Below are 57,040 nucleotides of genomic sequence, written 5' to 3'. Positions count from 1 at the left end.
TGACGCACTCCGGGCGCTACTACACCGACCGCCAGTGGGTGCCGGGTCTGCCGGTGACCAACGACGAGTTCGGCTACGACTCGTACACGGATATCAATCACCAGGCGTCCTACTTCACGTACGCGTACTCCACCAGCCCGGCCATGTTCCTCAACATGGAGGGCATGGGCGCGAAGTATCCCACGACGTTCTTCGACGCCAAGGGCGAACCCCTGCGGGGCGAGAAGAGCTACAAGCTCAACCTGCCCGCCAACATTCCCGCCAAGCTGTTCTGGTCGGTCACGGCCTACAACCCGGAAAACGGCGCCGGCCTGGACAACGGCCAGCCGTTCCCGTCGCTCAACAAGATGGACAAGCCCGTCGCCAATGCCGACGGCTCGTACGACATCTACTTTGGCCCGACCTCTCCCGGCCCGGGCAAGAACTGGATCAGGACGGTTCCCGGCAAGGGATTCTTCGCCAACGTGCGTCTCTACGCACCCACGAAGACCTTCTTCGACCAGACCTGGCGGCCGAGCGATCTGGAGCCGATCAAGTAACCCAGGGCTCGATCGCCTGTCCTCGTGTTGCTTGCAAGACCAGAGAGCCCGCCCCGGTAAGGGCGGGCTCTCTGGTTTTCATCCACTCGCCGCACAAGCCGGGCCACGCGGCCCGGCCTGGCGATGTTCACGCCGCCGGCTGTACGGCGGGCGGCGTCCACTGACCCTTCAGTACCGAGTCGTCGGGCCAATAGGTACGGATGTAAAGCGAGAAATCGCCCTCCTTGGGCGACGGCAGCCAGTTGGCGCGCTTGGCCGGATCGCTCGGCTCGTCCGGCTGCACGTACAGGGTGACGGAGCCGTCGTCGTTGAGCTTCAGGTCCTTGTTCTTGGTGCCCAGCGAGTAGCGGTTGAGCGCGTTGGGCACGAAGAAATGCTGCGCGTCGTACATGGTGATGGACCAGAAGCCCTTCACCGGCGGCGTGCCCTTGGCAAAGGTGACGGTGTAGCGCTTGCCGCCGCCAAGGCGCGTGCCGTTGCCGTCGAAGTCCTGATAGAAGTACGACGCTTCGTTCGGCTTGTTGACGAAGATGTTGGAGCGCGCCACGGCCGTGCGCGTGAAATAGTCCGTGCCGAACTGGGCGCCGTTGGACGCCACCGTTCAGCCGTACGGCAGCGGAACGCCGAACCTGTGGAACTGCAACAGCGGGGCCACCACGTCCTTCTCGGTCCTGGCCGCCTCCTCGTCGATGGCCTTCTTGATCGCCGGGTCGGCCTTGGCCGCCGCGAGCAATCCCCGCGCCTGGGCGTAAAGCACCTCCTCGCCGGGCAGCGGTTCCGCGTCCGCGAGCACCGCGGGCAGCTCGTCAAAGAACTTGTCGGGGATGACCACCGGCCGCTCGGCGCCGTTTGCCGCGGGCGGGGGCGCCGGGAACGAAGGCGTCTTGCTCCAGTCCATGTGCTTCATCTTGCCGTCGTACTGCGACAGCGGATACACGTTGATCTGCGAAATCAGCGGCTGGATGGCCTCGCGGTCCGCCGCCGTATCGTCCATGAACACGCGCGGGATGATGAAGCCCGTATTGGACTGCGCGCGGAAAACCTGGGTGATGCCCTTGGGCACCGTGCCCTTCCAGTGCGGGCCCACCAGCATGTAGAAGCCCGGCTTGGTACCGTACATCTTGCCCAGGTTGGCAAAGCTATCGGTGCGCAGATCCACCACTTGGTAAACCCAGAAACGCTTGCCGAAATCCGGGACCTGCACGATGACGGGCTCGATGTCGAGCGCCAGCGGGCCACCACCGTACACGACGTCCTGATTCGGGCAAGCGACATCGCGCTCCGTCGGCGTCACATAGTCGGTGAGCATGCTGACCCGGTTGAGAGGCGATGCGGGAAGCGCGCCACCCAGCCTGCCCGGCTCCTTCAGTGGCGTGAACGTCACGCGGCGGTTGTAGATGTTGACCATGGGCCATGCCCATACGTAGAGCGTGCGCGCCATCTGCCGCGCGTATTCCTCGGTGATGCGCCCGCCCGCCAAGGGGCCCGCCACCTGGCCGGGCGTCGTCGCCCCCAGAACGGTCACATTGCCCTTCGGCTGGGCGTTGTCTGCCCACAGCGGCATGCTGAAGGCCATGCTTACCGCGGCAGCAAGCAAGGCAGGGGAAATTCGTGAGGCGATCGAACCGGCGCGCATGTGCATACTCCTGGCTAAAACGTTGTTGCGGGTAGGCCAGATGAAAGCACTTAGGGCGGCGGGACCGCCTCCGTAAGATTGCAGACTGAGGCCAGTATATTTACGTAGACGACCCGGCGGCCGCGCCACCATGGGCGCTGGCGACACTCGACTCTCCGGCAAGCGCCCGTGCTTGTCGCCTCCCTGCAACGGGTGGCGGAAAGCGGCCACGGGCGTTCCCCTGGCGGTCACAAAATGTTCGCTTGCAGTCCCGCCGTGCAGCCGGCAAGCTTCCGCGTTTGACCAACCGGAGTTGCCATGTCCGCGCAAGAAACCATCATCCAGATCATGCCCGCCACGGGTTGGGTTGCCGTGTTCGACGAGAACGGCGACGAGAGCGCCGAAGCGCTCGTGTGCTTCGCCCTGGTGGAGTCCGCGCAGGGCGGCGCCACCCGCCGTGACGTGCGCCCGATGCTGGTGAACGGCAAGCAGATCAGCTTTGCCGATGCCGCGCCGAACTTCCTCCGTGTGGAAGAGCTGGAAACCTTCGAGGACGAAGAAGAAGAGGAAGAAGAGGAAGACGGCGAGGAGTAATCGCCCGCTGTTCGCCGCATTCCCGACGGCCGGCCCTTCGCCGGCCGTTTTTTTGTGCGCGCCGCGCCAACAGGAAGACGCCAGCCACCACTACTCGCGGAACGAACCTCGCATCGCTTCGCGCAGGTAGCGGCAGAGCGACCCCGTCTTGCGCATCAGCACGCTCAGCAGGCCGCCCGAGTCGTACTCCCCGCGAAGCATCGCCAAGCTCTGCTGATAGAAAAGCGTCAAACCCACCAGCAGTTGCAGTTCGAGCACGGCCAGCGCGACATCGATGCCCACGGAATCGATATACAGTGCCATGTGGATGGTTTCCGGCTGGCACAGCAGCGCCAGCACGATCGACGTGGTGACCAGGCCGATCAACCACTGGCGGATGTCCTTGCGCCGCCACTCCGCCGACAGCGCCTCCAGCGTGAACCACTGCGGATCCAACCAGCTCATGCGTCCTCCCTCAGCTTTCCGTCCCGAGCCCAGTCTGGGGCCATTCGCGGCCTAAAAGGTCCCGCCTCTGTATCCGAATGTATCCGGCGGCCCGGCCGGTACATGTGCTTTCAATCCGGGCCGCTCGCCACACAGTGGCGATACATGGCGATGTTCTCCTGTGCCCATACCTACTCGCCGGAGAGCCACCATGTCGGACCTGATCGACCCCAAGCGCCGCCGTTTCCTTGGTGCGACCGCACTGGGCCTTGCCATCGCCCCGTTCGGGCTTGCCTCGCTGGCCCATGCGGAAGCGACCGCGCCGACGCCGACCGGCGGCAAGCGCCGGGCGAGCGACGGCCACACCTCGTTCAAGTCCATCAAGCATGTGCAGGCCGGCGTGCTCGACGTGGCCTACGCGGAAGACGGCCCGGCCAACGGCAAGCCCGTACTGCTGCTGCACGGCTGGCCGTACGACATCTACAGCTTTGTCGACGTGGCGCCCATCCTCGCTGCTGCCGGCTATCGCGTGATCATGCCGTGGCTGCGCGGCTATGGAGACACGCGCTTTCTCTCCGCCGACACGCCGCGCAATGGCCAGCAGGCGGCGCTCGCCACCGACGCCATCGCCCTGTTGGACGCGCTGAAGATCGACCAGGCCATCGTCGCCGGCTTCGATTGGGGCGCGCGCACCGCGGACATCCTCGCCGCGCTATGGCCGGAGCGCTGCAAGGCGCTGGTCTCGGTCAGTGGCTATCTCATTGGCAGCCAGGCCGCGAATCGCGCGCCGCTACCGCCCAAGGCCGAGCTGCAATGGTGGTACCAGTACTACTTCGCCACCGAACGCGGCGAAGCGGGCTACGCGAAGTACACACACGACTTCGCGCGGCTCATCTGGGAGCTGGCCTCGCCGCAATGGGGCTTCGATGACGCCACCTTCGCGCGCTCCGCCGCCGCGCTGGACAACCCCGACCAGGTTGCCGTGGCCATCCACAACTACCGCTGGCGCCTGGGCACGGCCGAGGGCGAAGCGCAGTACGACTCATTGGAAAGAAAACTCGCGACGTCGCCGGACATCCACGTGCCCGCCATCACCCTGGAAGGCGACGCCAACGGCGCGCCGCATCCCCAGCCAGAAGCCTACGCCCGCAAATTCACCGGCCCGTACGAACACCGCCTGATCACGGGCGGCATCGGCCACAACCTGCCGCAGGAAGCGCCAGAGGCGTTCGCCAAGGCGGTGATGGATGTGGATCGCTTTCGGCGGTAGGGCATGATTGACCTGCATTCGCGCTGAGGTAACGAACAGCCTGTCGAAATCGGCAACGCTCATTCGACGCGATAGTAAGGGCCGGCCACGAGTCGCAGGAGTCGGGATCAAACAGCGCGGGGAGAAATCGATGAGGAAGTTGGTCCTTAGCATGTCCATGTCGCTCGACGGCTTTGTGAGCGGCGTCGACGGCGACATCCAATGGGTATTCAGCGGCGACCAGGAAGCCATCGTCTGGAAGCTCGAGCAGCTGTGGGACGCCAGCCTGATCATCATGGGCAGCCGATCCTTTCAGGACATGTCGCCTTACTGGCCGACGTCCACTGTGGTGTTTGCGCCACCGATGAACCAGATTCCCAAGGCCGTCTTTTCAAGACAGGGCGCTGCCGTGCTGGCGCCTGCCGCCAAGGCGCTGAAGGATGCTCGTGAGCGATCCACCGCGCCGCTGCAACCGGGCGCGGAAAGCTGGGCGCAGGCCTACGTGGCCAGCGGCGACCTGGCGGATGAAATCCAGCGGCTCAAGGCCACGGACGGCAAGCCCATCATCGCCATCGGCGGCGCCACCTTCGCGCGCAGCCTTATCGCCCACGGCCTGGTCGACGAGTACATGTTGATGGTCTATCCCATCGTGCTCGGCAGAGGCCTGCCCATCTTCGCCGACCTGCCCGCACCGGTGCCGCTCAAGCTGATCCACTCAAAGACCTTTCCACTCGGCGCGCTTGCGCAGACCTATCAGCCAAACCGAAACCCGTAGCCCGGATGAAGCCAACGGCGAAATCCGGGATCGCGCCGCGCAAATAAAAGCCAAGCCGTCACTGCACGAAGAAACGCGCACGCATCCCTCCCGAATTCCGCTGCGCTTCATCCGGGCTACGCGCTTCATGCGGGCTACGCGCTCCGTTTGCTTAGGGACGAAACCGGGCCGTCTATAATGACCTGCCTCACTCCCGGCAACGCCCATGACCGAACCCGTCCGCCTCGCCAAACGTGTCGCCGCGCTTGCCCAGTGCTCTCGCCGCGAAGCCGAGATGTATATCGAAGGCGGCTGGGTGCGCGTGGATGGCGTGACCGTCGAGGAACCGCAGTTCAAGGTGCTGGATCAGCACGTCGAGATCGACCCGGACGCCAGGCTCGAAGCGGCAGAGCCCGCCACGCTGGTGCTGCACAAGCCCGCTGGCATGAGCATCGACGAGGCACGTGCCTTGATCCGCATCGAGAACCACGCCGCTGACGATACCTCCGGCGTGCGCGCGCTGAAGCGTCACTTTGCACGGCTGGAATCGCCGTTGCCCCTGCCCGACAAGGCCAGCGGCCTGGTGGTGTTCACCCAGGACTGGCGGGTGAAGCGTCGCCTGGAAGAAGATGCCGACCGCATCGAGCAGGAACTGGTGGTCGAGGTGGCGGGCAAGCTGGCACCCAACGGCCTTGCGTTGCTCAACCACGGGCTCAGCTTCGACCACTATGCGCTGCCACCGATCAAGGTGAGCTGGCTGAACGAGCACAACCTGCGCTTCGCCTTGAAGCGGATATCACCCGACAAGGTCGAACGCATGTGCAACGCCGTCGGCCTGACGGTGCTTGCGATCAAGCGCCTTCGCGTCGGCCGCATTCCCATGTCCCGGCTGCAACCAGGGCAATGGCGATATCTGGCCAGCACGGATCGGTTTTGATGATGACGTTAATGGGGCGGCAGGCGACGCCTGTTCCGCCGCTTATTCGTCGGTTTGAATCAATGCCGGCGAACAGATGCGTACCACCATGCATCCATCGCCGGACGACCTCCATTGAAACATCGAGCGGAAAAAAGCGGCTCAACGCCCGTACGGCTTTCGAACGCTCCTGGGATCCTGCGGCGCCTGGCCCGTGTGCGCGGGATCGCGGTCGAACTGGTTGGTGGAATGGAAGTCCTTCTTCTCGTCAACGACCACGTTGGTGCTCTTTCCGGAATAAACGGAGTGGATGTACTCCGTCGACAGGGGCCTCGAGTTTTTTTCCATGGGGCATCTCACTGATCGTTGGCGGTCTATCGACCCTACTCCCTATTGCCGTGGACAATGTGAAGAAAGTGCTGCCGCGGGCCATAAGCACGCGCGCCAGTGGATCCCGTTCATTGCTCTGAACTTACAGAATCTCCCATCAACGACACGCCCATGAAGCCCGAAGACCTGCAACGATTGGTCACCGTGACCATGCCTTACGGCAAATACCAAGGCCGCCTTATCGCTGACCTGCCTGGCGCCTATCTGGCTTGGTACGCCCGCAAAGGCTTCCCGCCCAGCGACCTCGGCAACCTGTTCGCGCTGGCGCTGGAGCTCGATCACAATGGCTTGAAGCCCTTGCTCGATCCGTTGAGGAAGCGCAAGTAAGGCGTATCGCCGCATGCAAGCGACGCAGGCGGCGCGGTTCTCAGGCGATCCTCGGCAACTGCCACCCGTACCGAACCGCGGCTACGCGCAAGGTGAAGCACACCAATCCACCCACCAGCGCGGCGACCGCGGGCGGACATCCCAATCGCCGCCCCAGCACCAGCACGGCCGCACCCAGCAACGCCGCGCTGGCATAGATATCCGCCACCAGCACCATCGGCACGCGCGCCAGCAACACGTCGCGGATGACGCCACCGCCGCAGCCGGTGATTGCGCCCATCAGCATCGCAATGAAAGGATTGATCTTGAAGTCGAGCGCTTTCTCCGCGCCGGCCACGGCAAAGAGCGCCAGGCCCGCCGCATCGAGCGTGGTCAGCAGCGGCGCCGGCAGGGCGGCCACCTGCGTATGGAAGAGAAACGCCACCAGCCCCGCGGCAAACGCGAGCACGGGATAACGCCAGTCACGTATCGCACTGGGCGGCGCATCGCCGATCAGCAGATCGCGAACCATGCCGCCGCCCAGCGCGACGATGAAAGACAGCACGAGCACGCCAAGCAGATCCAGCCCGGCGCGGATGGCCGCATTGGCGCCCTCTATCGCGAACACCACGGTGCCCGCGAGATCGGCGGCAAGCACGACGTGTTTGCGGATCATGGTGCCCCCAGTGCGGTGTTCGGCGCAGTCTAATGCAAGGCCATGGCGCGCACCGGAATAGCACTTACCGCTTGGCTGAAACGCATTCGACCCCAACCGTGCCTTCGCGCTTCGACACGGTGTACCCCGCGCTGGTCAAGGCGGCCGGCCATGCGTCGAACCTTACGGTGCTGCCGCCGGTGGGCGAGGGTCACTGCAACTTTACGCCGCAGCAGGTCGGCAAGGCCTTTGACGTGCTGGTCGTGAAAGCAGACGCGCATTGAGCACGCCTCCGTGTCGTTGCACAGCGCGGATGCTCCAAACAAAAAGGATCGGCCGTGCGTGGCCGGTCCTCTCGCGCTTGCATCCGTCAGTCAGGCTTGCGAATCGGAGGCCTGGGCATCGGCTTCGTTCGCATCGGCGTCGCCTTCCTTCTTCGCCAAGGTCGATTCCAGCGCCTCCGCGCCCTTGAAGCCCGCGATCGCCGCCAGGCCCTTCGTCAGCAGACCCGCATTCGGGTCGAGCTTTTCCGCTGCTTCGACGGCTGCCACCGCCCCTGCCACTTCGCCCAACGTATCCAGAATGCCCATCTCGCCTCTCCGCCTGTTGAATGGAAGGCCGTGTCCGGAAGCGGTCACGACCGAGGCGCATTGGGCATCAACGGCGGCCGCCCATCCATCGGAAAAGTCCTAGCGAAGATCTACCCAGGCCTCGCGCTCAGCCAAACGTCACCGCCAGGCCCAGCGACACGCCCTGCACGCCGGGCGCGAATACATAGCGCACCACCGCGCGGGCGCGGGTGATCCACAGCGGATGGTATTTGCTGGTATCCAGCTCCAGGCCCACGCCCAGCGAATTGAGGTGGTTCACCTGGATCACCTTGGCCTCGTTGCCGAAGTAGTCGGTGCGCGCGTACTCCAGCACGTAGCGCACCGGCCGATCCAGCGCATGCATGCCCGTAGGGGCGCGGTAGCGGGACCACAGGCTGAGGTTGTTGTTGCGCGAACTGCCGCGCACCACGCGCGAGGAGTTGTTGACGCTGTGCGTATAGATGTCCGTATAACGCAGCTGTATTTCTCCCTCGTATTTCTCCGCCACATGGTCGTACGACAGCAGCAGCGAACCGCCCGCGCCCGCCGCGTCCAGGTGGCCGTTGGCGAGAAACTCCAGGTTGAGGTTGGTGTTGCGTTCGATGTAGAGACTGCCCAGCGAGGCATCGCTTTTCACGACACCGTAGCTGCCATTGATGATGGGGATGATCGCGAAGTCGCGCGTCACCTGGAAACTCCAGCCGATGCCGGCGGTGGCGACCACGTCGTTCCAGCGGGTGGGCAGCTCGCGCTGTTCCTGGCCGTTGCTGGCGACGAAGCGCGGGTCGTAGCGCGAGTAGCCGACCGTGCCTTCCATGTAGATCGGCACGCTGTCACTGAGGACAAAGCCGCCGCCCAGCGAGGAGTTGTTGAACGCGGGGTTGCCGGTACTGGAATCCCTGATGGACAACGCGCCCGAGGTGACGTCCGGCGTCTGCAGATAACCCATCAGGGCCAGGGCGGCATTCGCGCGTTGCTGCAGCTGGCCCTTGACGATATCGAACCTCGGATGGTCCTGTGCGCCTGCCTGCCCGGCCAGGCAAAGACCGGCGAAAGCGGCGAGGAAACAGGCAAGCGGCTTCATGGCAGTACGCATCGATGCCCCCGGCACGACGCTGGCACCACATCCGCGCACCACGCAGCGATGCGGGCGGCTTCTGCTGCAAGTGCACGCGGCAAGGCGAGTTGGCGCTCGCGCATAAGCAGTCTCCTAACCGAATGTCGACCTGGCACCAGCGGTGCTGCCGTTCGGGGAGTGCCGGCAATGGTCGGTATGTTCTGTCAGGCAACGCCTTGGCACGAGCGCAAAACCACCCAAGCCAAACGCGTAATTCTACTTAGACTGCATCGGATCGATCCGCCGCCAGACCGAGATCGGCACGTCGCCATTCGGGCGCGGCGGCACGCGGTAGCTGAGTACGTTGTCCTTCAGCTCGTACTGCCTGGCCTGGTCCTGTCCCTCCCAGTTGGGAAAGGACGCGCCCTGGATGTGGAACACCAGCAGGCCGCGATCCCGGTCGACGCTGATCGTGCCGAAATGGGTGCTCGAACCCATGACGGCCGCCGCGAACTCCTCGGGCGTGCCTTTCGACTTGTCCGGCGAGCGGAACGCCGATCGCTCGGATTTGAAGATCTGCAGCGAGTAACGGCCCTGGCCATCGATCAGCAGCAGGCCTTTCGGATGGGCGCCAAAATCGCTGGCGCGCGTGCCGTCGGGATGCTGCACGTCGGCGGCCACCAGGGTCCAACTGCCGGCGAGCGACGGCATGCCGGCGGGCGTGCCTGCGAAAGAGGCGGATGCCCAGATCGAGCATGCCGAGAAAAGGACGGCCAGCATGCGGCCGGCAGTTGCTGCGCGAAGGTTCATGGCGTGGGTTCCGTGGGTGAATCGGGGATACGGCTGCCCGATGGGGTCAGGGGATGCTAGGCTGGGGCAATGCTTAAGAAAATCCGATAATTCGAAACCGTTCCATCGGAAAAACAAAAGCAATGTCCCTCCCCAACCTGGATATGGATGCCCTGCGCACCCTGGTGGCGATCCTGCAACTGGGCAGCCTGGGGCGCGCGGCGGAAAAGATCGGCCGCTCGCAATCGGCGGCAAGCCAGCAGATCCGGAAGCTGGAGACCCAGGTGGGCCAGCCGCTGTTCCGCAAGCAGGGGCGCGCCATGGTGCTCACCGAAACCGGCGAGCTGGTGCACTCCTACGCGCGCCGCATTCTCGAGCTCAACGACGAAGCCGTGCGCAGCGCCACCGGCAGTTCCGTGCAAGGCATGGTGCGCTTCGGCCTGCCCGGCGACTTTGCCGAAACTTGGCTGCCCGCCGCGCTGGGACAGTTCAAGCGGGCGCACCCCGCCGTTCGCGTGGATGTCGAAGTGGAACGCAATGGCTTGCTGCTGGAGCGCCTGGACCGGGGCGAGTTCGACCTGGTGCTGGCCATGGGTTATGGCAGCCGTCCGGACGCGCGACGACTGGCCACGCTGCCCATGACATGGATCGGACCGGCGGGCACGGAGGCGGTGCTCAAGCCCGATGCACCGCTCGACCTGGCGCTCTACAACTCGCCCTGCTTTTTCCGCCGCGCCGGGCTCGAAGCGCTCGACAAGGTATCGCTGTCCTGGCGCCTGGCCTACGCCACCGGCAGCCTGCAGAGCCTGTGGGCGGGCGTGGCCGCCGGCCTGGGCATCACGCTGCGAACGACGGCTGGCATACCGCCGTATCTCATGCGGCTCGATGAACGGCACGGCCTGCCGCCGCTTCCCGTGGTCGAGCTGTGCCTGCACGCCGGAAAGAACGCACCGACGCCCGCCTTGAGCGAACTCGAACGCGTGGTGCGCGAAAACGCCGTCGGCCATCTCGGCGTGTAACACACAAGTAGCCCGGATGAAGCGAAGCGGAATCCGGGACAACGCCGCCCACGTGCGTGCAACGCCGCGCACGGCACTTGCCGCACAAACAGGCGATAGGCAATCTCCCCCGCTCGCCGCTGGCGGCGGAACAACCCGCCAGCCACGCGTCAGCTATTGCACGTCGCATCCCTTGTCGATTTTCGCCGAGCCCATTCGTCGACATGACACCGCGGCAATGTCGCCGCGGTTTACATCCAAAGGTCAAACCTGATGAGCAAGCAGATCTTCGTTAACCTGCCCGTGACCGACCTGAAGCGATCCAAGGCGTTCTACGAAGCCGTTGGCGCCGCCAACAACCCCGCGTTCAGCGACGACACCGCCGCGTGCATGGTGTTCTCCGACACGATCTACGCGATGCTCCTCACGCACGACAAGTGGCGTCAGTTCACGAGCAAGCCTATCGTCGACGCGCACGCGGATGCGCAGGTGCTGCTGTGCCTGTCCGCCGGCAGTCGCGACGAAGTAATCCGCCTGGTCGAGCAGGCCACCGGCGCCGGCGGCAAGCCGGACCCGACGCCCGTGCAGGATTACGGCTTCATGTATGGCCGCAGCTTTGAAGACCCGGATGGTCACATCTGGGAAGTGATGTGGATGGACCCCAGCGCCATCCCGCACGGCTAAGCACACCGACAAGTAGCAAATAGCCCGTAGCCCGGATGCAGCGCAGCGAAATCCGGGTTCCCGCCAACGCGCCTGATCGAAGCTTCCACGCGCGTATCTCCTCCAGCGCATAGTCCCGGATGTCGCCTTCGGCTCATCCGGGCTACGTGTGACGCGCTGCTTCAGCCCAACTGCTGGATACGCAGCATGTTGCCGGCCGGGTCGCGCACCGCGCAGTCGCGAACGCCATAGGGCTGATCGGTCGGTTCCTGCACGATGTCCGCATCGCGCGCCTGCAACCGTTCGAACGTGCCGGCAAGGTCATGCGTGGCGAGCAGGATCATGCCGAACGTGCCCTTGGCCATCATCTCCGCGATCGTGCGGCGCTCGTCATCGGTAACGCCAGGGCTCGCCTCCGGCGGATACAGCACGATGGAGGTGGCCGGCTGGCCCTTGGGGCCTACCGTGATCCAGCGCTTGCCGCCGTAACCGACGTCGTTGCGCACCTCGAAACCCAGCGTGTCGCGATAGAACGCCAACGCGGCGTCGGGATCGTTCTGCGGAAGGAAACAGGAGTGAATCTGGATGGCCATGGCGCTCTCTCGGTGGGTGGTGAAGTCCATGGGGATCAGTCTAGTTGCGGCTCCCTGGCCGGCGCTTCTCGATTCCTGATCGGTCGCGTCACCTGCTTCGCCACGCACGAGGGCATGCCCAGCGTCGCCTGCGCCTGCTCGCGCCGGTACGTGCTCGGCGACATGCCCACCAGTTCGGCAAAGCGCGTGCTGAAGGTGCCAAGCGACGAGCAGCCCACTTCGAAACAGACCTCGGTGACGCTGAGCTCGCCTCGGCGCAGCAAGGCCATCGCGCGCTCGATGCGCCGCGTCATCAGGTACGCATAAGGCGACTCGCCGTAGGCAAGGCGAAACTGCCGGCTGAGGTGCCCGGCCGACATGTGCACGCCGCGCGCCAGGGCTTCGACGTCCAGGGGCTGCGCGTACTCCCGGTCGATCCGGTCGCGCACGCGACGCAGCCGTGCAAGGTCGCGCAGGGTCTGCGCTTCATCGGGTCTGCTGGTCATCCGCAAATCCTGTCACGTCGCCGCAGCTCGCTCAACCTACGACACACGGCGGCGTGCCCGCGTGCTGGCAGAATGCGGCATTCACCGTCACCGCAAGCAAGAGGCGCCATGGACAGCCACGTATCACCCGTGCCGTTGGAAAAGGCCTATCGCCTGATCAACCACGGCCCCACCGTGCTGGTATCGGCGCGCCACGCGGGCATGGACAACGTGATGGCGGCCGCATGGGCCTGCGGACTGGATTTCGACCCGCCCAAACTGACGGTGATCCTCGACAAGGTGACGACCACCCGCGAACTCATCGAACAAAGCGGCCGGTTCGCGATCCAGGTGCCCACCGTGGCGCAGATGCAGCTCACCTATACCGTCGGCAACCTGGAGCGCGCGAAGGCGCCCGACAAGCTGCAGCGCGCCGGCGTGCAATGGTTCGACATCGACGGCCACGACCTGCCCTTCGTCGCCGACTGCTCCGCCTGGCTGGCCTGCCGGCTGCTGCCCGAGCCGCACCATCAGGAAACCTACGACCTCTTCGTGGGCGAAGTGGTCGGCGCGTGGGCCGACACCCGCGCCTTCGCCAACGGCCACTGGAACTACGAAAACGCAGCACCCGAGTGGCGCAGCCTGCACTACATCGCCGGCGGGCAGTTCTACGCCATCGGCGAATCGCTCAGGGCCGATCCTGTCGAGTGATGGATGGCGGTGCAACGCACGTGCGCCATGCGCCATGCATGCGTTGTGCGCCTCACGTGTCCTTACCCGTTCCTCGCGTAGAACGGATCTGATGTCGCGGCGCGACTCAGGCCAGCAAATACGTCAGCTGAAAGCTGATTCGCCAGCCTCCTCTTTCGATCCTCCCAAAGAGGCCAGTCGCCGGCGACCGCACCACTGATCCGCGACATCGCGCAACCCCGAAATCGGGGGTGCCTGCCCTGCCCACCGCGAACACAATGCACGACGTTGAAGTCAGGGGCAGGGGCATGAACGCCATGTGCAATACGTGGACGGGGCGCGTTTGGCGTGGATTGGGCTGGCTCGCGCTGCTGGGTGCGTCCGGCCTGCCGGGCTTTGCGCAGGCGTCGCCGGGATGCCAGGCGCTCAATGGACAGTCCGGCACCATTCCCGCCCATGGATACGTCCAGCTGTTGACCAACAGCCAGCAGGTCAATCAAGGCGACGCCGTCACGCTCACCACGCCGGGACTGATGTCCTATGGCGGCTCCTTCCTGCAGATGTTGGTCAACAACGGCTCCGTCAACGGCGTGGAGAGTGGCTCGGGGGCCGGCGCCGACAATCTCAGCAACCTGGGCAACACCGCGACGACGTACACCGTCACCTGCACTTCGGCGGGCGCCTCGATCACGGGCGTCTCGCCCTCGTCGGCGACGATCGGCAGCACGGTGACCCTTTCCGGCAGCGGCTTGTGGGGAACGACGCAGGTGCTCTTCGGCTCCTTGCCCGCCACATCGTTCAGCGTGGACTACGGCGGCGGCGGCGCCATCATCAATGCCGTGGTGCCCAACGGTTCGGGCACCGTGACCATCACGTTGGTGACCGACGCGGGCACTTTCATCGGCGGATCGTTCTCCTTCGCCCCGCCCACGGCGGGAGCCACCAGCACCAGCGTGGCGTACAACAGCAGCAACAACGCCGTGCCGCTGAACCTCGCCGGCAATCCCACGTCCGTGGCCATCGTCAGTGCGGCCGCGCACGGCACCGCCATCGCGGCCGGCATGGGCATCACGTATTCACCGGCCGCCGGCTATATCGGAACCGATAGCTTTACCTACGTGGCCAGCAACGCCGCCGGCACATCGGCGCCTGCCACGGCGACGATCACCGTCAATCCGCCCCCGGTGCCCACGGTGGCCGCCGCTTCGGCCACCACGGCCTACAACACGGCCACCAGTATCAATCTCGCCAGTGCGATCTCCGGCGTGAACATCACGGGCGTCAACATCGCCCAGGCACCGGCGCACGGCACGGCGATCGTGACCGGCGAAACGGTGGCCTATACGCCATCGGCGACCTTCTATGGCGGCACCGACACCTTCACCTACACCGCTACCAACCCTGGCGGCACGTCATCGCCGGCCACGGTGACGGTGACCGTGGGTGCGGTGCCTGCGCCGACGGCGGGCGCCACGTCGGCCACGACGGCCTACAACACGGCCACGAACATCAACCTGGCGAGCGTCATCGCCGGCACGGACATCACCAGCGTGAGCATCGCCACCGCGCCGGCGCATGGCACGGTCAGCGTCTCCGGTGAAACCGTGGTCTACACGCCGTCCGCGACCTTCTACGGCGGCAGCGACAGCTTCACTTACACGGCGACCAATCCGGGAGGAACCTCCGCCCCGGCCACCGTCACGGTTAACGTGAATACCGTGGGCACGCCCACCGTCTCCGCCAGCACGCTTTCCACGCCCTACAACACCGCGGCGACGCTTCACCTCGCCAGCCTGATCTCAGGAATCAACATCACGGGCATCACCATCGCCACGGCTCCTGCGCACGGCACGGTGAGCGTCTCCGGCGAAACAGTGATCTATACGCCATCCTCGACGTTCTATGGCGGCAGCGACAGCTTTACCTACACCGCAACCAATCCTGGCGGCACCTCGGCACCGGCCACCATCACGATCACGGTGGGGGAAGTGCCGGTGCCGACGGTAGCGGCGACATCGGCCACGACGCCTTTCAACACCGCGACGACGCTCGACCTTGCCCGCGCCATCAACGGCACCAACATCACGGGCATCAGCATCGCGACTGCACCTGCGCACGGCACGGTGAGCGTCTCCGGCGAAACGGTGACCTATACGCCGTCCGCGACGTTCTATGGCGGCAGCGACAGCTTCACCTACATGGCGACCAATCCGGGCGGCACCTCGGCACCGGCCACCATCACGGTCACGGTGGGCGAAGTGCCGGTGCCGACGGTGGCGGCGACATCGGCCACGACGCCTTTCAACACGGCGACGACGCTCGACCTTTCCCACGCCATCACCGGCACCGACGTCACCGGCATCAGTATCGCCAGCGCGCCGGCGCACGGCACGGTGAGCGTGTCCGGCCAAACCGTGACCTACACGCCGTCGGCCACGTTCTACGGCGGCAGCGACAGCTTCAGCTATACCGCGCTCAACCCGGGCGGGCACTCGGCGCCGGCGACCGTCACCATCACGGTGACGCCGCTGGCGACGCCGACGGCCGTGCCGCTTTCCGTGGTCACCACCAAGGCGACGCCGGTGCTCATCGAGGCGGCCGCGCAGGCCGGCGGCACGCAGCCGCTGACGGGTGCGAGCGTGTCGACGCAACCCTTGCACGGAAGCGCCACGGCCAGCGGCGAGCAGATCACCTATACGCCTGCCGCGGGTTTCGTGGGCACGGATACGTTCACCTATCAGCTGAGCAACCATTTCGGCGCATCGGCGCCGGGCACCATCACCGTCACGGTGACGGCCGCCGGCAGCACCGCCGGCCTGAGCCAGACGGTGACGACGCGACCCGGCAGCCCGGTGAGCGTGAATCTCGCGGGCATCGCACCCGGCACCTATGCATCCGCGGCCTTGCTCGGCCTGTCACCCGCGGGTGCGGGCAGCACCACGCTGAATCCACCGACGACACTGACGTTCACGCCCACCTCGGCGTTCCATGGTCTGGTGCAGATCACCGCCGTGCTCACGCCGGCAAGCGGCCAGCCGCAGGTGGTCGATGTGCTGGTGCTGGTCAGCAGCCAGCCGGATCCGTCGAAGAATCCGGATGCGCTCGGCCTGATCAACGCACAGACCATGCAGGCGGAACGGTTTGCGCAGAATCAGCTGCGCAATATCCAGAGCCGCCTGGACAGCCTGCATGACGGAAACGCCACGGCGAGCTTCAGCAACAACCTCTCCATCAGCCTGGATGGAAAGCCACTGCAGGCCACCGGCGCTTCGTCCGCGAACCACGTGCCCGGCACGCCTTTGCTTGCCGGCACGCGCGCCGGCATCGGCGCCGCCGAAGACGGCGACGGGACGACGCCGACGGATACGCCATCGCCCGCGAAGCGCGCCGCCACGCCCACGCCCGCTTCATCTGGCCTCGGCGTGTGGATCGACGGCACGGCGGATTTCGGTTCGTTCGATACCTATCGGCAATCGTCGGGTTTCGATTCGGACGCTGTCGCGGTGAACACCGGCGTCGACCAGCGCCTCGGCGAGCACGCCGTCGTCGGCCTCAGCCTTGGCTACAACCACGACCGCAGCGACATCGGCAACGACGGTACGCGCAGCACCGCGCAAGGCTACAGCGCGGCCGTCTACGGCAGCTACCAGCCGGCGGCGCACGTGTATATCGATGGCGTGCTGGGCGGTGGCGGCCTGCGTTTCGACAGCCGCCGCCATGCCGCGGACAGCGGCGCCGAAGTCGCCGGCCAGCGCACGGGCAGTCAATGGTTCGCGTCGCTCACGGCGGGATACGAGTTCAAGAGCGACGGATGGTCACTGTCGCCCTACGGACGCCTGGCGTGGTCGCTGTCTTCGCTCAACGGCTACGCGGAAAGCGGCGATGCGGCCGAAGCGCTGAGCTACGGAACGCAGCTGGTGCGCACCTCGCAGATCATTGCCGGCCTGCGCGTGAACGGCCAGATGGCCTGGGGCGACAACCTGTTCATTCCTCACGCACGCGTGGAAGTCGGCCATGATTTCCAGGGCAGCGGCGACGCCACGCTCAGCTATGCCTACGTGCCATCGGCCGGTTCGTGGAATGCGTTGACCAACCCCTATGCGGCGAACGGCACCACCGTGCAGGCCGCGTTTGGCGGCGACCTGCAGCTGTGGAACAACCTGCTGATCACCACCGAGTACCAATACCTGCTGATGCCGCATGCGCACGACCAGGGCATACGCATCGGCCTGCACAAGCAGTTTTAGGGCAACACTGAACAAGTATCACCGTCGTCACTCGTCCTCTGAAATTCAAGGATGGGTGATGGCGATACCTGGTCAGTGCTGCCCTAGGCCCCTTGAGGCAGGGGCGCGTCGAGGTTCAGCCGCGTGCCCTGCCCCGGCGATGTGTCGATCTGCAGGGCGGCGCCCAGGCGGCCCGCGCGGGCACGCAGGCTCGGCAAGCCGGCACCGTGCAATGACGACGCTGCCGGATCGAAACCCCGGCCATCGTCGCGCACGTCCACGCCGAGGCGACCGTCCATGCAGCGAATGGCCACCTGCACCCGCGTCGCGCCACTGTGCTTGAGCACGTTGGTCAAGGCTTCCTGCAGGAAACGCAGCAGTTCCAGCACGCGCATGGCGCCGAGCCGCCTGTCGTCCACGCCCTGCACGGTCCACGCGCTTTCGATGCCCATCGCCTCCAGTCGCTGCGTCCAGCGGTGCCGCAACGGAGCGATCTGGCCGGCCAGGTCGGTATCCTGTTCGTGCGTGGTGGTATCGATGATCAGGCGCAGGTCGTCGCGCAGTTCCTTGAGCGTGGTGACGACCTGCGCGGGGTCGGCCTGGCGGCGTGGATGCTCCAGCGCCGAGATCGCGGCGAGCAGGCTGCCGCCGAAACCGTCGTGCAGGTCGCGCACCAGGTTCAGGCGTTCGCCGATGCGTGCGTTGTTCAAGGCCAGATCATGTTCGCGCTGCAGCGTCTCGGTCAGCTTGCGCGTGGCCGCGTTCACTTCGTGCTGCAGTTCCGCGGCGAAATTCTCCGCGCGGCGCATGGCCACGGCAAACCGGTAGGCCAGCGCGAAACCCATGCCGATGATGGTCAACGGCGAGGTCACGCCCATCAGGTAGGTGTCGTCATGGATGACGCCGAAGAACAGCAGCATGTCGTGCAGGGAGACGACGAGCGGAATGACCAGGCTGGCGGCCAGCACGTAGCAGTCGGTGCGCCGGTGCCGCAAGGTGTGGCCCACGAACCCGAAAACACCCACGTAGTAGGTGCTGCATCCGATGAGGAACGGCAGCGCGCGATGATGCCCGATCCACTGCGGCCAGCCTAAGGCAGCGATCCACAGCACCGCGCACAGCACCAGCAGCACGCGCTCGGTGCGCCGCCACCGGTGGCCCGCGTAACGCAGCAGGAAGATCGCGAACGCCGTGGCCGCCGCCATGTAGGCCGCCGCGTTCACCGCTTCCCAGGCGTCGGTGTTGTCGAACGGCCAGGGATCGAAAGCCACGAAGTTGAACGAGTACGCCATCCAGAACAACGTGCTCAGCGCATACCAGCCGTAGTACGTGTCCTTTCGGCGCAACAGCCAGAGGATCAGGAACAGGCCGCCGAAGACCAGGCCCACGGCCAGGCCGAACAACTGCATGTGATAACGCCAGAATTCCCCGCGGCGCTGGCGCGCCTGTACCGCGCCGGGCTCGCCGATGGTAACGACGCCCAGCCCCGGCTGATACGCCGCCAGCCCCGACACGCGCACCAGCAAGGTGTTCTCGCCCTGGCGGAGCAACGGCTTGTCGAGCAGGAAGTACTGCGGTCGAACCCAGGTGCGCGACAAAGGCTCCGTCAGGTGATCATCGCGGTAGACCAGGCTTCCGTTGACGTACAGCGCATAGGCCGAGTTGACGTAGCCGACCAGCAGGCCCAGTGGCTGGCTGGCGTCGGCCTGGTTCCAGTGCAGCCGATACCACACCACGCCGTCATGGCCTGGCCAGCGTGCGTCCCACAGGTCGTCCAATGCAACGGACGTCCAGCCGTCCGTAGGCGGCACCGTGGATGACCAGCCGGCAGGCGCCGCCTGTGCGGATCGAAGATCGATCGTGGCCTTCACCGGCGGCGCAGGCTGCGCGGCGGCCGGAAACGCCAGCAGCACGCAAGCCAGCCACAGCACGCAGGCCAGCCACAGCACGAGCATCGCGCGCATGCCTAGAGCAGCCCCATGGCTTTGGCCTCGAACACCGCGGCCGTGCGGGAGCTGACGGCCAACTTGCGATAAATGGCCTTCGTATAGCCCTCGATGGTGAAGCGCGAAAGCCCGGTGAGGTCGGCGATTTCCCGGTTGCTGAAACCCTGCGCCACGAACTGCAGGATTTCCGACTCGCGCTCGGAGAGTGCAATGTCGCGCTTGTCCCTGGGTTCCGCGGCAGCGACAGGCGCTGCCTCGCCCTCACTGGGCATCTGCGGCACGAACGCAAGAATGCGGCGCGCAATCAGTGGATCGATCAGCGCGCCGCCGCGACGGATGGTGCGCAGCGCGGCGCACAACTCGGCATCGTCGCGCTCCTTCATCAGATAGCCGACCGCACCCACGCGCAACGCCGCCAGCGCCACTTCCTCGTGCCCCCAGGCCGAGATGGCTACCGTCGTCGTATCCGGATGGTGGCTCGCGATCCAGTCGATCAGCTCGATCCCGCTGCCATCCGGCAGCCCGATGTCGACCAGGGCCAAGGCTGGCTTCACCCCACCGATCGCGGCCTTTGCCTGAGCCACGCCGTCGACCGCCGTGATACCACCCGTCTCGCCAACCAGCTCCCGCAGCAACCGGTCAAGGCGCTGCTGGGTCAACGCATCGTCTTCCACGATAAGCGCCGGCTGGAACGCCACCTGATCCCCTGTCGAATCCACGTGCCCCCCATCGGCCCGTCCGGCCAAGCCACGTTCGCTGGCGATCATAGTTCGGCCCCGCCGGACAGGCCACGACTTTCGACCCGCGGCGGCAGCGATGCGCGGCGCGACCCGCCGCGCGAGGTCCTCGCTCAGTTGTCGTCGCCGCCCAGCAAGGAGCCCACGATGCCGCCCAGCAGCGCGCCGCCGACCGTGGCTCGCCCGGCGCCACCACTGCCCTCGTTGCCGGGCAGGTAGTCGGCAATCTGGTGCGCCAGGCGCGAAATGGGCAAGGTCTGCAGCCACACCGTGCCCGGGCCGGTCAACGACGCGAGGAAAATGCCGTCACCGCCGAAGATGGCGTTCTTGATGCCCGGCACCGTGGTGATCTGAAAACTCACCGACGCCTGGAACGCGCCGACGTGGCCCGGATGCACGCGCAAGGTTTCGCCGGGCGCAAGGTCCTTGCGGATCAGTTCACCGGAAAGCTCCAGCCATGCGGTGCCCGTGCCGCCGATCTTCTGCAGCAGGAAACCATCGCCACCGAAAATGCCGGCGCCGAGCGACTGCTGAAAACCCACGCCGATCGTCACCTGATTCGTGGCGCAGATGAAACCGTGCCGATGCACCATGTATTCGTTACCCGGACTCACCGGCACCGGCACGATGTGGCCCGGTACCTTCGTGGCAAACGCCACCTCGCCGCGCGCGCCGGCTGCGCGGTACTCGGTCATGAACAGGCTGCCGCCACCCGCTACGCGCTTGAACATGCCGAACAGGCCACCGCCGCCACCCATCTGGGTGTGCGTGGTCATCTGGATCGACGAAGTCATCCACGAAAGCTCGCCGCTCTCCGCGAAAACGCTTTCGTTGGGCTCCAACAACACTTCCAGTACGGGCATCACCGTGCCCTGAATGCGGGTCTGCATGGCGTGTTCTCTCAAGATGGAAAGACGGACGTCGGCCGTGCCATCAAGGTTCGACGGCTGGATCGGCGCCGACATTACTGCCGATGCTTGACGATAACCATTCATCCGCTTGGTGGATGGCGGAACATGTTGCGATGCCTTCGTCGATGGTTCCGCAGAACCCCGCAGTTGCATGTCCCCGATGCACAACTTCCCTATGCATCAATGACCTGTCGCCCGACGGAGGCTGCCAACGGGGGAAATGCGCCCGGTCAAGCTGCGGTAGCTGTCACAAATTCCTAGCTGGCCCGTGTACACAAATGTCACGACTCCGTGGACAATGTGCCGGTCCATCCGTCCGGAGGGGGAGCCGGAACCATGACTCATAGCGATGCCGCGGGTCGCCCCGTGGCCCAACTGCTTGTTGTCACGCGCAGCCTTGTGGAGCTGACGGACCGCGCCGTCTCCGATAGCGAGCTGTCGCACGCGGCCGCCGACGTGCTGATGTTCGCGGCGCGCCAGGCCGCGCGCCTGGTGGAGGATGTGGTGAGCCTGCGCTCGCGCGATCCCGATGGCGCCCATGCCTTCGTGCAGTGCTCCAGCAGCACCGACCTGGACCGTGCCTACAGCGATCTGGAATGCCTGGCCGAAGCCGCCGGCATGATCCGCGCGCACGGCATCGGCTCGCAGTACCGCGCACACCTCGCGTATCTGATGCGCTATGCGGCGGAGTCGGCGTGCAATGCGCTCGAGCGCGCGGAGCGCTCGATGAACCTGGCCGACATCACCAGCCTTACCCATGCGAGGGTGATGGACCTGCGCAACTGATCGTCGCGCTGCACGCGGCACAGCGTGCTCACTTCTTCTCCGCCGCGTCCGGCGCGGGCACCTGCTCCAGCGGCCCCACCTGCACATGGCCGGACCAGCCATCGAACACATTGACGGCCGCCTGGTCCAAGGCCTTGATAACGGTCTGCACCGGCGGGCAACCGGTGGGGTCGGCCACCGGCCGCGAGGGATCGGTCATGCCCGCCATGCAGTACTTGGCGCCGCGATTGCTGAGGCGGTTCAGTTCGGCCATGCCGTCCGCATAGCGGCGTTCCGCACGCGGCGCGGCGGTGGCATCGCCATAGATCGGGCGCATCTCCACCAGCAACTGCTCGGCTGCGTGCCGCTCGGCATCGGTGGCGTTCTTCATCGCCGTGTCGTAAGCCTGCCGGAACGACGAGTTCGCGCGCTCCGACGCCAGCGCCAGCCACGCCAGGCCCAGCGCGTGATTCACCGGCTGGTGATCGCCGTTGAGCGCCATCACGCCGAGCACGTACTGCGCCGGCTTGCTCGCCCAGCTGGCCGCGGTCTTGAAGAAGCGCTGCGAAGTGGCATACCGGCCCAGCCCGTAGGTCTGCGTGCCGAGGCAATAGAAGTAATCGCCCGGCAGGATCTTCTCTTCGCCGGCCACGCAGCGCGTGCCGGCAAGATCGGCATCGGTCGGCGGCGTGTCGTTTTCTGCCGTGCTGTCCGTTGTCTGCGCGATCGCTTGCGGCACGGTGGCGGCCATGAGCAAGGCCAATGTCCATGCGATCAACCCGCGTTGCCGTCCTTGCGTGGCCATGCCGTTCTCCGTGTGTCGACGAGTGGCACATCCTAACGTCGAAGCACGGCTGGCGGATGACGGCGATGCGCAGCACGTTCTTGCGATGCGCGCACAGCCACGGCGGCGCCCCGTCGCGTGATGTCGGGCCTGTGTTCCTAGGCACACACCCGCGCATCAACACGACGAGGCGCGCGGATTGTGTCGGCCGCAAGGGAACGCTTCCTTGCGGCCAATCGCAAAATCACGGCATGCGCTACGCCGCGTCCGTGCGCCGTGACGAAGCGCTCAGCGAAAGTGCCACCAGCACCACGGCCAGCACCGCATAGGCGGCGGCGAACTGCCAGGCAAGCGCGCGCTGGGCTTCATCGAGTTGCCACGGCAGATAGATGCCGCCGCTCAACTGCACCGAGTGGATCACCCCGAACAGGCTGAGCGCCGCGCCCAGCAGCAGGATCAGAGCCGCGCGCAAGGCCTTGCCGTCGATCATCGCCACCACGAAGCTCGCCCACACCATCGAGGTGATGATGAAGCCGTTGCCCAGCGCGTTGATGATGGCCAGCTCCGAAAACCCGTGCGCGCGATCGCCCAGCAAGGCGACTACATGCTCGGGCGCGACATAGGTGGGGTCGGACAGCTTGATCGCCACCATGCGCGCAATGGCTGGAAAGAAGCTGAACACCACCGCCGGTGCATAGCGCATGGGCGTCGCCTCGAACGCCTGCACGGTGATGCCGATGGCGACGAACACCAGGATGGGCGCCAGCACCGACAGCGGAATCAGCTCCACCAGGTTGGACAGATAGCCGAACACGCCGCCCAGGCCCACGAACAGGCCGGTGAGCAAGGTGTAGCCCGTGCCCGCGCCCATCGCCTTGTACGAAGGCTGGCCGATGTACGGCGTGGTCTGCGCCACGCCGCCGCAGAAACCCGCCACCAGCGTGGCCAGCGCTTCCACCAGCAGGATGTCGCGCGTGCGGTATTCGTCGCCGGCCGCGCGCGCGCTTTCCGTCACGTTGATGCCGCCCACCACCATCAGCAGGCCGAACGGCAGGATCAGCGGCAGATACGGCACGGCCGACGCCATGCCGCCCATCCACTCCAGCGTCGGCAGCGGCAACGCGAAGCGCCACGTCCACGGCTTGGGCGGCTCATAGCCGCTGCCGAGCCAACCCAGCGAGCCCAGCACGTAATAAAGCAACGCGCCCACCACGAAGGCGACCAGCACGCCGGGCAGGTTCCACGGCATGCGTGCGCGCGCCACCAGCGCGTAGAGCACCACGCCCAGTCCCGCAAAGCCCACCAGCGGATGCTTGAGGATCTCCACCAGCGGAAAGAAGCCCATCAGCACCAGCGCAATGCCGGCGATGGAGCCCAGCAGGCCGGCGCGTGGCACGTGCCGCTGCACCATGCCGCCGAAGAAGGACAGCACGAACTTCAGCACGCCCATGATCACCAGCGACGCCATGCCCAGCCGCCAGGTGGCGAGCCCCGCCGCCTGCGCGTCCAGGCCCGTCTGCTTGAAATGCAGGAAGGCGGGGCCAAGCACCAGGAAGGCCATGCCGATGCTGGTGGGCGCGTCCAGGCCCAGCGGCATCGCGGTGACATCCGTGCGCCCGCTGCGCTGCGCGAGCCGCCGCGCCATCGCCGTATAGGCCAGGTTGCCCAGCAGCACGCCAAAGGTGGTGCCGGGCACCATGCGCAGGAACACGATGTCGGCGGGAAAACCGAAGATGCCGATCAAGGCCGTGGCGAGAAACGCCAGCACCGACAGGTTATCCACCACCAGCCCGAGGAACCCGTTGAGGTCGCCCGGCGAGATCCAGCGCTCACGTACCGTCGTGCTCATCTCAGAACGACACCTCGGCGGGTTGGGTCACGCGCAGCACGGACTGATCGCCCGTGCGCCGCTTCCATGCCGCGCGAATGGCTTCCACTTTATCGCGATTGGCCGCGGTGTCGGGGTAATCGACCACCAGCATCTTGGAACGCAGCCGCTCGGGCGTGGCCTGTCCCTTGCCCTGCCATTGGCCATACACGTCGAGCACGCTCAGGCCATCCGGAAAGCGCGGCGTGACCTCGGCATCCAGGAAGTCGCGCCAGCCCTGCTCGCTTACGCCGTGTGCTTCGTCGCCCACCAGCCCCAGGCCGAAATAGAGCCGTGTTTCCACCCAGCCCTGCGTCTGTGCGGGATGCGCCGCATCGCCGTGCAAGGTGGCGCTGGTGGTCGGCGCAGTGGTCGCGCAGGCCGACAGCAAGGCTGCTGACAGAAGCGCGGAAGCGAAAAGCAAATGACGCATGGTTATGTCCTTATGTTCGTATGGACATCCAGACGGATAGATACCCGCGGATGTTCTTCGCAAAGTATTGACAACAGAACTTGCGCAATGCAACAAATAACTACGGTCACGTAGCCATACGGGCCCACTGCCAGTTTTACCGGGGACACAGGTCAGCCTGACATGAACGTCGATACGCCTGCACATCGCTTGACGCCGCATGGCCCCGCCATGCGGCGATGTTGTCCGGGCTGACGCTCTGGCGCCCGGAGCGGCGCCTTCCCTCTTCTTCCATCTGCCGATGCCCGATCCACGGGCGTCATGGCCTGTTGCGCCTCAAGGAAACTCCATGCCTATCCACACCACGGCGCCGCGCCGCCGCTGCCTTTCCGCCCTGATCTTCGCCCTGCTGGCGCCCGTGGCGCAGGCCCAGTCCGACCAGGGGCAAGCCAGGACGCTGGATCAGGTCGTGGTGACCGGCGTGCGCGCCAGCCAGCGCACGGCGCTGGAATCGCCCGTGCCCGTCGACGTGCTCACGCAGGACGATCTGCGTGCCGCCGGCGCGGTGAATGGCGAACTCGGCCAGGCGCTGGCGACGCTGCTGCCCTCGTTCAACTTTCCGCGCCAGTCCAACTCCGGCGGCTCGGACCACGTGCGCGCGGCGCAACTGCGCGGGCTCTCGCCCGATCAGGTGCTGGTGCTGGTGAACGGCAAGCGCTTCCACACCTCCGCGCTGGTGAACACGGATACCAAGATCGGCCGTGGTACAACGCCCGTGGATTTCAACGCCATCCCGATCAGCGCGATCAAGCGCGTGGAAGTGCTGCGCGACGGCGCGGGTGCGCAGTATGGCTCCGATGCGATCGCCGGCGTGGTCAACATCATCCTCGACGATGCGCCGCAGGGCGGCGAAGTCACCGCCACCGGCGGCGCCTACCACACGCACTTCCGCCCCGCCGATCGCGACATCACCGATGGCGATACCGGCTACGCTGCGGCCAAGTGGGGCACGCGCCTCGCCGGCACGGGTTTCCTGCGCTTCGGCATCGAGGCGAACAACCATGGCTCCACCAACCGCGCCGGCATCGACACCGTGCCGGACTGGCTGGCCGATCCCACGCCAGCCAACCTGGCGCTGCGCGGACGGCGCAACTACGTGGCGGGCGATCCCTCGGCGGAGAGCTACAACGGCTGGCTCAACAGCGAAGTACCGCTGGGCGGCAATGCCACGTTCTACTGGTTCGGCACGTACACGCAACGCCACAGCGTGGGCGACAACTATTTCCGCTACCCGGACAGCAGCGCCAACATCACCTCGATCTATCCGGACGGCTACCTGCCCAAGTCCGTCGGCAGCGACCGCGACCTGCAGACCGCCGCCGGCGTGCGCGGCCTGCTCGGCGACTGGCATTACGACGGCAGCGTGAACTGGGGCAGCAATGCCTTCGACTACGACCTGCGCGATTCGCTCAACGCCTCGCTGGGACCGGACAGCCCCACCTCGTTCCATATCGGCAGCTATACCTTCAACCAGGGCAGCGTCAACGGCGACTTCAGCCACGACTTCAGCGTGGGCTCGCGCCCGGTCACGCTGGCGCTGGGCACCGAATACCGCCATGAAAACTTCCGCACGCGGCCGGGCGATCCGGCCTCCTACATCGCCGGCCCGTACGTCGACGCACCGGTCGGCGCGCAGGCGGCTGGCGGCCTGCAGCCGCAGGATGCGGCCAACCTGTCGCGCGACGTGGGCGCAGCCTATGCGGAGCTGTCCAGCGACCTCACCGAGCACGTGTTCGTGGATGCCGCCGCGCGCTATGAGCATTACAGCGACTTCGGCGGCAACTGGAGCGGCAAGCTCAGCGGCCGCTGGGAATTCGCGCCGGGCTTCGCGCTGCGCGCCGCCTGGTCCAACAACTTCCGCGCGCCGTCGCTGAGCCAGATCGGCTACGAGGCCACCACCACCGGCTACGGCGCGGACGGCAAGCTGGTTACCGGCCGCATCCTCTCGGTGAACAACCCGATCGCGCGCGGCCTGGGCGCCGAACCGCTGAAGCCGGAGAAATCGCGCAACGCCAGCCTGGGCGTCACCGGCCAGGTGGGCGAGCACTTCGATTTCAGCCTCGATGCGTACCAGATCAACATCGACCATCGCGTCACGCTATCGGAAACCATCGACAGCCCGGGGCTGGAGGATTACATCCTGCAGCACTTCGGCGTGCCCGGCGTGCAGAGCGTGGCCTTCTTCACCAACGCGGTGAATACGCGCACGCGCGGCGCCGAACTGGTCGGCAACTACCGCACGCCGCTGGCCGGCGGCGGTCTGCTGCTGACCCTGGCCTACAGCCACAACCACACCGACATCCTGCATGTGATCCCCACGCCCGCGGCGCTGGCCGCCACCGGCGCCGGCAACGTGCTGTTCGGCGTGGAAGAGCAGAACACGCTCACCGACGCCGCGCCACGCCAGCGCGGCTCGTTCACCGCCAACTGGAGCAACGCGCGCTGGAACCTGCTGGGGCGCGTCACCCGCCAGGGCTCGGTGGTGCGCGTGTTCGACTTCGGCGGTGGCGACGTGCCCACGCAGCGGTATGCAGCGCGCTGGCAGCTGGACGCCGAGGCCGAATACAAGGCGACGCCGCAACTGAGCTTCGCCGTGGGCGGCTACAACCTGACCGACCAGTACCCCACGCGCTCCAACAGCGAGATCAACTACGCGGGCAACTTCCCCTACGACGTGATCTCGCCCATCGGGCTCAATGGCGCCTACTGGTACGGGCGGGTGCGCTACACCTTCTGAGCCCGCGCCGTCTCAACCGGCGGGACGGCGGCGCGGCAGCATGCGGGACATCTCTCGCCCACTCGGCGAGAATGCCCCCATGAGCGATACCGCCCTCCGCCTGCCATGAGCCATACCCTCGACCTGCCGCTGGAAAGTCCCATCCAGCCCGGCCTGATGGTCATCCACGGCAACCGCATGGAAGACCTGCGCGATCTGCTCACCGCCTGGCTGGCCCGCGCACCGCTGCGCCCGCTGGAAGACGAGCTGATGCTGGTGCAGAGCAACGGCATCGCGCAGTGGCTGAAATGGGCGCTGGCCCGCCCCACCGGCGAGGGCGGCGGGCTGGGCATCAGCGCGGCCATCGACGTGCAGCTGCCCGGCCGCTTCCTGTGGGCGGCCTATCGCAGCGTGCTCGGCCGCGAGGCGGTGCCGACCACTTCGCCGTTCGACAAGTCGCGCCTGAGCTGGCGCCTGCTGCGCCTGCTGCCCGCGCATCTGCACGAACCCGATTTCGCGCCGCTGCGCGATTTTCTCCGCGACGATCCGGACGAGCGCAAGCGCTTCCAGCTGGCCGAGCGCGTGGCCGACCTGTTCGACCAATACCAGGTGTACCGCGCCGACTGGCTCGCCGATTGGGAACAAGGGCGCTATGTGTTGCGCAACGAACTGCGCGGCGAGCACCCGGCCCTGCCCGCCGACCAGCGCTGGCAGGCCCGCCTGTGGCAGCTGCTGCTGGATGACGTGGGCGGGGAACGCCACAACCACCGCGCGGCCGTGCACCAGGCCTTTCTGGAACGCATCGAAACACTGAGCACGCGGCCGGCCGCGCTGCCTCGGCGCATCGTGGTGTTCGGCATTTCCTCGCTGCCGCAGCAGACGCTGGAAGCGCTGACCGCGCTCGCGCGCTTCAGCCAGGTGATGCTGCTGGTCGCCAACCCCTGCCGGCACTACTGGGCCGACATCATCGAAGATCGCGAACTACTCAAGGCCAGCCAGCGCCGCCACAACGCGAAGCCCGGCCTGCCCGCCGAGCCGCGCTACGAAGACCTGCACCTGCACGCCAACCCGTTGCTGGCGGCATGGGGCCGCCAGGGACGCGACTACATCCGCCTGCTCGACGCCTTCGACAAGCCGGAAGGCTATCGCCAGCAATTCGCCGCGTGGAACCGCAGCATCGACCTGTTCGCGGATACCGACGGCAGCACGCTGCTGCGCCAGATACAACAGGCCATCCTGGACCTGGAACCACTGCCCACCGACAGCGCGCGGCGCAAGCCGTGGCGCGACAGCGATGATTCGTTGCGCTTCCACATCGCGCACAGTCCGCAACGCGAGGTGGAGATCCTGCACGACCAGTTGCTGGCGATGTTCGAGGAAGCCGCGCGACGCGGCGAGCCGCTGTCGCCGCGCGACGTGATCGTGATGGTGCCGGACATCCAGACCTACGCGCCGCACGTGCAGGCCGTGTTCGGCCGCCTGCCGCCGGACGACCCGCGCCATCTGCCCTATTCCGTGGCGGACCAGCCTTCGCGTGGCGCCGTGCCGCTGATGGTGGCGCTGGAGCATCTGCTCTCGCTGCCGGAATCGCGCTTCGCCGTGAGCGATCTGCTGGACCTGCTCGACGTGCCGGCGCTGCGCGCGCGCTTCGGCATCGACGACAACGGCCTGCCCACGCTGCGGCGTTGGATCGAGGGCGCCGGCATTCGCTGGGGCCTCGACCGCGACCAGAAGCAGAGCCTGGAGCTGCCGGGCATCGAACAGAACACCTGGCGCTTCGGCCTGCGCCGCATGCTGCTGGGCTACGCCGTGGGCGACGGCGATACCTGGCACGGCATCGCGCCCTTTGGCGAAGTGGGTGGACTGGACGCCGCGCTCGTCGGCCCGCTGGTACTGCTGCTCGACCAGCTGGAGCAATGGTGGGCACGCATGCGCGAACCGGCCACGCCGGACCAGTGGCATCGGCACCTGCAGCAGTTGCTGCTGGATTTCTTCGACGCGGACGATCCCGCTGACAGCGATCGCCTCACCCGCCTCAACGATGCGCTGGACGATTGGAAGGCCGCCTGCGCGGAAGCGGATTTCGCCCTGCCGCTGCCGCTCAACATCGTGCGCGAGCACTGGCTGTCCTCCATGGACGAAAGCCGCCTGTCGCAGCGCTTCATGGGCGGCGCGGTGAGCTTCTGCACGCTCATGCCGATGCGCGCCATTCCGTTCCGCGTGGTGTGCCTGCTCGGCATGAACGACGGCGACTATCCGCGTCGACAGGCGCCCGCCGACTTCGACCTGATGGCGCAGCCAGGGCACGCGCGCCCGGGCGACCGCTCGCGCCGCGAAGACGACCGCTACCTGTTCCTGGAAGCGCTCGCCTCCGCGCGCGATGCGCTGTACGTGAGCTGGGTGGGACGCAACGTGCGCGACAACAGCGTGCTGCCGCCCTCCGTGCTGGTGGGCCAGTTGCGCGACTACGTGGCCGCCGGCTGGCATCGCGCGGACGACGATCCGGCCGACCTGCACAGCGGCGAACACCTGCTGGACGCGATGACCACGGTGCATCCCCTGCAGCCTTTCAGCCGGCGCTATTTCAACGCGGACGCCGACACGCGCCTGTTCACCTATGCCCGCGAATGGCGCCAGGCGCTGCGCGATCATGACGACGCGCCAGCCGACGGCCCACTCGCGCCCTGGGAACCGGATGCCGCCATCAGCATCGGCTTGTTGCAGGGTTTCGTGGCGCGGCCGGTGCGCCACTTCTTCAACCATCGCCTGAAGGTGCATTTCAGCGACTGGGACGAGGAAGCCATGGACGAGGAACCCTTCGGCCTCAACGCGCTCGAACGACACGTCGCCACGGCCAGCGTGCTGCGTGCAGCGATCACCGCCGACGATCCGCGCGCCGCAGTGGACATCGCCACCCGGCAACTGGCCGAACAAGGCGCGTTGCCGCCCGGCGGCTTCGGCGACATGGCGCGCGACGCGCTGGCCCGCGAAAGCGGCGACCTCGCCGCGCGCTGGCGCAGTGCCTGCGAACGCTGGCCGCTGGTGGACGAAAAGATCGAAGTGCTGCACGAAGCACACGGCGTGCGCCTGGAAGACTGGCTGACCGACCTGCGCCGCGGCGACGAGTCGCCCTATGTGCGCCTGGAACTGACCGCCGGCAAGCTGATGCCGAAGAACGACATCCGCCACGACAAGGCGATCAACGCGTGGGTGATCCACGTGGTGGCGCATGCGCTGGGCCTGCGCATGCAATCGCGCATCATCGGCACCGACGCCACGCTGCTGCTGAAACCGCTGGACGCCGATGACGCGCGGATGTGCCTCAACGCCATGCTGTCGTCCCTGCGCGAAGGCATGCGCATGCCGTTGCCCATCGCGCGCAAGACCGCCTTTGCCTGGCTGCAGAACGTGGATGATCCGGAGAAGGCGCGCAAGCAGGCGCTGCTTGCCTATGAGGGCAGCGGCTTCGGTGGTGGCGTGGGCGAAGTGCGGGAGGACGCCTATCTCGCCCGCGCGTGGCCGCGCTTCGACGCGCTGGATGCTGGCGGCTTCCACCACTGGCTCGCGCTGTACCAGCCGATGATGGCGGCCGTGGTCAACGGAGCGGACGCATGAACACCGCGCCGCTCCAACCGCTGAAGTTGCCGCTGCATGGCATACAGCTCATTGAAGCCAGCGCCGGCACGGGCAAGACCTGGACCATCGCCGCCCTCTACCTGCGCCTGGTGCTCGGCCACGGCACGCCCGAGGGCAAGGCCTTGCTGCCTTCGCAGATCCTCGTACTCACCTTCACCAAGGCCGCCACGGCGGAGCTGCGCGAGCGTATCCGCGAACGCCTGGGCGAAGCGGCGGACGCCTTCCGCGGCCACCGCGAGCCGGACGATTTCCTGCGCAGCCTGATCGACGCCTATCCCGACGACGACAGCCGCGCGCGCGCCGCGCGCCAGCTCGACCTGGCCGCGCAATGGATGGACGAGTCGGCCATCCACACTATCCATGCCTGGTGCCAGCGCATGCTCGGCCAGCACGCGTTCGACAGCGGACATCCGTTCGTGCAGGACACGGACACCGACGAAAGCGCCCTGCTGGCCGACGCCGTGCGCGACTATTGGCGCTGCCATTTCTTTCCGCTGGATCGCGATGGCGCCGCGCTGGTGGCGCGCTGGTGGAAAACGCCGGCGGACCTGCAGGCCGATATACGGCCTCTGCTGAAACACCCCTCGGAACACTTGCGACTGGATGGCCGCCCCTTGCCCGACGCCGGACGGGCGCTCGACGCATTCCGCGAACGCGTCAGCGCCGCTGCCGCCGCCGAGGCGCAGGCACGGCAACTGTGGCGGGAGCATGCCGACGCCATCGAAGCCATGATTCTTGCCGCGCTCGATGCCAAGGCGCTCAACGGCAACAAGATGCGCCGCGCCACGCTGGCCAGGGATTTCCCCTTGTTGCGCGCGTGGGCGAACGAAGAAGCCGACGCGCCGGAAAACTTCGAGCGTTACGCGCAATCGAGCATCGCGGATGCCCGCAACGGCAAGGCCGAACCGCTGCGCCACGCGGCGTTCGACGCCATCGAAGCCTGCAGGGACGCACGCAACGCCACCAGCCCCTGTCGCGAAATCGTGCTTGCGCATGCCAGCGGATGGATCGCCGGGCAACTGGAAGAAACCAAGCGCCGCCGCGCGCAGCTCGGCTTCGACGACATGCTCAAGCGCCTCGACGGCGCCCTGCACGGCCACACGGGCAAGCGGCTGGCCGATACCATCGCCACGCAGTATCCGGTGGCGCTGATCGACGAGTTCCAGGATACCGACCCGCTGCAGTGGCGCATCTTCCATCGCGTGTATGCCCACCGCGACACGAACGGCCTGCTGCTGATCGGCGACCCCAAGCAGGCGATCTACGGTTTTCGCGGCGCGGACATCCATACGTATCTGCGCGCCCGTGGCAGCGCGCGGCAACCGATGTGGACGCTGGGCACCAACTACCGTTCCACGCAGGCGCTGGTGACGGCCGTCAACCGCGTCTTCCAGTTCGCGGACACGCACGAAGACGGCGCCTTTGCCTTCGGCCGCGGTAAGGACGCGCTGCCGTTCCTTCCAGTGGACGCGCGCGGCCGCGGCGACACGTTGGTGCTCGACGGCGAACCACTGCCACCGATGCAACTGGCGCTGTTGCCAAGCGACGACGCCATCAGCGGCGGCGCCTATACCGACCAGATGGCCCGCCACGCCGCAGCCTATCTGGTCGATCTGCTCGCCGCCGCGCGGGAGGGCCGTTGCGGTTTCCGCGCGGCGGATGGATCGCTACGCCCGTTGCGTCCGGGCGACATCGCCATCCTCGTCCGCCGTGGCAGCGAAGCGGCGAAGGTACGCGAGGAAATGCAGCGGCGTGGCCTCAAGAGCGTGTATCTCTCCGATCGCGATTCGGTCTATGCGTCGCCGGAAGCGGCCGACCTGCTGCGCTGGCTGCGCGCCTGTGCCGAGCCGGGATCGGATCGCACCATGCGTGCTGCGCTCGCCACGCCTACGCTGGGACAAAGCGATGCCGAGCTGGATCGCCTCAATCTCGACGAGCACCACTGGGAAGCCTGCGGCGACCGCTTCCGGCAATTGCATGCGACCTGGCAACGCCACGGCGTGCTCGCCATGCTGCACGACCTGCTGCATGCGTTCGACCTGCCGGCGCGACTGCTCGCGCTTCCCGATGGCGAACGCGCGCTGACCAACCTGCTGCACTTGGCCGAACTGCTGCAGCACGCCGCGGCGACGCTGGATGGCGAACACGCCCTGATCCGCCACCTTGCCGCGCAGATCGCCGCCGCCGGCGAGCCGCACGCCGAAACCGCCGACGAGCAGATCGTCCGGCTGGAAAGCGAGGCGGCGCTGATCAAGGTGGTGACCATCCACAAGTCCAAGGGCCTGGAATATCCGCTGGTGCTGCTGCCCTTCGTCTGCTCGGCGCGCGAGCTGAAGGCTGACGACAGCTTCACCTGGCATGACGAGCGCGGCGAGCTGCGCATGGATCTGCGCGCCGATGACGCGGCGCTGGCGCAGGCGGATCGCGAACGCCTGCAGGAAGACCTGCGCCTGCTGTACGTCGCGCTCACTCGCGCGCAATATGCCTGCTGGCTGGGCGTGGCCTGCACACGCGCGGGACAAGGCAAGGTATCGACGCTGCACAAGTCCGCGTTCGGCCACGTGTTGTCCGGTGGCACTAGGATCGAACCCACCGATCTCCTGCCACGGCTGGAAGCCTTGCGCGGCGACGACTCCGGCATGGCCATCCGCCTGCTCGACGCGCCCGCCACGCACGCTCTGCCCGCCGCGCAGACGGAAGCGACGCCACTGTGGGAAGCGCGCATCTACCAAGGCCCCGCCGCCGAGCGCTGGCGCGTGTCCAGCTACAGCGGGCTGAAGTACGCCGAAGCCGAGGACGTGCGCGTGCCCGCGCCGGAAACGGCAACGCAGGACATACTCATCGAAGCCAGCGCCGAGCAACCCACGCTCCCCGAAGGCAGCGCCGTCGCGCAGGGCATCCACGCCTTCCATGCGGGCGCGGAAGCCGGCACCTTCCTGCACGATCTTCTTGAGTGGGCGGCCGACGAAGGCTTCGCGCAGACCGCGGACGACACGGCCGCACTGGAAAAGGAAATCGCGCGGCGTTGCCAGCGGCGTGGCTGGCAGTCGCATATCGCCATGCTCACGGCGTGGATGGCCGGGCTGCTGCGCACGCCGCTGGCCCTGCCCGACGGCACGCGCGCCTCGCTCGCGCAGGTGAGCAGCCACTACGCGGAACTCGAATTCTGGTTCGAGGCGACGCACGTCGACACGCTGGCGCTCGACCGCCTGGTGACGACGCACACGCTGGACGCGCGCCCGCGCCTGCCGCTGCTCGCCGAGCGCATCAACGGCTTGCTCAAGGGCTTTATCGACCTGGTGGTGGAACAGCAGGGCCGCTACTACGTGATCGACTACAAATCCAACAAGCTGGGCAACGATGCCAGCGCCTACACGGCGGAGGCCATGCGCGATTCGATCCTGCGCGAACGCTACGACCTGCAATACGCGCTCTACACCCTTGCCTTGCATCGTCAGCTGCGCGCGCGGCTGCCCGGCTACGACTACGAGCGGCACATGGGCGGCGTGGCCTATCTGTACCTGCGCGGCGTGGACGGCGCAGGGCATGGCGTGCACGTCGAGCGCCTTCCCAAGGCGCTCATCGAAGCGATGGACCAGCTGTTCGCCACCGGAAAACACGCCCATGCAGCCTGAGTCCGCTCTCGCCCTCATGGATCAGGCCATCGAACGCGGCTGGCTGCGCCCGCTGGATGTGGCCTTCGCGCGCTTTCTCGATACGCAGGATCCGCATGCGCCGCGTGCTTTGCCCCTGCTGGGCGCCCTGGTCAGCCGGCAACAGGCGGATGGCCATCTCTGTCTTGATCTGTCCTCGTGGGCATCGCTGGCGGACGACGGCGGCTGGCCATCCAGCTGGCGCACGATGCTTGCCGAAGCGGCCGACGCGCCGACCGCCTTGCTCTCGTCCAGCCTGCTGGCGGCGAGCGACGATCCCACACTCGGTGCATCGCCGCTGGTGCTGGATGGCAGCCGGCTTTACCTGCGCCGTTACTGGAACCATGAGCACCGCGTCGCGCAGGCGATCAGCCAGCGCTTGCTGAGTCATCGCGAAACCTCGCCGCTGCTGTCGACGCAACTCGCGCGCCTGTTTCCCGGCGCTTCCACCGAGAGCCCCGACTGGCAGCGTGTGGCCTGCGCGCTGGCTGCGCGCGGCGCCTTCACCGTGATCACCGGTGGCCCGGGCACCGGCAAAACCACCACCGTGGTGCGCCTGCTCGGCCTGCTGCAGACGCTGCACCGCGAGGAGACGGCGCGCCCCTTGCGCATTCGCCTTGCTGCGCCGACCGGCAAGGCTGCCGCGCGCCTGCAATCGTCCATCAGCACGCAGATCGCGCGGCTGGATGTGGATGGCGACGTGCGCGCCAGCATTCCCAGCCAGGTGGACACGCTGCACCGCCTGCTGGGCGCGCGGCCGGACACGCGGCGCTTTCGCCATGACGCCAGCCATCCGCTGCACCTGGACGTGCTGGTGATCGACGAGGCGTCGATGATCGACCTGGAGATGATGTCCGCCGTGCTGGCCGCGCTGCCTGATAATGCGCGCCTGATCCTGCTCGGCGACAAGGATCAGCTCTCCTCCGTGGAAGCCGGCGCCGTACTCGGCGACCTGTGCCGACGCGCCGAGGGCGGGCACTACAGCGCAGCCACCGCGGCGTGGCTGAGCGACACCACCGGCGACCGCATCGACGCTTGGGTGCGCGACGACGCGCGAGCGCTCGACCAGCATGTCGCCATGCTGCGCCACAGCCATCGCTTCGGCGCGGACAGCGGCATCGGCACGCTCGCGCAGCGCGTCAACGAAGGCGACGCGGCGAAGGTGCAGGCCTTGCTGTCGGAACGGCACACCGACATCGCCTGGGTCGATGCCGAGACGGATACGCGCACGCTGGCCGAACTGGTGCTGGATGGCGGCGTTGCACGCTTCCTGCCGCGCGACGACGGGCAGGCGCCGCGCGGTTACCGCCACTATCTGCAATGGCTCCGCCGTGAGCGTCCGTCCGCCAGCGCACCACCGGAAGCCTACGAGGCGTGGGCACGCGGCGCATTGCATGCGTTCGGCAGTTTTCAGCTGCTGTGCGCGCTGCGCCAGGGACCGTTCGGCGCGGAGGGACTCAACCGGCAGATCGCCGGCATTCTTCATCAGGCGCAGCTGATCGACACCAGCCACGAATGGTACGAAGGCCGCCCGGTACTGGTCACCCGCAACGACTACAGCCTGGGCCTGATGAACGGCGACGTGGGCATCGCCCTGCGCGTACCGGACGAGCGCGGCGCGATGCAGTTGCGCGTGGCGTTCGAAGTAGCCGGCAACGCAGCGGATCATGCGTCGCGCATCCGCTTCGTGCTGCCCTCCCGCCTGGGCGAGCGGGAAACCGTCTATGCAATGACGGTGCACAAGTCGCAAGGCTCGGAGTTCGATCACGCCGCGCTGGTGCTGCCGGCCGAAGCGAGCGCCGTGCTAACGCGCGAACTGCTCTACACCGGCATCACCCGCGCCCGCCGCTGGTTCAGCCTGCTGGCGCCTGCCGCCATCGTGCGGCAGGCGGTGCAGCAGCCGGTGCACCGCCATTCGGGGTTGCATCTGCGCTGGGGGGAACGAGAAACGTAGTGCTGTGGCGGCGGCATCGTTAGGCGTGTGTTGCGCCGGTTGTGCCTGCTTGCCGATCAAGAACAAAGGCGCTGGATTCCCGCCCTTGCCCCCTTTTCGGGGTTCGTGGGAATGACGGATCGAAACCGTGAAGGCATCCGAGGTGCCTTGGCCTTACATCGTCATTCCCGCGAAGGCGGGACGAGCGCGTAGCGCGAAGAATGCCCGGAGGGCGACCCTGGAAGGGCGAGCAAAGCGAGTAATCCAGCGCCTTTCAACTGCACGCTGTCTACGGTGTTCACCGTCATGCCGCAACAAAGCAGGCCCACACTTGTGCAACCATTCCTTCTACACCACCCACATCACCAACACCCCGCCGTCGCCGGCGTGCGCGCGGCCTGCTGGTTTAGCGTCAGCGTTCCGCACTGGCCATCGCGGCTCTGCTGCACGGAGCTGGGTGTGGCGGTGATGGTGAAGCCGCTGGCGGTGGTCGCCTGCGTGATGGTGTAGCTGCGCGCCACCTGTGTCTGGCAATCCAGGTGCGGGTCGGCATTCGCCGTGCCGTCGGGCGTCTGGTTGTAGCGCAGGTTGGTGGTGTAGTAGCGCTCCATATAATTGGCGTATTCGGCCATGCAGGCCTGCGCGGCCGCGCGATAGGTCTTTCCCACGTGGCGGCTATAGGACGGCACGGCGATGGCGGCGAGGATCGCGATGATCGCCACCACCACCAGCACCTCGATCAAAGTGAAGCCCCGTTCGAACCCACGCGGTTCATCATTGCCCGCCATATCGCGTTTGCTCCTTTTCGCATGGTTGTTCATCAGGGATTGACCATCTCGCGCCACGACACTCGCGTGATCTCTCCTTGAGAGCCCGCGGTTTGGATGCTGCGGGTCGATCCATTGTCGAAGCTGATCAACATCACGCCGCCGACGAAGATCGGATTGTTCGGCAGCGAACCAAAGCCGACACCGCTGTTGATGCTGGTCTGGCCGTCCGAAGAAACGTTGTCGTTGCTGTCGATGACGCCATCGCCATTGAGATCGAAGAAGCTGGTCGTGCCTGCCGTTCCCGTGAACGGCCTGATCGGCATGACCCAGCCGCGACCTGACGGGTTGCACGCATCGACAGCCTGCGGAATACGCGTGGTGCCCCATAGCATGCTTCCCTGGAAGCCATTGGATGTGACCATGCGCTCGCCTTCGGCGCCGTTGACCGGCGAGATCAGATCGATGTACCAACCTGAGCTCGTACCCATGTCGCTGACCGCAGGCGTGGCCGTAATGCCTCGCCCCGCCTGCACGGGCGGATCGGCCTTGGCATCCCCCGCCGTCTCGATCAGGATCTGCCGCTTTACCAGTGCGGCTCGCCCGTCCGTGGCCAGCTTGGCCACGATGGTGCTGTTGCTCGGGGAACCGACGATGATGCCGTACCAGGTTTGCGTGGCCTTGCTCTTGAGATCCGACGACGTGAGGTATTTGCCAGTACCGAAGAACAGCCACAGGTTGCCAGTGGCGGGGTCGCGCCCCATCAGCATGCCCGCGGTGATAGGCTGCGCGACCTTGTCATCGTTCCTGGCCTGAAACACGAACGAACCGGTGCTGTCGGGCGTGGCGACACCGCCATCGTTGAGCACGAACTTCCACACCTGGCCGCTCGCATCGCCCGCATAAGCCAGCGTGCTGATGCCATTAGCGCTGTCGCCGATCCACACCGCGGGCGCCGCCAGGCCATTGCCCTTGCCGACGTCCGTGGTGGCATGCACATTCAGCGTGCCGTCGGCGATGGCGAACTGCAGCAGTGCCGCCGTGCCCTGGCTGCTGTTGTAGCCGTTGCCGATCAGCACCGACCATGAGCCGTTCGCGGTTTGTGCAATGACGGGCTTGCCGGCCATCTGGCCAATGTAGTCGCTGTTGGCCAGGCCATCTCCCGCGGAGCGTTCCCACAGAAACTTGAAGGAAGCGGGGTCGGTCACATCGATGGCGTATACAGCCCTGGCCGGTCCACGCCCTGTCGTACCGACGGCGACCGTGTGCCAGCTCTCCGAGCCCTTGGGCCCGTAATACACGTCCGCTACGGTCAGCTCGCCATCGTTGAAGTACTGGTGTGGAAGACTGTCGCCGCCGTAGTCGGGACTGGACAATCGCTTCAAGTCGCTGGTGATGACGGCCGACGGCAAATAGGCATAGGCTTCCACACCATCGCCAGCATTGAAGGCGTGCAACAGGCCATCGTTGGCCGCCACCAGGATACGGCCCGTGCGCTTGGCATTTTTCGCCGCATAATCCGCGAACGTGCTCGCACCGTTGAAATTCTTCCCCACGAACTGATTGGCGTTGGGCTGGCCCACATACACCGGCTGCGAATTGACAATGTCGCCCAGGGGTGTGTCGCGCTTGCGGAACCTGCCGCCCTTCTTGTCCTGTTCGTTCGAGTTGTCGCCCAGCAGGTAGCTGATGACCGCCTGCTGTTCGGCGGCCGTATCGCCCAGCGCTTTCTGCTGCGCGCCAGAGAGCAAGTTCAGATTGGCCGCGTTGAACTGGAATACCGACGCAGCGGAGGATGCTGCCGAGGCGTTGTACGTATAGACCTTGCGGCTACCGTAGGCCGGCAAGACCGCGGAAGCCGTCCAGGCCGGATTGGTGGCGATCGCACCCGTATCCGCATTGATCGCCAGGGCCTTGAGGTCGCCCTTCCACGACGCGGTGTAGTAATTGGCCTGATACGCCATGGTGCCCGTCTGCAACTGCGTGGAGTTCGCCGCGAGGCTGGCGCCCGTACCCACACGGGACGTCGCGCGCTTGAGGGCGTCCTTCAGGCCATCGGTAAATGCCTGCGGCGTCGTGGCGGAATAGAAACCGCCGCGTCCATTGATGGCGGCATGGGCAAGGTCGGCGATGTTGTTCTCGCTGTCCGACGACGGCTGAGGCCAGCTGAAGTTGGCGATGGCCGTGCCGCCTCGCGACCAAGCCATGATGTCGTCATAGGTCGCCGTCGCTGGCTTGATATTGGTCGGAGCAAAGCCCATGCCCAGCGTGAACGTGGTCATGTGTTGCCAGAACGCCGGATCTTCCTTGTTGGTCGGAACCTGGTTGGCCGTATTCGGGCGAAGGTCGTTGATCCAGTAGTAGTGCGCCACGTCCGCCAGCGTGAGGCTGTAGCTGTCGCTGAACGGAGCCGCAGGGGTATAGACAAAGGTCTGATCGTTGGGGCCCGTGCGCTTCGCCGAGGTATTGTCGGCGTTGCCGATCTTCGTGCTGGGGTTGTCGCCGTTCCAGAAGCCGTCGGTAGTGAGGATGGTGTACGACTGGCGGCAGGCCAGTTCCGCCGAAGCTGCGGCTGTATCGAAGTCCGGGTCCGAACTCATGGACGCCCACGGATCGTCGGTCTGGTAGTACTGGCCGACAAAATCCAGCGCCTGCTGCAACGGTGTATAGCCACTGGCCACGCCACCCTCGAGCCACGCCCAGAACTTTGCCTTCTGCGTGCCCGAGGCGCCGTCGCCAAACGGCTTCACCCGCGCCAGTCCCGACTTGTAGGTCGTCGTGGTTCTGCCGCGCGTTACCGTGGTCGAGAACGGATAATAGCCCGTGCCCAGTCCGTCCACGTTACCACCGTCGATCGAGCCGAATCCCACACGGAAAGTAGGGTCGAGGCCGGAGAACGAATTCATCACGCCGCTCTTCGCCATCAGCATGCGCGTGCGGTAGTAGGAGAACCAGGTGGCCACGTTGATACGCGTATCGACGCTGTCGTCGCATGCCGCCCTGTTCGATGAAGTGGACAGCTTGGCGCAGTCGCCGTCCTTGCCTACGTAATGCTGGGTGTAGGCTCCCTTGTCGAGCGTCGTATACGTGAAATACGACTTCTTCGTGGTCGTGGAGCAGACGTGATTCGCGTCCGGATTGCCGTCGCCGGATTTGCAGCTCCACCTCGTCGGATCTGCCGTCTGGTTCCTGTTGTTGACGCAGGTGGAACCGTTCCAGTTGTATGTGCTGGGGCAGGTCGGCGTCGCCGTATATGTGTCCGTCGCAGACAACTGGGTGTAGTAGGCCTGCGTGTCGCTGAAACCGGTGACATCGACGGTCCTCCTGTCGCGAAATCCGTCGCGGTAGGCTGCACTGATGTCCGTCGGCGTCGGATAGGAACTCTTGCCATCGGCCATCGGCGGCGGCTTGTAGGTCACGGCAGGGTTGTAATAGGTGCCATTGACCGTGGCATTGCGGAAGCCGTTGGCGCTGCTGTCGCTCAACGTATCGGGCATGAAATCGTTGTCCATGGAGCCGGAGTCGTCGAGCATCAACACGATATTGGGCGGCAGCGAACGCTGGATGATCAGCGGCTGCTGGTCCACGACCACGTCCGCCATCGATGGCGTCGAGATCACACCGACGGCCAGTACGGTCAGGCTGGAAGAAATCAGCCTGCCAAGGAAACGGCCCGCGCGTGTGCGCAAGCGGAAGTGGTTCTTCATGTCGATCCGCCCCTGAAAATGGATGGCACGCCGCTTGGCGGGCGCCGATGGAACTCAGCGCTGCTTGACGACGGACTGCAGGACAACCACCGCGCGATCGCCGACCACCGCCGGATCGCCGCTGCGTGCCGTGATGCGGTAATAGACTGCTGTGGTCGATCCGCCGGAATTGCCGTAGTTGTATGAATTGGCGCTCTGGTCGAAACCCGTGTCCGACTCCGGGTCGGCCCAGTTCCCCATGTTTTCGACCACATATTGCGGCTGGCCGGCCGCGATGTCCGCCTTGGTGAACTTGCCTTGCCCGGTTCCCGTTTCCACATCATGAATGCTGCCTTCCGGCAGCTTGGGATCGCTGAACGGATTGGACAGGCATGCGGTCGCGCTGGTGCGGCAGTTGCGTGCAACCTCGTTCGGGTAGGCGACGACGCGGTCCTTTGCCACGCGCAGCGCGGCCTCGGCGTGCTGGAAGGCTATCTGACGGTCGTATTGATTCGCCGCCATGCGCTGCTGCATGAGCGTACCGCGTACGGCCGCGAAGCCCACCAGGGTGATCACCACCAACAACAGCAGCGCCACGATCAAGGCGATGCCCCGCGCGCGTTGCGGTGAAGACGGCGCAGCGCGCCTGTGCGCCAGGATTGCGACGGTCTTTCGAGGGACTGCATGCATCGTCGTGTCGGTCATCTCACGGCACCCGGTTTCGCAAAGTGGTGGTAGCGGTGAACTGGCGGGAAATCGGTGCGTTGTTCGTGCCGGAGCGCGGATCGTCGCTGCGCATGGTCAGCGTCACGCGCACCGCAGTGACGTTTTTCCAGTTGGTGACCTTGTTCGCCGTCACAAAGGCGTCGCCGGCCAGATCCTGCTGGTGGTACTGCAACTGCATGGCCGTCACGCCACGCACCATTTCGTCGCGCTGTGGCGAGCCGCCGCTCCGCCCAAGGCGATAGAGGGACGTTCCGCCGTCCCCATTCACGCCGATGTACCAGTCGGCGACGTTCAGCCGCGTCATATAGGCATTGGCCCCGAACGTGTAGACGTTGGCGGTGTCGCAGGACGTGGGATAGCCCAGGCCCGCCGTGCAGTTCCCGCCCTCGGTGGCATGCCCGACCGTCTTCGCTTTTGCGTTGTAGCTGCTGGATTTGAAGATGGCCGCGTGGTCGTAGTCGCACACGATGAATACATCACCCGCAATCGGGTCGGCACTGGCTTCGTTCAAGGTGAACTGCGCACCGCTGGAATCGTGCGACGCCACGCTGTAGCTGGTGTCGTCGCCGCCAAGCAGCTGCAGCGATGCCGTGCCGGCCACGCGGTCCCGTGCCGAGGTGCCTGCCGCCACATCGGGATCGTTGCCTTCAAAGCCGCGGATGGCGTTGTTCCAGTCGCCCCACCAGGTAGCGCCCTTGTTGGCGGGCCCGATGTTCAGGACATTGGAGACGCGCCCATTGTTGCTGCATGCGGTGAGGCCCGCATTGCGGATGTCGCGCGCCAGCAGTTCGAAGGCTATGCGCGAGCTGTCCTGCACGTCGCTCAACGCCCTGTTGGTGCGATACACGCGCTGGTTGGACAGGAACACGCTGCCGACGCCGGCCATCACTACCAAGCCCAGCAGCATCGCCACCATCAGCTCGATCAGCGTAAAACCGCGCATAGCGGATCGTCGCCACGGAAAAAGCACGAACGAACCCGACGTCATAACATGCCCTTGGTCACGACTTTTTGATTGGCGGAGCCCCCCTTGCCGGCGCGGCTGTCATCGAAGGTGATGGTGATCAGGCACTCGCCCAGGCCGCCGGTGCAGCTGATGGCGCCGGTCGTCGTTTCATTCGCACCGAGGGCCTGGCCAAGCTGGAGGCACCAGTCATGCAACTGAGCGCCCGCCATTGTGCTGCCCGCGTCGGGGCAGGCATTCGCCTTCAATGGCTTGTCCGTGTTGTAGCCGCCTTTGGCGGCAAGGGCGACGTCGGCGCGCATCGCATCCAGGATGGAATAGCTCGCCATGGTCGCCATGCTGCGCGCCATGGCGCTGTTGTTGGTGGACAGGGAATGCGCCTGCAGCGCCGCCACGCCCAGGAAAGCGACCGACAGCAGCAGCACCGCCACCAGCACTTCGATCAGGCCAACGCCACGTTGCGCGGGCCGTCTGCCTAGGCATGTAGCGGGCCTCGCGCAGGCGCGGAGGGAATGCATCGTCATGAACAGGTGTCCGTGGTTGTCTGGGTTTGCAGCGCCGAACCGGCCGCCATCGTGATCACCCGATGGTTGTCGCCCTGCAGCGATGGCGTACAGATGTCGATTACCCTGCCGGTGTACGGCGTATTGCTGTTCGTGGCGTGGGCGATGCCCTGCGCGCTGAAGCGGAGCGCCTGCACGCTGCCCTGCAGGCGCAGTGAGCCGTCCAGGTTGAGCTGGCTCTCGCGCACGACGATGGCTGTGGTGGAAGCACTGGCGACCACGGTGCCCGCCGATGTGCCGCAGGCCGCGCCCAATGCGTCGTCCTCGCCACTCACGTTGGCCTCGGCTGCGTCGCTGCACAGCTGCGTGCGCGCGTTGCGTTTGATGGCCTCCATGCGCGCGGTCTGCAAGGCGCTGACCACTTCATTGGCCGAGGTCGTCAGGCGGTTGGAAAGCGTGATGTTGCGGAAGGAAGGGATGGCCAGCGCCATCAACACCGCGGCCACCGCAATGGTCACTAGCAACTCGATCAGGGTGACCCCCTCATTTCGCTGCCCACGGGTGCCGCCACCCACGAATGCGTCGATGCGCATGTCCCTCCCCCCCTTACGACGACCGGCGTGAACGCTAAGGACTACAAGAAGGATCGTAAATTCTTTCGTCGACGAACGGTAAGAACTTGCCGACAATCGGTCGTTCGGGAGTGCAGCGACGAGACACAGGTCACGAGATATAGATATAAGTAATTGACTTAACGTGTATATTCTTGACGCGACAGTTTCCGGGCCTGGCGCGAGCCAGCCCTGCATGTTCTTGCGATCAAGGAGATCAATGACTTACGATAAACTGACGGAAACACTTGCCCCTCGTACGCACCCTCCCCATCCCGGCCCGACTCATTGACCTGCCCCATGCGCGACCAGGCCCAGCCGTTACGGCGATTCCGCCTCCGCGTATCCGGCTACTATCTGCGGGATCTGTAAGTCGCGACCGACCTTGTTCGTTATCTCGGGTTACAGATGCCGTCGGGCTTGCCTTCGCTGCTGTCATCGCATCGGTGGCATGGCAAGGCCGGCACCTACACGATTTCCCCAAGGAGCTCATCGACATGAATCGTCCCCGCGTTTCCCCCGCCCTGCTTGCCACCACCCTTTCCGCGCTGCTGCTCGGCGCCTGCGGCTCCGGCGACAAGCAAGCCAGCCAGACGCCGCAGGCACAGGCGCAGGTACAGAAGGCGCCCGCGCCGCAGCCGTTCAACAGCACCGTTTGCGTCAATGGCCACTGTGCGGTGATCGACCAGAACGCCACGCTGCTGGTGCCGTTCGAAGGCGGCGAGTACGACACCTTCGCGCCCTTCCTGATGAAGGACACCATGCTGCTGCACAGGGACGAGCAGTGGCAGTTGCTCGATACCAGGACCAAGGCACCGCTGAAGACGCTGGGCAAGGATCTCTACCAGCTGTCGCCCGGTTATTTCGGCTTCGGCGCCGATGGCAAGATCGGCATCATGGATTTCCACGGCACCCAGGTGCAGCCGGCGCGCTTCGACGACGTGTTCGTCGGCGGCAATGGCCAGTACATCGGCTATGAGCTCAACGGCAAGAACGGCATCCTGGACGCCCACGGCAAGCAGCTCACCGACGCGCTGTACGACACGCTAATCGTGCGCCAGGACTTCGCCAAGCGTAACGGCTGGGTGATCGGCGAACGCGGCGACCAGCACTGGATCATCAGCCTAAAGGATGGCACGCAGAAGCAGGTGAGCTACGGCGACATGGACGAGATGCAGGACAACCACATGGTGGTGACCTCGCCCGACCACCTGCACAAGGGCCTGGTGGACGCCAACGGCAACCTGACCATTCCGCTCAAGTACGACCTGCTGGGCACGCCGGCCGAAGGCCTGGTGAGCTTCCGCGAGAAGAACGACGGCCCGTGCGGCTATATGGATTACACCGGCAAGGTGGTGATCGAGCCGCGCTTCGGCGACTGCATGCCGTTCGGCAAAAAGGGCGCGCTCGCCAGAACCAACGAGGGCGGCGACGGCGCCACCAGGAAATACGGCGTGATTGATCGCACCGGCGCGTGGCTGGTGCAACCCACCTATGACTACGCTGGCGAGGCGGGCCGCTCGATGCTGGGCATGCTCGACCACGTGCCGGGCTATGCATCCGTGTTCAAGGAAGTGTCGACCTTTGCGTACACCTACGGCATCTACGACCTCAACCAGGGCCGCGAGCTGATCCCCACCACCTACAAGCAGCTCGGCATGCTTACGCCCGACCGTTTCGTGTTCAGCGGCGCCGACGCGCCGATGATCAACGTCACCATGCTGGGCCAGAGCGACAGCACGCCCGCCGTGGGCCTGATGGATGCCAGCGGCAAGGTGCTACTGAAGCCCGAGCATTACACCGATATCCAGCTCGACGACAGCGGCCACTACCTGCGCGCACGCGACGGCCTGGAAAACGCCCACGTCGCCCTGTTCGACCTCGACGGCAAGCCGCTGATCGCGCCGGAATGGCAGGAGCTCGCCATCGACAAGGATGACGCGGTGATCCTCGGCTACGACATCGACGGCACGGGCGACGATGCGGTGCACATGCTGCGCGCCGCCTATGACTTGAATGGCAAGCCGTTGTTTGCCGTCAAGCACACCGAGTGCGGCGCGGAACAATTGGTCGATGGCAGCGGCAAGGTGATCTGGCCGGCCGACCCCAAGCCGTATTGCCCCACGGCCGACGCGAAGACGCAGGCGCAGCCCACCACCGACGGCTGAGGCCGGCGCACCGCGCCTCCACGCACGACAGCAAGCGGGGCCTTCGGGCCCCGCTTCTTTTACGGCCTTCGCTACTGAACATCGTCACGGGCGGTTCGCCCATACGGCATAGCGTCAAGGCGCGAAACCGCCGATCGCACTTTCATCCCGAAGAGCAGGCGAAGCACGGCATACCGTCGGATACCTCCCTGATAAAGCGCAATGCATGCACCCATGCTGAGAAGCAGGATCGCGGCGTACTTCGCCCAGGGCGTCCACGGAAGCTGGACGATGAAGTACCCGACGATGACGATCACCGTCTGGTGCAGGATATAGATCGGATAGCTCGCTTCCCTCGCCCAGACGAGCAACGGATGGGCGAAGGAGAGATAACGATAGCCGTAGCCCAGGAACACCATCATCCATAGCCAGGTGAAGACGTTCGCGCCCATGCCATCCAGCAGCGAACCATGCTGGATAGCGCCCGTCTCGAAGAGCGAAATCAGCAAAACGAAGCATGCGACACCGGCGGCGAGCGACCAGCGCCGCCATTCGCACAACCACTTCCATACCCCGGGGATGGACGCCATCACGTACCCATAGGCGGTCAGCAGCAGGTAGTGATTGAAGATGTACCAATCACCGACCAGCGTATGCGACTCAGGGAAATGCGGCTTCAGCAGCACCTCGTTGACGCCAAGCGGAACGCCCAGCAGGAACAGCCACCGCCCGGGAGCCCACGTCGGCCGGGCCCGTCGCCACCACCGCATCGCGGGTAGCAGCAACAGCACGTACACATACAAGTACAGGATGAACCACAGGTGGTGCCAGCTGAAATCGCCCGCCGGGTACGGTATGAACTGCAGCACGCGCGTGGCGTAGAACTCCAGGTAGCCGCCTGACCATTGCCCGCGCAGCAGCCGCTCGCAGTAGATCTGCGGCGGCACGATCAGGAACATGCCGGCCACCAGCGGCAGCAGCAGCTTGATCGTCCGCTCCTTCAGGAACATCGCCGTACTGCGCCGCTGCAAGGCAAACCACATCCCTGCCCCAGCAATGACGAACAGCAGCGGCATGCGCAGGCGATGCGCAATATCCATCGGCCACTGCAAGGCCGGTAGGGTCTGGCTGTTGACGATATGCCAACCCCAGCCCACGAAGATCATCCCCGTGTGGAAGAAGAAAAGCACGAAGATCGCGATGACCCGCAACCAGTCGAGAAAGTCGTAACGCTCCTGCCCTACGCCCATGGCCCTTGCCTCCTGTCGTGACGATAAGCAGGAGCCTTGCGCCATCGCCAAGCGCCGGCAGCAGTTCGGTGGCAAGCGGAGCAGAGGCGTGGCGAAACGGACCTCAGCGCCCCATGCGAGCGAACAGCGCCTCGCGATATCGACGACTCAGCCGCAGGACGCGGCCGTTGTGCAATTGGATGTCGTAGTCGCCCTTGAACAGCGGCGCGAGCGATGCGATGCACGCCAGGTTCACGGCCGTGGAACGGTGGATGCGCACGAAGCGCTGTTCGCCCAGCTGCGAGAGCAGATCCTGCAGCGTGCGGCGCAACAGGTAGTCGCGTCCACCCGCGTGCACGTGCACGTAGTTGTCGTCGGCTTCCAGCCATTCGATGGATGCGGCGTCGATCAGCTGTAGCCGTTCGCGATCCGGCACCAGCAGGCGCTCGCAGGACGGTGCCCGCGCCCGCCCCATCGCCACCGCGGCAGCGCCGGTCTCGTGGGACACCAGCCGGCCACGGACGCGCTGCACGGTCTGGGCAAGCCGCTCCCTGTCATAGGGCTTGAGCAAGTAGTCGACCGCGTTGAGCTCGAACGCCTTCACGGCGTGCTCGTCATACGCGGTTACGAAAACGATCAAGGGCGCATTCGACGGCTCAAGTTGCGCCGCCACCTGAAGCCCGGACAGCGTGGGCATCTGGATATCGAGAAAGACCACGTCCGGGCGCAGCTCCTCGATGCACTGCGCCGCGGACAAGCCGTCCTCGACCGATCCAACTACCGACAAACCTGGCTGCTCCGCCAGCCAGTGCGCCAGCTTTTCGCGGGCCGGCGCTTCGTCATCGGCAATCAAGGCGCGGATCATGGCGCGCCCTCCGCCAGCGGCAGCACGATGCGCGCCGCCACACCGCCCATCACGTTGCTTACCTGCAAGGAGGCCGCTTCACCGTAGATGATGTTCAGCCGCTCCCGGCAGTTGCGCAGCCCCATGCCGTCGCGATGCTCCCGCTCCAGTTGGGAACCGGAGTTGCTCACCACGATTTCCAGCGAGTCGCCATCGCGACGCGTGCTGATCTGGATGCGTATCCGCGCCACCGTGCGCTCCACGCCATGCTTGAACACGTTCTCGAGCAGCGGTTGCAGCAACAGTGCCGGCACGGGCACGCCCTGCAGTGCGGGATCGATTTGCCAGCCCAGCGTAACGCGATCGCGAAACCGCTCGCTCATGATGTCCGCGTATAGCTCAAGCGTGCGGAGTTCCTCGGCGAGCGTGGTCATCTCGTTCTCGCCAGATCGAAGGCTGATGCGCAAGAGGTCGCCCAGCGTCGCCACCAGACGGTCGGCGCGCGCCACGTCCGTGTGCATCAGGGCGGAAACGGTATTGAGCGCATTGAACAGAAAGTGCGGCCGCAACTGTCCCTGCAACTGGGCCAGCTGCGACTCGGCCAGCGCCTTCTGCGTTCGCAGCAGGCGTTGCCGCTGCAGCTGCCATTGCCCATAGGAATCGATGCCGAACAGGATGCCGAGCCACAAACCGGTGAAGATCACCAGCTTGAAGCTTTCGTACACCACCACGTAGCTCCACGGCGAGTGTTCGTAGGTGCGCCCCACGGCCGCGTAGACGGCCGCGCGCATCGGATACACCGCCGCGATCCATGTACCGATCACCAACGGCAACCAGCGCAGGTAGCTGCCGAACCAGCGCAGCGGCCTGTCCAGATACGGCATGTAGCGCCCGCGTATCCGCACGGCGAGCAACATCCACACGGTCGCGACCAGCGCCGAACTGCCCTCCCACAGCACCGGCTCCCACCAGCGCGTCAGCGGATTGCGCAGTGCGTCCTGCATGGAAACGCTGACCATCAGCAGCCAGAACGCCACCCATAGCACCGCCAGCGTTCCCACTGAAAACGGCGGGCCGTGGTCGCCGTGGGCGGCTGCCTGATGTGGGCTGGCTGGCGTGTTCATGGCGGTCGAGTGTAGCCGCCTCCCTGGCGATGAACGCGAATCATGGGGCGAGCGGGACCATGCTGGGGTGAAGCGGACGGGCGCAAGGCCGCCTTGGCGGCTTCACGGCACTGCGTGCATCAGGCCAACGAGTGAACCGATGGCTCGGCATCACGCATACGGCGTACCGGCAAGCGCGGCGTCGACGCCACGGAAGCCGCGCTCCATCACGTTCATGAGTACCGCGTCCGGCTTCTGTTTCGCCCGAAACGCGCGAAGCGCCGCGCCGTAGGCGACCACCATCGTGTCCATCAGCATGGCGGCGGCGAGGCGGCCGTCGGGGTCGACGTGCGGTTGGCCCACGGCATCGCACAGCATGACAGCAAGGTCATCGGCCAGCGTCACCTGCAGTTCGCGCGCGCGCGTGGTAAGCGTCGGGCTCTCGGCCACGGTGCGCCAGAACTGGTCGGTTCGCCGCGTCACGCGCAGCAGCGGATGCCGCGCCGCCAGCAACGCACGCATGAGCGCCTGAAACGCGGGAATGGGCCGCTGCTCGCCGCGCACGGCAAGCGCCTCGCGAACCAATGTCCTGGCGTCATCCTCGCGGTCGAAGAACAGGTCTTCCTTGCGCGCGAAGTAGTTGAACACGGTTTTTCTGGACACGTCCGCTTCGCGGGCGATGTCGTCGATGGACACGTTGTCGAAGCCGTGTTCGACGAACAGGCGCGTGGCGACGTCCGAGATCGCCTCGCGTGTCGCCGCCTTCTTGCGGTCGCGGAGTCCCGGCTGGTCGGGCTTGCTGGGGTTCATATCCAAAATATTATACTGAGTGTAAGATTTTTGCCGTGCAGCCCTTCCCGGCGGCGCGGCGTCCGTTTGAGGAGATTGCCATGATCCATGATGTCGCCATTGCCGGCGCGGGTCCGGTTGGCCTGTTCCTGGCCTGCGAACTACGCCTGGCCGGCGTTTCCGTGCTGGTGCTGGAACAGGCGGCCGATCCCCATGCGCCCTTGAAGCGCCTGCCCTTCGGCATGCGCGGGCTGTCGGTGCCCACGCTGGAGGCCTTGCATCGCCGTGGCCTGTTGAACGACGTCGCCGCAGCGCAAGGCCCAGCGGCCCCGCATTGGGCCCATCAAGCGCGCCGGCCCGGCGGCCACTTTGCCGGCATGCCGTTCCATCTCGACCAGGTCGACGCCTCGGCGTGGCCGTATCGCCTGCCCGGGCCCGCCGATACGAGCATGGCGGTCGAGCTGGAATCGCTGGAGTCCATGCTCGCTGCCCGCGCTGTCGCGATGGGCGCCGATATCCGGCGCGGCGTGGGGGTGGAAGGCGTTGAACAGTCGAACGACGCCGTGAGCATACGCACCACCGACGGGCACGTTCATGCGCGCTGGCTGGTGGGCTGCGATGGCGGACGCAGCACGGTGCGCAAGGCGTGCGGCTTCGAATTCAGCGGCACGGAACCGGAGTTCACCGGTTATTCCATCGACGCCGAACTCGCCGAGCCGGACATGCTCCGCCTGGGCCGCCATTACACGCCGACCGGCATGTATACCTATGCGCGACCGGGCACGATAGCGATGGTCGACTTCGACGGCGGCATCTTCCATCGCACGCAGCCGATCACGCTCGAACACGTGCAGCGCGTGCTGCGCCGCATCGCCGGCACGCACGTCACCCTCACCGCACTGCGGCTGGCCACCACCTGGACCGATCGCGCCTACCAGGCCACCACGTATCGGCGCGGACGCGTACTGCTCGCCGGCGACGCCGCCCACGTGCATTCGCCCCTGGGCGGCCAGGGCCTGAACCTTGGCATCGGTGACGCCATGAACCTGGGCTGGAAACTTGCCGCCACGCTGCGGGGCGATGCGCCCGACGACCTGCTCGACACCTACGAGAGCGAACGCATGCCCATCGCTGCGCAAGTGCTCGACTGGTCGCGCGCGCAAGTGGCGCTGATGCGGCCGAGCCCGAGTTCGCGTGCGCTGGAGGCGATCATCCGCGACCTGATCGACACCACCGACGGCGCCACTTACATCGCCGGACGCGTATGGGGCGTTCGACTGCGGCACGATCTGGGCGAAGGCCATCCACTGGTGGGATGCAGCGTGCCCGACTTCGCACTGAGCGACGGAACCCGGCCCGGCGAACGGCTCCGGACGGGCAAGGGCCTGCTGCTGGACTTTGGCGACAACGCATCGCTGCGCCAGTTGGCCGGCCGCTGGGAAGATCGACTCGCCTATGTCGCAAGCGGTGCGGCGGACACGCTCGGCCTGAGCGCCCTGCTCGTTCGCCCCGACGGACTCGTGGCGTGGGCCACGCAAGACAGGCCCGACCCCAACGAGGCGTCGCAAGTGGCGCTGCGATGGTTCGGCGAACCCATGCCGGCTCATGCACCCGCGCTGGCCAGTTGACGCCAAATAGTTGTCATTACACAATAGTTGCATGAATACAACTATTGAAGCGCCCGCCCGGGCACCGGCCCACCCCAACCTTATCCTCGCCATCTGCTGCCTCAGCCTGCTGATGGTCGCGATGGATGCCACCATCGTGAACGTCGCGCTGCCCGCCATCCGGCAGGACCTGGGCGCATCGATATCGGGGCTGCAGTGGGTGATCGACGCGTACACCATGGTGGTGGCGAGCCTGCTGATGCTGGCCGGTTCCATGGCGGATCGCTTCGGACGCCGCCGCGTTTTCCAGTCGGGCATGGCGCTGTTCATGCTGGGCTCGCTGCTGTGCAGCGTTGCGCCGAACATTCACGGGTTGTCCGCCTTCCGCGTGGTGCAGGCGCTGGGCGCGACCATGCTCAACCCGGTCGCGATGTCGATCATCGCCAACACCTTCCATGAGCCGAAGGAACGCGCCCGCGCCATCGGCATCTGGGGCGCGGTGGCCGGTATATCGATGGCGCTGGGGCCAGTGATCGGCGGCGCGCTCACGCAGAGCATCGGCTGGCGTTCCATCTTCTGGGTCAACCTGCCGGTGGGCGCGGCGGCCATGCTGCTGGCGGCGCGCTACATTCCCGAATCGCGCGCGCCGAAGCCGCGCCGCGTGGATCCCATCGGCCAGCTGCTGGTGTTCACCATCCTGGCTACGGTGACCTATGCGGTGATTGAAGGCCCACACGCGGGCTGGGGTTCGACGACCATCGTCGGCCTGTTCGCCGCTGCCGCGCTGGCGCTGGTGGCCTTGCTTGTCTACGAGCCGCGGCGCCACGAGCCCCTGATCGACGTGCGCTTCTTTCGCAGCGCGCCGTTCAGCAGCGCCACGCTGATCGCCGTATGCAGCTTCTCGGCGTTCTCCGGCTTTCTGTTTCTCAACGCTTTGTACCTGCAGGGCGTGCGCGGCCTTTCGGCCTTCCATACGGGCCTGTGCACCTTGCCGCTCGCGCTGGCGACCATTCTTTGCTCGCCGTTCTCCGGGCGGCTGGTGGGCGCATACGGCACGCGCCCTTCACTGCTGGCCGCCGGCACGGCCACCATCGTCAGCGCGTTGATCATGACGCAGCTCACCGCCACCACGCCGCTGCCGTTGCTGCTGCTGACCTATGTGATCTTCGGCATCGGCTTTGGCATGGTCAACGCGCCCATCACCAACACCGCCGTGTCGGGCATGCCCAAGGCGCAGGCCGGCCTTGCCGCGGCGGTGGCCTCGACCAGCCGGCAGATCGGCGCCTCGCTCGGCGTCGCGCTGGCCGGCACCATCGTGGGCACGCACATGCACGATGGGTTTGCCCAAGCCTCGCATCCGTTCTGGTGGTTGATGACGGGCGGCGGCGTTACCATTTTGCTGCTGGCATGGTTGTCCAACACCGGCTGGGCGCGCGACACCACGCGCCATGCCGCGCATCTGCTGGAAGAAGCACCCACCGGAGCACCGGCATGACCCGGCACCCGACAAGCGGCAGCGAAGCCGACCTGATCTGGCAGGCGCTGGTGAGCCTGGTGTGGGAAACGCGTGGCGAGTGGCGCCGCAAGGTCAGCGAAGCCACCGGCCTGCCCTTCAGCCGCGTGCGCGTGTTGAAGCGGTTGCTGGATGCGCCCGTTACCCTGAAACAGCTGGCCGACATGACGGACAGCGATGCCCCCGCCACCACGGTTGCCGTGAACGATCTGGAAGAACGCGGCCTGGTGCAACGCCAGCCGCATCCGGACAGCCGGCGCGCGAAGCTGGTGTCACTGACGCCTGCGGGGCGCAAACTCGTGGACCTGATGCATCGCACGGTGCGCGACGACGCACCGCCTGCCGTGCAGCAACTCTCGAACACGGATCTGGCGCATCTGCGCCGCATCCTGGACAAGATCGAGCGCTTCGAGCAGAGCGCGCAACGCACGGATTGAATCGTCGCCGCGAAACACGCAAGGCGCGCATGCGTTCAACGCACGAACGCATCGCGCCTTTCGTGTAGCGGCCGTGCGGCAAGCCCATGGCGCCCTTCCGCAATGCAACAAGCTTCCGGATGGCAAAGCGCGCTACAGTCCCGCGCAGGCATCCTTCGCCAAACATCTGTTCACGGGGTCATCGCGTCATGGCCCTTTTTTAGGGAATCAATTTAGATCGATTGAAATTCTGGATTCGCAGTGGCGCGGCGGCAAGCGCAGGGGTGTGCCGTGCCGGTGCGAACGCGGGACATGGCCGTCTAAACGGCCCAATGGATGCACGTTTCCAAGCCGGATCACCGCCCACGGTCCGGCGCTGGACGCTTGAGGGCAACGCCGCCCTCATTCCCTTTGTGGGTATCCGACTGGAGCGCTTCTGATCATGAATCTCGAAGCCGTACGCATACGAGTCCGGACATTGCTGGCCGCCGCCAGCCTGATGGCCGTGGCGGCCTTTCCTTCCACGGCCGCCGCGCAAGCCGCCAACCCGCACAACGACGGCCCGACCGCCGTTGCCCGTGCCCGGGTGGCGGCGGATGTGTTGATGAGTTCTTACGACCCGAACAAGGCCTGGTTTCCATCCAGCTGGTGGAACTCCGCCGTGGCCCTGCAGACCATCGGCGACTACATGCAACGCACCGGCGACCGCCGCTACGTCGGCCAGCTGGACAACACCTTCGAAAAGGACAAGGGCGTGTTTCCCGGCGGCGTGTTGTCGGGCGATCCGCTGCTCGGCAACTTCACCAGCCGCGCCATCGACGATACCGAGTGGTGGGGCCTGACCTGGGTGCAGGCCTATGACCTGACCCAGGACCCGAAGTACCTCAACATGGCGGTGACCATCGCCAACTACGTCAACGGCTACTGGGACACCAGCACCTGCGGCGGCGGCGTGTGGTGGAACGCCGAGCGCACCTACAAGAACGCCGTGACCAACGGCTTGTGGATACGGCTTACCGCCGAACTGCACAACCGCATTCCCGGCGACCAGCAGTGGCTGGCCCGCTCGCGCACGGCGTGGGCGTGGTTCCAGGGCAGCGGCATGATCAACGCCAATGGCCTGGTGAACGATGGGCTCACCGACACCTGCGCCAACAACGGCCAGAACGTGTGGAGCTACAACCAGGGCCTGGCGATCGGCGCGGGACTGGAACTGTGGCGCGCCACGCGTGACCCGCAGATTCTCGCCACTGTGCGCCGACTGGCCGATGCCGCCATCGGACCGAACGCGCTGGTGAGCAACGGCGTGCTCACCGAAACCTGCGATGCCACCAACCAGACCTGCGACGACAACGCCAAGCAGTTCAAGGGCATCTTCATGCGCTATTGGACCGACCTGGTCGACACCACGCACGACAGCCAGTACGCGGCCTTCCTCGACCAGCAAGCGCAAGGCATCTGGAACAACGACCGCGACGCCGCCGGCCGGCTCGGCACCCGTTGGTCCGGCGCCACGAGTACAAGCAACCCCAACGTGTTCGACTGGCGCACGCAGGCCAGCGCCATGAGCGCCCTGATCGGCGACGTGCCGACGTTGACGCCACAGGAATCGCTGGCCGCGACCATGTCGCCGGCGCAACCGGTGGTGATGCCGTCCGCCTCAGGGCCCACCACCATCGCCATCGACCTCAACGCCTCGGCCACTGGCTTCTTCCCGTTGCAGGTGCGTACCAGCATCGACGCACACGCCGGCTGGAACGTCACCCCGCGCGCCACGATGATGCGCCTGCTGCCGCATGGCAACGCCGTGCCGGCCAGCGACAGGCTGCCGCTGCAACTCACCGTGCCGAGCGCCGCGACGGATGGGCATCACATGCTCACCGCCAACCTGGCGGCGGCAGGCTTGAGCTTCACCACCCAGGCCGATGTGCTGATCGCGCACAGCATCGACTTCGATACCGGCACCATCAACGAAACACCGTGGCTGTTCGATCCCGATGGCTCACAGAGCAACGGCGTGCAGAACCGCTTCGCCGACGGCAGCGCGCACTTCACCTACCGGTTCCCGCTGCCGGCCGACACCAGCTCCGCGCAAGTCACACTGACTATCGACAACGAATTCCTCGTGCAGGTCAGCAACGACAACGCGAACTGGACCACCGTACTGCAACAGGCGCAGCCGCTCACCGATGGCTCCAACAAGGCCGACCGCACCATCGACCTGACGCCCTACCTCGGCCCCGCCAGCAATGGCGCGCGACCGGTCTACGTGAAGGTGTCGGACGCCTTCCCCAATGACGGCTGGGGCGGACGCGTGTACCACGTCAAGGCCGCCATCGTGGAATAAACCCATCGTCTCCGTCCTCGACCACACGAGGACGGAGACACCTCGCGTAGCCTCCCGTAGCCCGGATGAAGCCGAAGGCGGAATCCGGGTTCACGGTATTGACGTCGATGAAGTGGCGCGTGGTTTGAACGTTCGGGCTTTGATGAGCCGTGCATTCCCGGATTCCGCCTTCGGCTTCATCCGGGCTACGTCATGGCTTACCGCACACCCAAGCCGCCGGGCAGGTGCCTGCGCCGCTCGCGCGCCATGTCGAACTCCACCTGCAACACCATCCAGTACAGCGCGGTCGTGCGGAACACGGCCGCGAAGCGGATGGCGCATTCCGCATCGATGGGTTCGCCGTGGATGACGCGGCGAACCTGACGCAGCGGCAGGCCGGTGCGGCGCGCGAGTTCGGTGGCCGTCATGGCGGCGGGAAGCATGTAGTCGTCGCGCAGCACGTCGCCCGGCGAACGCAGGCGCTGCGTGGGGTCCAGCTGGAACTGGGGATCGAGGCGGATGGCCGTCATGGTGAACTCCTGTCAGGCACAGGGAAACACCGACGCAGGGTTCGCGTCGTCACATGTAAGGGAATCCTTAGCCCCGCCCGTGACCGCCCTGAGGTGTGGCGCATCGACCCGTGAGCCGATGCGCCACGGGACGATCAACGGACGGGGTTTAAGCGGCTACGACGCACCGTTGGGATGGCGCGCCAGCGGATAGCTCGATGCAGTGCACGGCAACATCGAGCGCCGCCGACACTTCACTCGTCAACGACTCGACGGGTTCGCCCGGCATGCCCGTGATGACCAGCCATTCACGCTGTTCCAGGCGATCACGCAGGTACGTGAGCACGCGGAGCGCCGTGGTTTGCGGGT

Annotated in this window: 49 protein-coding genes (1 of these 49 cut by a window edge); 21 read left to right on the top strand and 28 right to left on the bottom strand. The window is 65.9% G+C overall.

Annotated elements, in window-relative coordinates:
• Positions 1–539: the final stretch of a DUF1254 domain-containing protein gene (locus BDW41_RS19020; protein ID WP_074551300.1), read on the top strand. It extends 955 nt beyond the left edge of the window; only the last 539 of its 1,494 coding nucleotides appear in the window; its start codon lies beyond the left edge, outside the window; the stop codon is at positions 537–539.
• 127 nt (positions 540–666) lie between these two features.
• Here BDW41_RS19020 and BDW41_RS23550 read toward each other — a convergent pair whose 3' ends face one another.
• Both BDW41_RS23550 and BDW41_RS23545 read right to left on the bottom strand, forming a co-directional pair.
• A complete protein-coding gene (locus BDW41_RS23550) occupies positions 667–1,137 on the bottom strand; it encodes a DUF1214 domain-containing protein (RefSeq protein ID WP_199535381.1) in 471 nt (156 codons plus the stop codon).
• A 3-nt stretch (positions 1,138–1,140) separates the two neighbouring features.
• The gene (locus BDW41_RS23545; protein WP_199535380.1) at positions 1,141–2,175 is read right to left on the bottom strand and encodes a DUF1254 domain-containing protein; all 1,035 of its coding nucleotides are present in this window, start codon (positions 2,173–2,175) and stop codon (positions 1,141–1,143) included.
• A 297-nt stretch (positions 2,176–2,472) separates the two neighbouring features.
• Here BDW41_RS23545 and BDW41_RS23195 point away from each other — a divergent pair, with 297 nt between their 5' ends.
• Complete coding sequence (locus BDW41_RS23195) at positions 2,473–2,748, top strand: hypothetical protein (RefSeq protein ID WP_074551301.1); 276 nt, start codon at positions 2,473–2,475, stop codon at positions 2,746–2,748.
• A gap of 90 nt (positions 2,749–2,838) precedes the next feature.
• Here BDW41_RS23195 and BDW41_RS19005 read toward each other — a convergent pair whose 3' ends face one another.
• On the bottom strand, positions 2,839–3,192 hold the full coding sequence (locus tag BDW41_RS19005; RefSeq protein WP_074551303.1) for a hypothetical protein: 354 nt from the start codon (positions 3,190–3,192) through the stop codon (positions 2,839–2,841).
• Between the two features lie 190 nt (positions 3,193–3,382).
• Here BDW41_RS19005 and BDW41_RS19000 point away from each other — a divergent pair, with 190 nt between their 5' ends.
• The 3 genes from BDW41_RS19000 to BDW41_RS18990 all read left to right on the top strand — a co-directional run bounded on the left by BDW41_RS19000 (position 3,383) and on the right by BDW41_RS18990 (position 6,111).
• Positions 3,383–4,441 (top strand): alpha/beta hydrolase, encoded by a 1,059-nt coding sequence (locus BDW41_RS19000; RefSeq protein WP_074551304.1) that lies wholly within the window; start codon positions 3,383–3,385, stop codon positions 4,439–4,441.
• Positions 4,442–4,571: 130 nt separating this feature from the next.
• Entirely contained in the window at positions 4,572–5,195 is a 624-nt protein-coding gene (locus tag BDW41_RS18995; protein ID WP_074551306.1) for a dihydrofolate reductase family protein, read from the top strand.
• Positions 5,196–5,400: 205 nt separating this feature from the next.
• On the top strand, positions 5,401–6,111 hold the full coding sequence (locus BDW41_RS18990) for an rRNA pseudouridine synthase (RefSeq protein ID WP_074551307.1): 711 nt from the start codon (positions 5,401–5,403) through the stop codon (positions 6,109–6,111).
• Positions 6,112–6,252: 141 nt separating this feature from the next.
• Here BDW41_RS18990 and BDW41_RS18985 read toward each other — a convergent pair whose 3' ends face one another.
• Positions 6,253–6,438, bottom strand: coding sequence for a hypothetical protein (locus tag BDW41_RS18985; protein WP_074551309.1), 186 nt, complete (start codon positions 6,436–6,438; stop codon positions 6,253–6,255).
• Between the two features lie 153 nt (positions 6,439–6,591).
• On the opposite strand from BDW41_RS18985, the gene BDW41_RS18980 reads away from it, so the two are divergent.
• Positions 6,592–6,807 (top strand): DUF3820 family protein, encoded by a 216-nt coding sequence (locus BDW41_RS18980; protein ID WP_074551311.1) that lies wholly within the window; start codon positions 6,592–6,594, stop codon positions 6,805–6,807.
• A gap of 40 nt (positions 6,808–6,847) precedes the next feature.
• Here the strand turns inward: BDW41_RS18980 and BDW41_RS18975 are convergent, their stop codons facing one another.
• Positions 6,848–7,462: a trimeric intracellular cation channel family protein gene (locus tag BDW41_RS18975; protein WP_074551313.1), complete on the bottom strand. Its 615-nt coding sequence runs from the start codon at positions 7,460–7,462 to the stop codon at positions 6,848–6,850.
• A gap of 71 nt (positions 7,463–7,533) precedes the next feature.
• On the opposite strand from BDW41_RS18975, the gene BDW41_RS18970 reads away from it, so the two are divergent.
• Positions 7,534–7,725 carry a hypothetical protein gene (locus BDW41_RS18970; RefSeq protein ID WP_074551314.1) on the top strand — a complete coding sequence of 64 codons (192 nt, stop codon included), beginning with the start codon at positions 7,534–7,536 and terminating at the stop codon, positions 7,723–7,725.
• A 90-nt stretch (positions 7,726–7,815) separates the two neighbouring features.
• On the opposite strand, the gene BDW41_RS18965 is transcribed toward BDW41_RS18970, so the two are convergent.
• The 3 genes from BDW41_RS18965 to BDW41_RS18955 form a co-directional block, all read right to left on the bottom strand.
• Complete coding sequence (locus BDW41_RS18965) at positions 7,816–8,031, bottom strand: hypothetical protein (protein ID WP_074551316.1); 216 nt, start codon at positions 8,029–8,031, stop codon at positions 7,816–7,818.
• Between the two features lie 127 nt (positions 8,032–8,158).
• Entirely contained in the window at positions 8,159–9,115 is a 957-nt protein-coding gene (locus BDW41_RS18960) for a hypothetical protein (RefSeq protein WP_074551318.1), read from the bottom strand.
• 249 nt (positions 9,116–9,364) lie between these two features.
• Complete coding sequence (locus BDW41_RS18955) at positions 9,365–9,898, bottom strand: lipocalin-like domain-containing protein (protein WP_074551319.1); 534 nt, start codon at positions 9,896–9,898, stop codon at positions 9,365–9,367.
• A 122-nt stretch (positions 9,899–10,020) separates the two neighbouring features.
• On the opposite strand from BDW41_RS18955, the gene BDW41_RS18950 reads away from it, so the two are divergent.
• Both BDW41_RS18950 and BDW41_RS18945 read left to right on the top strand, forming a co-directional pair.
• Entirely contained in the window at positions 10,021–10,896 is an 876-nt protein-coding gene (locus BDW41_RS18950) for a LysR substrate-binding domain-containing protein (RefSeq protein WP_074551321.1), read from the top strand.
• Positions 10,897–11,148: 252 nt separating this feature from the next.
• Entirely contained in the window at positions 11,149–11,559 is a 411-nt protein-coding gene (locus BDW41_RS18945) for a VOC family protein (protein WP_074551323.1), read from the top strand.
• A gap of 161 nt (positions 11,560–11,720) precedes the next feature.
• Here BDW41_RS18945 and BDW41_RS18940 read toward each other — a convergent pair whose 3' ends face one another.
• Both BDW41_RS18940 and BDW41_RS18935 read right to left on the bottom strand, forming a co-directional pair.
• A complete protein-coding gene (locus tag BDW41_RS18940; protein ID WP_074551379.1) occupies positions 11,721–12,131 on the bottom strand; it encodes a VOC family protein in 411 nt (136 codons plus the stop codon).
• 35 nt (positions 12,132–12,166) lie between these two features.
• On the bottom strand, positions 12,167–12,616 hold the full coding sequence (locus tag BDW41_RS18935; RefSeq protein WP_074551325.1) for a helix-turn-helix transcriptional regulator: 450 nt from the start codon (positions 12,614–12,616) through the stop codon (positions 12,167–12,169).
• 108 nt (positions 12,617–12,724) lie between these two features.
• On the opposite strand from BDW41_RS18935, the gene BDW41_RS18930 reads away from it, so the two are divergent.
• Together BDW41_RS18930 and BDW41_RS18925 are read left to right on the top strand one after the other, a co-directional pair.
• Positions 12,725–13,306 (top strand): flavin reductase family protein, encoded by a 582-nt coding sequence (locus tag BDW41_RS18930; RefSeq protein WP_074551327.1) that lies wholly within the window; start codon positions 12,725–12,727, stop codon positions 13,304–13,306.
• A 287-nt stretch (positions 13,307–13,593) separates the two neighbouring features.
• Positions 13,594–17,532: an Ig-like domain-containing protein gene (locus BDW41_RS18925; RefSeq protein WP_158537014.1), complete on the top strand. Its 3,939-nt coding sequence runs from the start codon at positions 13,594–13,596 to the stop codon at positions 17,530–17,532.
• An 83-nt stretch (positions 17,533–17,615) separates the two neighbouring features.
• Here the strand turns inward: BDW41_RS18925 and BDW41_RS18920 are convergent, their stop codons facing one another.
• The 3 genes from BDW41_RS18920 to BDW41_RS18910 all read right to left on the bottom strand — a co-directional run bounded on the left by BDW41_RS18920 (position 17,616) and on the right by BDW41_RS18910 (position 21,084).
• Positions 17,616–19,475, bottom strand: a complete 1,860-nt coding sequence (locus BDW41_RS18920; RefSeq protein WP_074551330.1) for an ATP-binding protein — start codon at positions 19,473–19,475, stop codon at positions 17,616–17,618.
• A gap of 2 nt (positions 19,476–19,477) precedes the next feature.
• Complete coding sequence (locus tag BDW41_RS18915) at positions 19,478–20,224, bottom strand: response regulator transcription factor (protein ID WP_083337754.1); 747 nt, start codon at positions 20,222–20,224, stop codon at positions 19,478–19,480.
• 83 nt (positions 20,225–20,307) lie between these two features.
• Complete coding sequence (locus tag BDW41_RS18910; protein WP_074551383.1) at positions 20,308–21,084, bottom strand: TIGR00266 family protein; 777 nt, start codon at positions 21,082–21,084, stop codon at positions 20,308–20,310.
• A gap of 357 nt (positions 21,085–21,441) precedes the next feature.
• On the opposite strand from BDW41_RS18910, the gene BDW41_RS18905 reads away from it, so the two are divergent.
• Complete coding sequence (locus tag BDW41_RS18905) at positions 21,442–21,891, top strand: hypothetical protein (RefSeq protein WP_146217380.1); 450 nt, start codon at positions 21,442–21,444, stop codon at positions 21,889–21,891.
• Positions 21,892–21,919: 28 nt separating this feature from the next.
• Here the strand turns inward: BDW41_RS18905 and BDW41_RS18900 are convergent, their stop codons facing one another.
• From BDW41_RS18900 to BDW41_RS18890, 3 genes are all read right to left on the bottom strand, one after another.
• Positions 21,920–22,675, bottom strand: coding sequence for a hypothetical protein (locus BDW41_RS18900; RefSeq protein ID WP_074551334.1), 756 nt, complete (start codon positions 22,673–22,675; stop codon positions 21,920–21,922).
• Between the two features lie 235 nt (positions 22,676–22,910).
• Positions 22,911–24,503, bottom strand: a complete 1,593-nt coding sequence (locus tag BDW41_RS18895) for a hypothetical protein (RefSeq protein WP_074551336.1) — start codon at positions 24,501–24,503, stop codon at positions 22,911–22,913.
• A 1-nt stretch (position 24,504) separates the two neighbouring features.
• Positions 24,505–24,954 carry a DUF3574 domain-containing protein gene (locus BDW41_RS18890; protein WP_074551338.1) on the bottom strand — a complete coding sequence of 150 codons (450 nt, stop codon included), beginning with the start codon at positions 24,952–24,954 and terminating at the stop codon, positions 24,505–24,507.
• Between the two features lie 328 nt (positions 24,955–25,282).
• Between BDW41_RS18890 and BDW41_RS18885 the strand changes: the two genes are divergently transcribed.
• The 4 genes from BDW41_RS18885 (at position 25,283) to recD (ending at position 36,952) form a co-directional block, all read left to right on the top strand.
• Complete coding sequence (locus tag BDW41_RS18885; RefSeq protein ID WP_074551339.1) at positions 25,283–27,730, top strand: TonB-dependent receptor; 2,448 nt, start codon at positions 25,283–25,285, stop codon at positions 27,728–27,730.
• A gap of 105 nt (positions 27,731–27,835) precedes the next feature.
• Positions 27,836–31,324 carry an exodeoxyribonuclease V subunit gamma gene (gene recC, locus BDW41_RS18880; RefSeq protein WP_074551341.1) on the top strand — a complete coding sequence of 1,163 codons (3,489 nt, stop codon included), beginning with the start codon at positions 27,836–27,838 and terminating at the stop codon, positions 31,322–31,324.
• A complete protein-coding gene (gene recB, locus BDW41_RS18875) occupies positions 31,321–34,980 on the top strand; it encodes an exodeoxyribonuclease V subunit beta (RefSeq protein WP_074551343.1) in 3,660 nt (1,219 codons plus the stop codon). The genes recC and recB overlap by 4 nt, the downstream gene beginning before the upstream one ends.
• The gene (gene recD / locus BDW41_RS18870; protein WP_074551344.1) at positions 34,970–36,952 is read left to right on the top strand and encodes an exodeoxyribonuclease V subunit alpha; all 1,983 of its coding nucleotides are present in this window, start codon (positions 34,970–34,972) and stop codon (positions 36,950–36,952) included. Before recB ends, recD begins: the two co-directional genes overlap by 11 nt.
• A gap of 341 nt (positions 36,953–37,293) precedes the next feature.
• On the opposite strand, the gene BDW41_RS18865 is transcribed toward recD, so the two are convergent.
• From BDW41_RS18865 to BDW41_RS18840, 6 genes are read right to left on the bottom strand one after another with little or no spacing between them, the layout of a single operon-like run.
• The gene (locus tag BDW41_RS18865) at positions 37,294–37,719 is read right to left on the bottom strand and encodes a type IV pilin protein (RefSeq protein WP_110301662.1); all 426 of its coding nucleotides are present in this window, start codon (positions 37,717–37,719) and stop codon (positions 37,294–37,296) included.
• A gap of 32 nt (positions 37,720–37,751) precedes the next feature.
• Complete coding sequence (locus tag BDW41_RS18860) at positions 37,752–41,405, bottom strand: PilC/PilY family type IV pilus protein (protein WP_074551347.1); 3,654 nt, start codon at positions 41,403–41,405, stop codon at positions 37,752–37,754.
• 54 nt (positions 41,406–41,459) lie between these two features.
• Positions 41,460–42,089, bottom strand: a complete 630-nt coding sequence (locus BDW41_RS18855; RefSeq protein WP_233496933.1) for a PilX N-terminal domain-containing pilus assembly protein — start codon at positions 42,087–42,089, stop codon at positions 41,460–41,462.
• A gap of 1 nt (position 42,090) precedes the next feature.
• Complete coding sequence (locus BDW41_RS18850; protein WP_074551349.1) at positions 42,091–43,053, bottom strand: PilW family protein; 963 nt, start codon at positions 43,051–43,053, stop codon at positions 42,091–42,093.
• A 41-nt stretch (positions 43,054–43,094) separates the two neighbouring features.
• Positions 43,095–43,592, bottom strand: coding sequence for a type IV pilus modification protein PilV (gene pilV / locus BDW41_RS18845; RefSeq protein ID WP_074551387.1), 498 nt, complete (start codon positions 43,590–43,592; stop codon positions 43,095–43,097).
• A gap of 2 nt (positions 43,593–43,594) precedes the next feature.
• Positions 43,595–44,170: a GspH/FimT family pseudopilin gene (locus BDW41_RS18840; protein ID WP_074551351.1), complete on the bottom strand. Its 576-nt coding sequence runs from the start codon at positions 44,168–44,170 to the stop codon at positions 43,595–43,597.
• 515 nt (positions 44,171–44,685) lie between these two features.
• Here BDW41_RS18840 and BDW41_RS18835 point away from each other — a divergent pair.
• Positions 44,686–46,356: a WG repeat-containing protein gene (locus BDW41_RS18835; protein ID WP_074551353.1), complete on the top strand. Its 1,671-nt coding sequence runs from the start codon at positions 44,686–44,688 to the stop codon at positions 46,354–46,356.
• Positions 46,357–46,427: 71 nt separating this feature from the next.
• Here the strand turns inward: BDW41_RS18835 and BDW41_RS18830 are convergent, their stop codons facing one another.
• The 4 genes from BDW41_RS18830 to BDW41_RS18815 form a co-directional block, all read right to left on the bottom strand.
• Positions 46,428–47,585: an acyltransferase family protein gene (locus BDW41_RS18830; RefSeq protein ID WP_074551355.1), complete on the bottom strand. Its 1,158-nt coding sequence runs from the start codon at positions 47,583–47,585 to the stop codon at positions 46,428–46,430.
• A gap of 103 nt (positions 47,586–47,688) precedes the next feature.
• Positions 47,689–48,429 (bottom strand): LytTR family DNA-binding domain-containing protein, encoded by a 741-nt coding sequence (locus tag BDW41_RS18825; RefSeq protein ID WP_074551357.1) that lies wholly within the window; start codon positions 48,427–48,429, stop codon positions 47,689–47,691.
• Positions 48,426–49,532 carry a histidine kinase gene (locus BDW41_RS18820; protein WP_083337756.1) on the bottom strand — a complete coding sequence of 369 codons (1,107 nt, stop codon included), beginning with the start codon at positions 49,530–49,532 and terminating at the stop codon, positions 48,426–48,428. The genes BDW41_RS18825 and BDW41_RS18820 overlap by 4 nt, the downstream gene beginning before the upstream one ends.
• A 150-nt stretch (positions 49,533–49,682) precedes the next feature.
• On the bottom strand, positions 49,683–50,321 hold the full coding sequence (locus tag BDW41_RS18815; protein ID WP_074551359.1) for a TetR/AcrR family transcriptional regulator: 639 nt from the start codon (positions 50,319–50,321) through the stop codon (positions 49,683–49,685).
• Between the two features lie 80 nt (positions 50,322–50,401).
• Between BDW41_RS18815 and BDW41_RS18810 the strand changes: the two genes are divergently transcribed.
• The 4 genes from BDW41_RS18810 to BDW41_RS18795 all read left to right on the top strand — a co-directional run bounded on the left by BDW41_RS18810 (position 50,402) and on the right by BDW41_RS18795 (position 56,183).
• Positions 50,402–51,928 carry an FAD-dependent monooxygenase gene (locus BDW41_RS18810; RefSeq protein WP_074551361.1) on the top strand — a complete coding sequence of 509 codons (1,527 nt, stop codon included), beginning with the start codon at positions 50,402–50,404 and terminating at the stop codon, positions 51,926–51,928.
• A gap of 31 nt (positions 51,929–51,959) precedes the next feature.
• Positions 51,960–53,402, top strand: a complete 1,443-nt coding sequence (locus BDW41_RS18805; RefSeq protein WP_074551363.1) for an MFS transporter — start codon at positions 51,960–51,962, stop codon at positions 53,400–53,402.
• Positions 53,399–53,857, top strand: a complete 459-nt coding sequence (locus tag BDW41_RS18800; RefSeq protein ID WP_074551364.1) for a MarR family transcriptional regulator — start codon at positions 53,399–53,401, stop codon at positions 53,855–53,857. The genes BDW41_RS18805 and BDW41_RS18800 overlap by 4 nt, the downstream gene beginning before the upstream one ends.
• Before the next feature lie 421 nt (positions 53,858–54,278).
• Positions 54,279–56,183 carry a glycoside hydrolase family 76 protein gene (locus tag BDW41_RS18795; protein ID WP_074551366.1) on the top strand — a complete coding sequence of 635 codons (1,905 nt, stop codon included), beginning with the start codon at positions 54,279–54,281 and terminating at the stop codon, positions 56,181–56,183.
• Positions 56,184–56,380: 197 nt separating this feature from the next.
• Here BDW41_RS18795 and BDW41_RS18790 read toward each other — a convergent pair whose 3' ends face one another.
• Complete coding sequence (locus BDW41_RS18790) at positions 56,381–56,692, bottom strand: HigA family addiction module antitoxin (RefSeq protein ID WP_074551367.1); 312 nt, start codon at positions 56,690–56,692, stop codon at positions 56,381–56,383.
• Positions 56,693–56,840: 148 nt separating this feature from the next.
• Positions 56,841–57,040, bottom strand: a 200-nt coding sequence (locus tag BDW41_RS23420) for a hypothetical protein (protein WP_233496932.1), incomplete at its 5' end; no start/stop codon positions are given.

This window comes from Dyella sp. AtDHG13 (assembly GCF_003201105.1).
Taxonomy (GTDB): domain Bacteria; phylum Pseudomonadota; class Gammaproteobacteria; order Xanthomonadales; family Rhodanobacteraceae; genus Dyella; species Dyella jiangningensis_B.
This window is presented reverse-complemented; position numbering and strand designations above follow the sequence as displayed.

What these genes read in the sequence shown, in the direction of transcription:
- BDW41_RS23545 (WP_199535380.1), bottom strand. Translation starts at nt 2,175, where the DNA reads ATGCGCGCCGGTTCGATCGCCTCACGAATTTCCCCTGCCTTGCTTGCT.
- BDW41_RS23195 (WP_074551301.1), top strand. Translation starts at nt 2,473, where the DNA reads ATGTCCGCGCAAGAAACCATCATCCAGATCATGCCCGCCACGGGTTGG.
- BDW41_RS19005 (WP_074551303.1), bottom strand. Translation starts at nt 3,192, where the DNA reads ATGAGCTGGTTGGATCCGCAGTGGTTCACGCTGGAGGCGCTGTCGGCG.
- BDW41_RS19000 (WP_074551304.1), top strand. Translation starts at nt 3,383, where the DNA reads ATGTCGGACCTGATCGACCCCAAGCGCCGCCGTTTCCTTGGTGCGACC.
- BDW41_RS18995 (WP_074551306.1), top strand. Translation starts at nt 4,572, where the DNA reads ATGAGGAAGTTGGTCCTTAGCATGTCCATGTCGCTCGACGGCTTTGTG.
- BDW41_RS18990 (WP_074551307.1), top strand. Translation starts at nt 5,401, where the DNA reads ATGACCGAACCCGTCCGCCTCGCCAAACGTGTCGCCGCGCTTGCCCAG.
- BDW41_RS18985 (WP_074551309.1), bottom strand. Translation starts at nt 6,438, where the DNA reads ATGGAAAAAAACTCGAGGCCCCTGTCGACGGAGTACATCCACTCCGTT.
- BDW41_RS18980 (WP_074551311.1), top strand. Translation starts at nt 6,592, where the DNA reads ATGAAGCCCGAAGACCTGCAACGATTGGTCACCGTGACCATGCCTTAC.
- BDW41_RS18975 (WP_074551313.1), bottom strand. Translation starts at nt 7,462, where the DNA reads ATGATCCGCAAACACGTCGTGCTTGCCGCCGATCTCGCGGGCACCGTG.
- BDW41_RS18965 (WP_074551316.1), bottom strand. Translation starts at nt 8,031, where the DNA reads ATGGGCATTCTGGATACGTTGGGCGAAGTGGCAGGGGCGGTGGCAGCC.
- BDW41_RS18960 (WP_074551318.1), bottom strand. Translation starts at nt 9,115, where the DNA reads ATGAAGCCGCTTGCCTGTTTCCTCGCCGCTTTCGCCGGTCTTTGCCTG.
- BDW41_RS18955 (WP_074551319.1), bottom strand. Translation starts at nt 9,898, where the DNA reads ATGAACCTTCGCGCAGCAACTGCCGGCCGCATGCTGGCCGTCCTTTTC.
- BDW41_RS18950 (WP_074551321.1), top strand. Translation starts at nt 10,021, where the DNA reads ATGTCCCTCCCCAACCTGGATATGGATGCCCTGCGCACCCTGGTGGCG.
- BDW41_RS18945 (WP_074551323.1), top strand. Translation starts at nt 11,149, where the DNA reads ATGAGCAAGCAGATCTTCGTTAACCTGCCCGTGACCGACCTGAAGCGA.
- BDW41_RS18940 (WP_074551379.1), bottom strand. Translation starts at nt 12,131, where the DNA reads ATGGCCATCCAGATTCACTCCTGTTTCCTTCCGCAGAACGATCCCGAC.
- BDW41_RS18935 (WP_074551325.1), bottom strand. Translation starts at nt 12,616, where the DNA reads ATGACCAGCAGACCCGATGAAGCGCAGACCCTGCGCGACCTTGCACGG.
- BDW41_RS18930 (WP_074551327.1), top strand. Translation starts at nt 12,725, where the DNA reads ATGGACAGCCACGTATCACCCGTGCCGTTGGAAAAGGCCTATCGCCTG.
- BDW41_RS18925 (WP_158537014.1), top strand. Translation starts at nt 13,594, where the DNA reads ATGAACGCCATGTGCAATACGTGGACGGGGCGCGTTTGGCGTGGATTG.
- BDW41_RS18920 (WP_074551330.1), bottom strand. Translation starts at nt 19,475, where the DNA reads ATGCGCGCGATGCTCGTGCTGTGGCTGGCCTGCGTGCTGTGGCTGGCT.
- BDW41_RS18915 (WP_083337754.1), bottom strand. Translation starts at nt 20,224, where the DNA reads ATGATCGCCAGCGAACGTGGCTTGGCCGGACGGGCCGATGGGGGGCAC.
- BDW41_RS18910 (WP_074551383.1), bottom strand. Translation starts at nt 21,084, where the DNA reads ATGCAGACCCGCATTCAGGGCACGGTGATGCCCGTACTGGAAGTGTTG.
- BDW41_RS18905 (WP_146217380.1), top strand. Translation starts at nt 21,442, where the DNA reads ATGACTCATAGCGATGCCGCGGGTCGCCCCGTGGCCCAACTGCTTGTT.
- BDW41_RS18900 (WP_074551334.1), bottom strand. Translation starts at nt 22,675, where the DNA reads ATGGCCACGCAAGGACGGCAACGCGGGTTGATCGCATGGACATTGGCC.
- BDW41_RS18895 (WP_074551336.1), bottom strand. Translation starts at nt 24,503, where the DNA reads ATGAGCACGACGGTACGTGAGCGCTGGATCTCGCCGGGCGACCTCAAC.
- BDW41_RS18890 (WP_074551338.1), bottom strand. Translation starts at nt 24,954, where the DNA reads ATGCGTCATTTGCTTTTCGCTTCCGCGCTTCTGTCAGCAGCCTTGCTG.
- BDW41_RS18885 (WP_074551339.1), top strand. Translation starts at nt 25,283, where the DNA reads ATGCCTATCCACACCACGGCGCCGCGCCGCCGCTGCCTTTCCGCCCTG.
- recC (WP_074551341.1), top strand. Translation starts at nt 27,836, where the DNA reads ATGAGCCATACCCTCGACCTGCCGCTGGAAAGTCCCATCCAGCCCGGC.
- recB (WP_074551343.1), top strand. Translation starts at nt 31,321, where the DNA reads ATGAACACCGCGCCGCTCCAACCGCTGAAGTTGCCGCTGCATGGCATA.
- recD (WP_074551344.1), top strand. Translation starts at nt 34,970, where the DNA reads ATGCAGCCTGAGTCCGCTCTCGCCCTCATGGATCAGGCCATCGAACGC.
- BDW41_RS18865 (WP_110301662.1), bottom strand. Translation starts at nt 37,719, where the DNA reads ATGGCGGGCAATGATGAACCGCGTGGGTTCGAACGGGGCTTCACTTTG.
- BDW41_RS18860 (WP_074551347.1), bottom strand. Translation starts at nt 41,405, where the DNA reads ATGAAGAACCACTTCCGCTTGCGCACACGCGCGGGCCGTTTCCTTGGC.
- BDW41_RS18855 (WP_233496933.1), bottom strand. Translation starts at nt 42,089, where the DNA reads ATGACCGACACGACGATGCATGCAGTCCCTCGAAAGACCGTCGCAATC.
- BDW41_RS18850 (WP_074551349.1), bottom strand. Translation starts at nt 43,053, where the DNA reads ATGCGCGGTTTTACGCTGATCGAGCTGATGGTGGCGATGCTGCTGGGC.
- pilV (WP_074551387.1), bottom strand. Translation starts at nt 43,592, where the DNA reads ATGCATTCCCTCCGCGCCTGCGCGAGGCCCGCTACATGCCTAGGCAGA.
- BDW41_RS18840 (WP_074551351.1), bottom strand. Translation starts at nt 44,170, where the DNA reads ATGCGCATCGACGCATTCGTGGGTGGCGGCACCCGTGGGCAGCGAAAT.
- BDW41_RS18835 (WP_074551353.1), top strand. Translation starts at nt 44,686, where the DNA reads ATGAATCGTCCCCGCGTTTCCCCCGCCCTGCTTGCCACCACCCTTTCC.
- BDW41_RS18830 (WP_074551355.1), bottom strand. Translation starts at nt 47,585, where the DNA reads ATGGGCGTAGGGCAGGAGCGTTACGACTTTCTCGACTGGTTGCGGGTC.
- BDW41_RS18825 (WP_074551357.1), bottom strand. Translation starts at nt 48,429, where the DNA reads ATGATCCGCGCCTTGATTGCCGATGACGAAGCGCCGGCCCGCGAAAAG.
- BDW41_RS18820 (WP_083337756.1), bottom strand. Translation starts at nt 49,532, where the DNA reads ATGAACACGCCAGCCAGCCCACATCAGGCAGCCGCCCACGGCGACCAC.
- BDW41_RS18815 (WP_074551359.1), bottom strand. Translation starts at nt 50,321, where the DNA reads ATGAACCCCAGCAAGCCCGACCAGCCGGGACTCCGCGACCGCAAGAAG.
- BDW41_RS18810 (WP_074551361.1), top strand. Translation starts at nt 50,402, where the DNA reads ATGATCCATGATGTCGCCATTGCCGGCGCGGGTCCGGTTGGCCTGTTC.
- BDW41_RS18805 (WP_074551363.1), top strand. Translation starts at nt 51,960, where the DNA reads ATGAATACAACTATTGAAGCGCCCGCCCGGGCACCGGCCCACCCCAAC.
- BDW41_RS18800 (WP_074551364.1), top strand. Translation starts at nt 53,399, where the DNA reads ATGACCCGGCACCCGACAAGCGGCAGCGAAGCCGACCTGATCTGGCAG.
- BDW41_RS18795 (WP_074551366.1), top strand. Translation starts at nt 54,279, where the DNA reads ATGAATCTCGAAGCCGTACGCATACGAGTCCGGACATTGCTGGCCGCC.
- BDW41_RS18790 (WP_074551367.1), bottom strand. Translation starts at nt 56,692, where the DNA reads ATGACGGCCATCCGCCTCGATCCCCAGTTCCAGCTGGACCCCACGCAG.